The sequence below is a fragment of the Shinella sp. genome, from assembly GCF_035998705.1.
In the GTDB taxonomy this organism is placed as follows: Bacteria; Pseudomonadota; Alphaproteobacteria; order Rhizobiales; family Rhizobiaceae; genus Shinella.
Genome location: NZ_DASYHH010000026.1, coordinates 1 through 57671, shown reverse-complemented (window position 1 = coordinate 57671; position 57671 = coordinate 1). Strand labels below are relative to the sequence as shown.

The window sequence follows — 57671 nt, the reverse complement described above, 5'->3', positions numbered from 1 at the left end:
AGTTCTGGGCGATGAAGGATCTCGGGCATTTCCCGGTCACAGAAGACTACACGAAGTTTCGTGAGTATCTGCTGCCGATCCTGGAAGAGGTTCATTCCAGAAAATAGGCGGAAAACAAGAGGAGGAGGAAATAACATGATGAAATATTTGTCAGCCGCAGTTTCGCTCGCGGCAATGATGACGGCTGCGTCCGCGCAGGCCGACGGGCTTGAAACGCTGCCGGAAAACATCCGCAGCGTCTACGCGATGGTCGACAGCCAGATCCCGGTCGGAAAGTCGCCGCTGGCGGACTTCAAGGCGAAGAAGGGGCCGCCGTGGAAGATCGGTTATGCCTCGACCTATGCCGGCAATACCTGGCAGGCAACGGCGCTCGACGAGATCGTCAACAAGCTCGCCCCGGCGGCCAAGGAGGCAGGCCTCGTTTCCGAACTCGTCGTGACGCAGGCGGACTTCAAGGATGCGGTGCAGATCCAGCAGATGCGCCAGATGGTCGACAATGGCGTCGATGCGATCGTGATTTGCTGCTCGAACGTCACGGCCTTCAATCCGACGATCGAATATGCATGGTCGAAGGGCGTGGCTGTCTTCGCCTATTCCGGCTACACGACCTCGCCCTACACGATCAACGTCGCGGCCAACCACATGCAGGGCGGCTTCGACATGGCGACGTGGCTTGCCGACGAGATGGGCGGCAAGGGCAATGTCGTGCTCGTTTCCGGCGTTCCCGGCACGGCTTCGTCGGACGCTTTCGACGCGGGTGCAAAGAAGGCACTCGAGGCCTATCCCGATATCAAGATCATCGGCGAAGTTGCCGGAAAGTGGACCGACCAGGTTGCACAGACCGAGCTGCAGAAATTCCTCGCGGTCAACCCGACCCAGGTCGACGGTATCCTCACCCAGGCGGCTCAGGAAAACGGCGTGCTCAACGCCATGCTCCAGTCCGGCCGCCCGATGGTGCCGATCACGCTCGGCGGAGAGGCGTCTGCCGCCTGCTACTGGCGTAAAAACCCCGACTGGATCTCCAAGTCCTTCCATATCTGGCCGCCGGCCCGCGAGATGGACCAGGTCTGGGATGTCATGCTGCGCACGTTGAGCGGTGAGGGGCCGAAGATCCAGTCGATGCTGCGGCCGGTGCTGCCCTACACGATCGATGAGGTGAGGGCGGCCATTCCGGAGGATTGCGACCTGAACTCCACCGGCTGGATTCAGCCGACGGCGGAGGCATGGTGGCCCAAGGATGTGGCAGCGCAGTTCTTCACCAACCCGAAGTAACCAAGGCCGACACGCGACCGGGCTGGCGATGGCCGAAGCCCGGCCGCATTTCTTCACGATCAGACATGAACTGGAGCAAGCATGGCGGGCACTGTTTCCATCCGTCTGCAGACGGTATCGAAGCGCTTTGGCGAAACCCGCGCCCTGACGGATTGCACCTTCGAGGCCTGCAAGGGTGAGGTTCATGCGATTGTGGGCGAGAACGGCAGCGGCAAGAGCACGCTGGCAAAGATCATTTCCGGCGTGCTGGTGCCCGACGGCGGTCTCTGCGAAGTGCTGGGCAGTGTGATCACGACACCGCGCCAGGCGCGCGACCGGGGCGTCGCGACGATTTTCCAGGAAGTCCTGATTGCGGAGGAAGCCAGCGTCCTCGACAATCTTTATGTTGGCAGCGAGGGCCTTGTCGGCACCGGCAAGAGCCGTGCAGAAAGACTGCGCGAGGCAGGCGCGATCATGACGCGCTGCGTCGGCCATGCGGTGGATCTGAATGACCGCGCCGGCGACCTGCCTTTGAGCGTCCGGCAATGGATCGTGATCGTCCGCGCCATCCTGCGCGAGCCGGAGGTGTTGATCTTCGACGAATCTTCCGCCGCGCTCGATCTCGAGGCGACGAAACGTCTCTTTACCGAGATCGCCCGCCTGCGCGATGCCGGCAAGACGATCCTGCTCGTAACCCACCGTATCGCCGAACTGGTCAGCATCGCGGACCGCGCGACGATTCTCAGGGATGGCAAGGCCGTCGGCGTTCTTGCGCGCGAGGAAATAACGGAAGCGCGGCTTCTTGAGATGATGACACAGGCCGGTCGTGTCCTGAGCGCCGCGCCGATCATGCGCCTGGATGAAAACAGGGCCGCCAAGGCCCCGATCCTTACCTGCAGGGGCCTGCGAACGTCCGATGACGCGCAACCCTTCGATTTTTCGCTTCAGCCGGGAGAGGTCGTCGGACTGGCAGGTCTTGACGGGCAGGGGCAGGAGCGTTTCGCCCGCATTCTCGCCGGTATTGTGAAGTCATCGTCCGGCAAGGTCTCCTGTAGAAAAGCCGACGGCCGGACGGAAGCCATCGATGGGCTCGAGGCCGCATGGCGCAACCATATTTCCTGGGTTTCCGGTGATCGCAAGCGCGAAGGTATTTTCCCGCTGCTCAGCATCCTGGACAATTTCGCTCTTGGCATCTACCGGCGCGAGCTGGGACCGTTTGGAAAGATCAATGCCCGCCGCGCCCGCTCGCTCTTCGATGAAGAGGCACGGCGCCTGTCGATCAGGATGGGTTCGTCCGGCAACCGCATCACCTCTCTTTCCGGCGGTAACCAGCAGAAGGTCCTGATTGCGCGCGCCTTCGCGGATACGCCAAGCGTGATCGTGTTCAACGATCCCGCGCGCGGCGTCGATATCGGCACCAAGCGTGATCTCTATCGCGAGCTTCAGCGCTTCGCCGAAAGCGGTGGCGCGGTGGTCTATCTCTCCAGCGAGATCGAGGAATTCATGGGGCTGGCTCATCGTGTCGATGTCTTCGTCAAGGGAACGCTGTTCCGCTCTTTGACAGGAGCCGACATCGAGGAGCGCGAAATCCTCGGCGCTATGTTCGGGCAGCCGCGCGGCGCCCATGTCGAACTCGAAGCAATGCGTGAGGATGCACAATGAGAGCCGCCAGATCCTTTCAGAAGCTTGGATCGCTTGCGGTTCCGGTCACGCTCGCCGTCGTCCTGCTGGCCATCGCGGTTGTGCGTGCGCCGAACCTGTTCACGCCGTCCGGCATCGGAAACGGCATCCTGGTCGCAGCACCGCTCTTTTTCGCGACGATGGCGCTGACCCCGATTGTAATGTCGGGACGAGGAGCCGTCGATCTGTCCATCGGTCCGCTGATCGGCTTCCTGAACGTCACGCTCATCACATGGCTTTCGGCGAGGGGGCTGACCAATCCGGTCCTGTTCATTGGCTGGGCGCTTCTGGCGGGTGCGCTTTGGCAGGTCATGCTGGCGGCGATCGTGATCTATGTGCGGATCGCGCCCATCATCGTCTCGTTGTCGGGCTATCTGGTGTTGAGCGGTGTGAACCTGATGATCATGTCGCGGCCGGGCGGCGTCGCGCCGGACTGGCTGATGAACTGGGGGGCTGCGAGCGCCGCGCAGATCGTCTCGCCGATCCTCGTTCTCGTGCTGGTCGCCTCCGCCTTCTGGGCGACGATCACCAGGACCGGCTTTCATCGACAGCTTCGCATGGTCGGCTCGGACGAGAGAATGGCCTATACGTCCGGCATCAATGTCGACCTCGTCCGGCTGATCGCCTTCGCCATCGGCGGCATGTTCGCCGGCCTTGCCGCGCTCAGCTACACGGCGCTGATTGCTTCGGGTGATCCGACACAGGGCTCGACCTACACGCTGCAGGCCGTGACGGCGCTGGTGCTTGGGGGCGCGAGCCTCTCCGGTGGCCGCGGCGGCGTGGTGGGCGCGGCATTGGGTGCCCTCAATATGTTTCTCATCAACTACCTTCTGGGGACGTTCAATTTCGGCTCTCTGTCGGGCTACGTCACCCAGCTGGCTTTCGGAGCGATCCTGGCATGTTCTCTTCTGGTGAACCTCTTCACATCCCCGTTCGCGAAAAGGGCATGAGGCAGACCATGGACAAGACCGTGAACGCCTCTTCCACGCTGGCCCGGTCGGCTTCCGGTATCCGCGTGCAACGATCGCTCGCCATCGGCGCTGCGCTGCTGGCTCTGCTCGTCATCGTCGGAGCGCTGCTCGTTCCCGGCTTCGTCTCGGTGCAGAACCTGCGGTCGATCCTTCTCCTGGCGGCTTTTCTCGGCATTGCCTCGCTCGGTCAGACGCTTTGCGCATTGCTTGGTGCGCTCGATCTGTCCATTCCCTTCGTGATTGGATCTGCGAATATCCTCCTGCCGAGCCTGCTCGTGTCCGGCCTGCCGCCAGCGGTCGCAATTGTGCTCGTTATCCTGCTTGGAGCACTCGTTGGCGCTGTCAACGGGCTCATGAGCTTCAGGATACAGGGACAGGCGCTGATCATGTCGCTTGCCATCGGTTTTGCCGTTGTCGGCGCGACGCAGATCTATACGACGCTGGGCTCGATCTATGCCGGCACCGTCTTCGCGACGCTTCCCGAATGGCTGCGCAACCTTGCCGCTTTCAATGGCAAGACGTTCGGCATTCCGATGCCGCCGGTGGTTTTCATCTGGGCAATTCTCACCGCTGTCGTCGTCCTGGTTATGCACGGTACCTGGTTCGGCCGCGGTATCTATGCGCTGGGCGGCAGCCGGGTCGCGGCCGCGCGCCTGCAGATTTCCGAACGGAAACTGTGGGTCGCCGTTCACGCGATCTCGGGCGTGGCCTCGGTTTCGGCGGGAATGCTTCTCCTCGGTTTTTCCGGCGGCGGCTTCGTCGGTGTGGGCGATCCCTATCTCTTCACGACGGTCGCGGCCGTCGTCATCGGAGGGACCTCGCTGTTGGGCGGCGCGGGCGGTTACGGCGCGACGGTGCTCGGTGTGCTGGTTCTCACCGTCCTCACCTCCATCCTCGTCGGCTTGGGACTGAGCTTCGCCTCGCAACAGGCCGTGGTCGGGCTGATCATCATTCCGATGGTGGCGATCTACGCCCGCGCCCCGCACATCCGCAACCAGATCTGAGACAGACCGACATGATAGCGCAATCTCTCCTATCGCGACTTTCCGATCCTGGCCTCGTCCGGGAACACGCCTTGCTCGCAGGCGAATGGGTAACCTCGGCCAATGGGCAGACGATTGCCGTCACCAACCCTTCGACCGGCGAGGTTCTGACCGAGGTGCCGGATATGGGCCTGGACGAAATCCGCAAGGCTATTGCTGCAGCGGACGTCGCGCAGAAGTCCTGGGCGCAGGCCACCGGGAAGGAACGCGCGGTAATCCTGCGACGCTGGTACGACCTCGTCATGGCCAACCAGCGCGATCTCGCCACCATCCTGACCGCCGAAATGGGCAAGCCTTTCATGGAAGCGATGGGCGAGGTCGCCTATGGCGCCGGTTACATCGAGTGGTTCGGAGAGGAAGCCAAGCGAATTTACGGGGATACCATTCCGGGCCATCACCGGGACAAGCGGATTGTCGTGCTGAAACAGCCGGTCGGCGTCGTCGCCGCCATCACACCCTGGAATTTCCCTTCGGCCATGGTGGCGCGCAAGTTCGCGCCCGCTCTGGCGGCCGGTTGCTCCATGGTCTTCAAGCCTGCCGCCGAAACGCCGCTCTCGGCGCTTGCGCTCGCGACGCTTGCCGAAAGGGCCGGCCTGCCGAAAGGCCTTCTAAGCGTGCTCCCGACCAAGCGTGCAGGGGAATTCGGCACGGAAGTTTGCCGCAATCCGATCGTCAAGAAGCTGACATTCACCGGCTCGACCGAAGTCGGCCGCATGCTGATGGCGCAAGGCGCGCAGAAGATCCTGAAGCTCAGCCTTGAACTTGGCGGCAATGCGCCGTTCATCGTGTTCGACGACGCCGATGTCGATGCTGCCGTGGAAGGCGCTCTCCTGTCGAAGTTCCGCAACAACGGCCAAACCTGCGTCTGCGCCAACCGGCTCTTCGTACAATCCGGCATTCATGACGCGTTCGTCCGCCGCTTCACCGACGCCGTGTCCGCGATGAAAGTCGGCGATGGTTTCGACGCTGAAACTCAGCTCGGTCCGCTGATCAACGATGCCGCGATGGCCAAGTTGAAGGATCACGTCGAGGATGCCGTTGCGAAGGGGGCGACGATCGTCCTCGGCGGACAGGCGCACCCGCTCGGCAAGACCTTCGTGGGGCCGACCATCGTGACGGGCGTCACGACCGGGATGAAGGTCGCGCGGGAGGAGACGTTCGCGCCGTTTGCCCCGATCTTCCGCTTCGAGAGCGTCGATGAGGTTATCGCGCTTGCCAATGATACCGAATTCGGCCTCGCCTCATACTTCTACGCGCAGGACCTCACGCAGGTCTGGAAAGTGGCGGAGGCCCTCGAATACGGAATGGTCGGTGTCAATACCGGTCTCATTTCGACGGAGGTCGCCCCCTTCGGCGGCGTCAAGCAATCGGGTTTCGGGCGAGAGGGGTCGAAATACGGTCTCGATGACTTCCTGTCCCTGAAATACGTCTGCCTCGGGGGCATTGCGTGATCATAGGACGCGGCGTCGCGTCAGATGGTTTTCTTGAACGGTCCATGGTTTCGCATGGAAATCATGGGGGAGGGTATCGATGGCTACGGAAACAGATGACATCTTCGACTATATCGTCGTGGGTGCGGGAACGGCCGGTTGCGTCCTGACCGAGCGGCTGAGTGCGGCAGGGCATTCGGTTTGCACGCTTGAAGCGGGGCCGCGTGACACCAATCCGCTCATTCACATTCCGGCGGGATATATAAAGAACATCTATTCGAAGAAACTGACCTGGAACTTCCGGTCCGAGCCGGGGCCGGGCGTCAACGGCCGGTCGTTCCCGCTGCCGCAGGGGCGCGTTCTGGGCGGATCGAGTTCCATAAACGGGCTCAACTACGTTCGTGGCCAGTCGACCGACTATGACAACTGGGCAGCGGCGGGCAATCCGGGGTGGAGCTACAACGACGTCCTGCCTTATTTCCGGCGTTCCGAAAAACGCCTCGGCAAGGCCGATCCGAAATATCGCGGAACCGATGGAGAATTGCCGATCTCTGATCTGGATTGGCACAACCCGGTCAGTGATGCGCTGATCGATGCCGCCGGTGCGATCGGTATTCCCCGCAATCCCGATCACAACGGCGCGACGCAGGAAGGCGCGGGATTCTTCCAGAGGACGATCTATCGCGGCAAGCGCGTCAGTTCGGCAAAGGCGTTCCTTTCCAAGGCCAGACGCCGCCCGAACGTGTCGATCAGGACGCATGCCCAATGCACGTCGATCATTCTCGAAAACGGCGTTGCATGCGGGATCCGGTATATCCAGGGTGGATCGGGCGGCAAGATCCGCACGGTCCGGGCGCGTCGCGAGGTCATCCTGACGGCCGGGGCGATCAATACGCCGAAACTTCTGCAGCTTTCGGGCCTTGGTCCCGCTCATGTCCTCAAGGCGGCCGGCATCGAGGTCGTTCGCGATATACAGGGCGTCGGCGCCAATCTTCGCGATCACTATGCTGTCCGGATGGTGTCGAGGATCCAAGGCGCGCCGACCATCAACACCAAGGTGCAGGGCCCCGCACTCGCCATCCAGGTCGCCCGCTGGCTGGTGGGCCTTCCGAGCCCGCTCGCGATCAGCCCGTCGCTGGTGCATATCTTCTGCCGTTCCGATCCCTCGGTCGATCGACCGGATCTGGAATTCGCCTGCGCGCCCGCAAGCTTCAGGGAAGGGGTTGTCGGCCTTCTCGACAAACATCCCGGTTTGACGCTCGGCGTCTGGCAGGAGCGGCCGGAGAGCCTGGGCCATGTCCGGGTCAAGAGCGGCGACGTGTTCCAGGCCCCTTCCATTCAGCCCAACTACCTGACCGACGAGCGTGACCAGAAGACGCTTCTCGGTGGCATGCGGATTGCCCGGCGTCTGTTTCGTGCAGCTCCGCTCGCCAGATATGTCGAGGCGGAAACCTCGCCCCCGCCGGATGTGGAAAGCGACGACGAGCTTCTTGCCTTCGCTCGCGAAAAGGGCACGACCGTCTATCACATGATCGGGACCGCCCGCATGGGGCCGCGGGATCGGCCGGACAGCGTCGTCGATCACGAGCTACGGTTCCACGGCATCGGCAACTTGCGTGTCTGCGATGCTTCGATCATGCCGTCGATGCCTTCGGCGAACACCAACGCGACGACCCTGATGATCGCCGAGAAGGCGGCCGACATGATCCTCGCCCGGACGGCCCTGCAATGATGGAGGCGGGTCGAAACGAAGAGGCTGCGCGCCACTATGTCTCCGACGCACAGCCGGTTTTCGATGCGCTCCACGAAGTCGCCACGCGACTGGCAGGGCTTCTCATGTCGCTGGAAATGCTGAAATCCCGGCATGTTCTCGATATCGAGAGCCGGCTGGCGGCGCGAACGCGGCTGGACAGGGCCGATGCCGAACGCCGACGTCTGAGGCCGCCGGCCGTGGCCGCGCATTTCCATCATCACCTGACGGATGCGGCGAGGAAGCTGGCGATTTCGCTCGATGCCATCGACGACAGGCTCGCGGGACTGATTTCGGCAGGTGATCCGCTGCCGCCCCTGCGCTCCGCCTGGCGCGACATCGAGGCGGCATCGCACGCGATACCGGGCTTCGAGACGGTCGATTTTCAACAGTCTTGCTGTGCCATGCACAGGACGCCGGATAACAGTGGAGGACGCAATGGCCGAGTATTCGATCTGGATTCTTAATTTTGCAGAGGTGCCCGATGCGGCGACGAGTTCGCTGATATTCGGCCGTCACAATGCCGGTACGCAGGTGCTGCCATACGCCTATACGCTGCTCAAGGGGCACGGAAAGACGATTCTTTTCGATTGCGGCCTCAATGCGGAGACCCATGGAAAAGCGTTCGTCGAGAAGTTCAACGTTCAGAAATGGGCGCATCCGAGGGACGTTCTCGGCGAAGTCGGCGTCAAGCCCGAAGACATCGATTACGTTGTCCTGACGCACGCACATTTCGATCACATGGGCGGCCTTTCGCTGTTTCCCAATGCGACGTTTCTGATCCAGTCGGACGAATTGGCTGCATGGGTCAAGATCATGGCGATGGACCGCAAGTTCCGCTGGCTGATGGGGGCCACGGACCCGAACGACATGATGGAGGCTGTGCAGCTTGCCAGGGAAGGTCGCCTCATCGGTATCGATGGCGACGCCGACAATATTCTTCCCGGCATCGACGTACGTGTCGCGCCCGATACCCATACCGCCTATTCGCAGTACATCGTCGTGCGCAATGACGGGAAAGTGGAAAGCGAGGATTGTTATGTCTATACCGGCGATCTGATCTATCGTCACGAAAACCTGCATGGCGGCACGCCCGACGACCCGGCCTATGTGCCGAACGGTCTGTCCTATGGCAGCAATACCAAACTTCTGATGGTGACGGACGAGATCATGACGACGGTCGGCAGGGATATCAGCCGTGTCCTTATTCCACATGATCAGAAGATGGCCGACCTGTATCCGTCGCGCACCACGACACGCGGCCATTATCTCGTCGAGGTGGCGCTTGCAAACGGAGATGCGTCGCGCGTCTGACATGGCGGGTGAGGGCGCTGCGGTCGCCGTTGCTCAACACGTATTGCAACGGTCGGTGATGTCACGTCGTCTTTGGCTTAAAGAAGCGAATCGTAAACGAAAGCCCCCCGGGAAACCGAGGGGCTTTTGTCGTTGCTGGGGGATGAAATCCTTCGCCGTTTTCCCCGCCCCATAACGCCTCCGTATAATTCCGGAAAACCCACACAGGAAACCGGACAATGGACGCCACCGAAAACCTCAATCTCCCCTATATCCTCCCCGCACAGGCCCAGAAACATGTGACGCACAACGAGGCCATCAAGGCGGTCGATGCGCTTCTTCATCTTGCTGTCGGAAGCCGGAGTGTGACGACTCCTCCAGACATTCCGCTGGCTGGGGATCGTTATATCGTACCTGCCGGTGCGACGGGGGCCTGGACCGGGCGGGCGAAGGACGTCGCTGCCTGGCAGGATGGGGTCTGGACCTTCTATACGCCGCGGGACGGCTGGCTGGCCTATGCCACGGACGAAAACCGCATGCTGACCTTCGAGGAGGGCGAATGGGCGCTCGCCACCGTCAGCGTCGCGATTCCGGTCGAAGTCGGCATCAACACGACGGCGGATGCGACGAACCGGCTGGCGGTCGCCTCGCCCGCTTCGCTGTTCACCAATGAGGGCGCGGGTCATCAGGTCAAGATCAACAAGGCCAATGCGGGGGATACGGCGTCGCTGCTGTTCCAGACGGGCTGGTCCGGACGGGCCGAAATGGGGCTTGCCGGCAGCGATGCGTTCCGCGTCAAGGTCAGTGCCGACGGCTCCACCTTCTACGACGCCGTGGTGATCGACCAGGCGACGGGCAGGGTGTCCTTTCCGGCCGGCGCCGTCGGCCTGCGGCCGCAGCTCACCGGCAATCTTACCTACTATGTTGCGGCGACCGGGAGCGACAGCAATAACGGGCTAACGGTGGGAACGCCGTTTGCGACGCTCCAGAAGGCGATTGACGAGGCGCATAAACTCGACTGCGCGAGCTATGACGTGACGATCGAGCTTGCCAACGGAACCTATGTCGGCGCGATGGTCGTGCGGCCCCTGATCGGCGGCGGCACGCTCTTCATCAAGGGCAACGAGACGACGCCGGCCTCGGTCGTGCTGTCCTCGGGGCTCAGCTTCCGCAATGGGGCGCAGGTCCGTGTCAGCGGCCTGCGGATCGCCATCGGCACCGATCTCATCCATGCGCTGTCGGTCAGCAACGGTGTCACGCTCCGCCTCGGCAAGATGGAGTTCGGCGCGGTCGGCGCCAATGCCGACCACATCTTTGCCGACAGCCCCTGCCAGATCGTGCTGGAGGACAATTACACGATAAATGGCGGCGCGCGGCGGCATATGAACATCGCCATGGGCTACCTCACGGGCGTGAACCGCACCTTCACGCTGACCGGCACGCCGGCCTTTACCCAGTTCATCGCCGCCAGCAGCTGCGGCACCGTGGCGCTCTCCAATCCGACGATATCAGGCGCGGCCACCGGCAGCCGCTACATCGCCGAAACGAACGGCGTCATCAACACCTTCGGCAAGGCGATGACCTTCCTGCCGGGCTCGACCGCCGGCACGATCCCGACCGGCGGCATCTACGCGTGAATGCATAGTATGCATTGCTTTTCGGTGGCCTCTTGCAAGGAGGCCGCCGGACTGGCTATGAACATGGGCATGTCTCTCGAATCCGTCCGCAGCTTCTTTTCGCAAAACGCTCCCGATGTCGCGGTGCTCGTCACCGAGCAGAGTTCGGCGACCGTGACGCTGGCCGCCGAAGCCCATGGGGTTGCGCCGGAACAGATCGCCAAGACGATCTGCCTGCGCATCGGCGAGGAGATCGTGCTGCTCGTCGCCGCCGGCACGGCGCGGCTCAGCAACCGGAAATTCAAGGACCGTTTTGCCGCAAAGCCGCGCATGCTCGATGCGGAACAGGTGCTGGCGATCACGTCCCATCCCGTCGGCGGCGTCTGCCCGTTCGGCCTGCCTGCTCCAGTGCCGGTCTATTGCGACGTGTCGCTCCGGCCGTTCGACGAGGTCGTTCCGGCCGCGGGCGCGACGAATGCGGCGGTGCGCATTGCACCGGAGCGCATGGCGGCGCTGGTCAAGGGCGAATGGGTCGACGTCTGCGAGTGACGCAGACCTTCTGCCGGTCAAATCGTGCCCCGCATCAGGCGAATCGTGCCTCGCATCAGGCGAATCGTGAAAGAGTTTCGCTAAAATTCGGGGAAATGCCCGGCTGGCGCAAATCCGCGCGAACAAGCAATATGACGAAACTGTGATCAACCGCGGCCGGCTTCCGGCGGACAGCGGCGCGCGGGCGCGGGAAATCCGCGGGGGCGGCGGTTCGCAGTGCGAAGCGTCGGTCAGGACCGGGTGGCTGGAGGAGCTTTGACCCGGAAGTTTCGCACGGCGCGCCGCAGGCTGCGCCAGGGGGAGAAAACATGTTTGAACGGCTTTTCAAGCTGAGTGAGCACGGCACGTCCGTGCGCACAGAGGTGATCGCGGGTCTGACGACCTTCCTCACCATGTCCTATATCATCTTCGTCAACCCGGACATCCTGTCGACGACGGGCATGGACCGGGATGCCGTCTTCGTCGCGACCTGTCTTGCCGCGGCTCTCGGCTCGCTGGTCATGGCGCTCGTCGCCAACTGGCCGATCGGCATGGCGCCCGGCATGGGCCTCAACGCCTTCTTCGCCTTTACCGTCGTGGCGGCGCTGGGCTTCACCTGGCAGCAGGCACTGGGCGCGGTGTTCATTTCCGGCATCATCTTCGTCATCCTGACGGTGACCGGCGTGCGCAGCTGGCTGATCGCCGGCATCCCGCATTCGCTGCGAAGCGCGATCGCCGCCGGCATCGGCCTTTTCCTCGGCATCATCGCCTTGAAGAATGCCGGCATCGTCGTCGACAACCCGGCGACGCTCGTCGGCCTCGGCAGCCTGAAGGAAACCGGTCCGCTTCTGGCGATCCTCGGCTTCTTCGTCATCGCGGTGCTCGATGCACTGCGCGTCAAGGGCGCGATCCTGATCGGCATTCTCGCCGTCACGGTGCTTTCCTGGGTCTTCGGGGTCAGCGAGTTCCGCGGCATTGTCTCGGCCCCTCCGTCGATCATGCCGACCTTCCTGCAGCTCGACATCATGGGCGCGCTGCATGGCGGCCTCATCCATGTCATCCTGGTCTTCGTGCTGGTGGAAGTCTTCGACGCGACCGGCACGCTGATCGGCGTCGCCAAGCGCGCCAATCTCATCCAGGAAAACAAGCCGAGCCGCCTCGGCCGCGCGCTTCTCGCCGACAGCACCGCGATCGTCGCCGGCTCCCTGATCGGCACCAGCAGCACGACGGCTTACGTGGAAAGCGCGTCCGGCGTGCAGGCCGGCGGTCGCACCGGCCTCACCGCCTTCACCGTCGCCATCCTGTTCCTCGCCGCCCTCTTCATCTCGCCGCTCGCCGGCTCCGTGCCGACCTATGCGACGGCGCCGGCTTTGCTCTATGTGGCAGGCCTGATGATGCGGGAACTGACGGAAATCGAATGGGAAGACCTGACGGAAGCGGCGCCGGCGGCCCTCACCGCGCTCGCCATGCCCTTCACCTATTCGATCGCCAACGGCCTTGCCTTCGGCTTCATCAGCTACGCCGTGCTGAAGCTCTTCACCGGCAAGTGGAAGGATATCCACCCGGCAACGGCCATCGTCGCGGTCCTCTTCGTCATCCGCTTCGCCTTCTTCGCGGAGTAAGGGGCTTCACTTAAAAAGAAACGGGCCGCGTGATGAGCGCGGCCCGTTTTCGTTTCAGGACTTTGCGATGCCGTCGAGCCAAGGCCTGCCATGTCGGCTCGGTCGCAGCGGTGGTCTCTCCGGCTTTCGGCCCGTAGAAGAAGCGGTAGACGCTGAGCCGGGCCGCTTCGTCGACGGTCCAGTTTTCGCTGGCACCGAAGCTGAAAAAGTGCCGGCCCGTGGAGGCGGGCCGGCGGATCCGCTGCCCGGTGGATGGATCAGCGGATCAGGAAGGATTCGTCGTAAAAGTGCTCTTCGAGGTTCACGCCCTCGCCGCCGCGATCGACCACGGCGAAATCGGAGACGGTGTCGAGCGGGGTCAGGATGCCGTGCCAGACATTGCGGCCGATATTGACGCCCTGGCCGGGCGCGGTGCGAAAGGCGATCGGCTCGGCGGGACCGTTTTCCGTCTCCTCGGCGACGACGACGAGGAAGGGGCTTTCGCCGAGCGGAATGAAGGCCTGGCTGCCGAGCGGATGGCGCTCGACCATTTTCAATTCCAGCGGCAGCGGATAGGGCTCGCCACGCAAGAGGCTGATCATCGGCCGGGCTTTTTCACCCGTCGTCTCGATGTTGGCCAGGTCGTGGAAACGGGTGCATTTGCCCGCATTGATCGGGAAATTCGGCGCCCCGTCCTGCTCGATGACCTGGCCGAAGGGCGCGAAGGCCTCCCGGGTCAACGGTCTGATCTCGATGGTCTTCATGTCTTTCCTCCCTCGGCCGGATGGCCAAAAACACGCAGGCGGCTGACGCCGCCGTCCGGATGGATGTTGAGGCGGACATGCGTCACCGCACCCGCCTGCTTCACGAGATGGCCGTCGAACGTGTGGATACGGTCGGCGGCCAGTTTCTGCTCGGGCAGGATTTCCGGCCAGAACATCGACGCGGCTTTGACAAGGGTGGGGAGGTCCCCCGTCGAGCCCGTCAGGTCGGCGGCCTGCATGGAACAGGCATCCGGGTAATTGCCCTTGAAATGGGCGGTATCGACGACGATGCTGTCCACCGTCGCCCGCGTGGCGAGCTTCACCACGATCCATTCGTGGCCGGGCTCGCGGCGCCGGCTGGTCTCCCAGCCGTCACCCATATTGACGCCGCGGCCGGGCGCGAGCAAGCGCTGGTGGCCGTAGTGCCCGTTCGAAAGCGCGATGACCTGGCCGCCGGTTAGCGCCGCGGCAAGGTCGATCGGCCCTTCGGCAGGGACGAGCGTCGGGACACCATAGACCCGCAGCCGCGCTACCCCGCCATCGGGATAGATGCGCAGCCGCACATGGCTGTAGAGCCCGCCCGAGGCGCACTCGAAGAAATGCTGGGCGCTCGGCCCGAGCGGGCTAGGCCCAAGCAACTCCACCCAAGCCGTCCGGTCGTCGGGGCCTTCCGGTGCATGACAGGCCTCGATGGCGCAGGCCGTCGGGAAATTGCCGGTGAAAAAGGCGGTATCGACGTCGAAGCCGCGGATGCGGCCGGGCGTGGCGAGCGCGATGATCGCATGGTCATGGCCCGGCCCGCGCCGCCGCCGCGTTTCCCAGCCGTCCATCCACTTGCCGTTCTCGTCGTAGAGGCCGGGGTGGAAGACGGCCGGTTCATCGGCCAGCATGCGCGACAGCGGCCCGAAGAATTCATCCGTCGCGAAGACGCCTCTTGCCCCGAGGCTGGCCGCGGCAAGGTTGATCGTTCCACGGGTGAACGCAGGCGGGGCGCCGGTCGACATGGTCTGTCTCAGGCCGGCAGCAGGGCTTTGAGCCGCAGCAGCCCGATCCGCTCCACCTGCTTGCAGGCAGTAGCGAATTCGACGTCGCGGTCATTGCCGATGCGTTTCTGGAAGGCCGAGAGGATGCTGGCCTTGGTGTTGTCCCTGACCGCGATGATGAACGGAAACCCGAACTTTTTGACATACTCCGTGTTGAGCTCCGTAAAGCGCGCCCGCTCCTCGTCCGTCAGCGCGTCGAGGCCGGCCGACGCCTGCTCTTCGGTCGAGCTCGCCGTCAGGCGCTTGGCCTCGGCCAGCTTGCCGGCGAGGTCCGGGTGGGCGACGAGCACGCCGAGCCGTTCGGCATCGCTTGCCGCGCGGAACTGGAAGGTGAGCGCCGCGGCAAGGCCGACCGCGGTGTCGTTAGCCGGCGAAAGTTCGCCGGCCCAGGCACGGCGCGCGACCCAGGGCGAATGCTCGAAAATATCGCCGAAGCGTTTGACGAAAGCCTCTTCCGCCATCTGCGAGGGACGCTCGCCAAGCGGTCGCGGCGGATGGGTCTTCGCCCAGTGCTCGGCAATGTCGATGCGCCGCGCGATCCAGACCTTGTCGTGGCTCTGCACATAGTCGATGAAGCGGGCGAGCGCCATGACGCGGCCCGGCCGGCCGATCAGGCGGCAATGCAGGCCGATGCTCATCATCTTCGGGCTGCCCGCCATGCCTTCGGCATAGAGCGCATCGAAGCTATCCTTCAGGTAGCTGAAGAACTGGTCGCCGCTGTTGAAACCCTGCGGCGTTGCGAAACGCATGTCGTTGGCGTCGAGCGTATAGGGGATGATGAGCTGCTGGCGGCCGCCATGCTCGTACCAGTAGGGCAGGTCGTCCGCATAGGTATCGGACACGTAGTCGAAGCCGCCTTCTTCCGCCACCAGATCGACGGTGTTTACGGAACAGCGGCCGGTATACCAGCCGCGCGGCCGCTCGCCGGTGACGAGCCTGTGCAGGCGGACCGCCTCGGCAATCGCCGCGCGCTCCTCTTCGGCCGGCATGTCCTTGTGCTCGACCCATTTCAGGCCGTGCGAGGCAATCTCCCAGCCGGCCTCCAGCATGGCGGCGACCTGGGCCGGCGAGCGTTGAAGCGCGGTCGCGACACCATAGACCGTGACCGGCACGGCCTTCTCCGTCAGCAGCCGGTGCAGCCGCCAGAAGCCGGCGCGGGCGCCATATTCGTAGATCGATTCCATGTTCCAGTGGCGCTGGCCCGGCCATTGGGCGGCGCCGACGATTTCGGAGAGGAAGGCCTCGGAGGCGGCATCGCCATGCAGCACGCAGTTCTCACCGCCCTCTTCGTAGTTCAGCACGAACTGCACGGCGACGCGTGCCTCGCCCGGCCACTCGGCCGCCGGCGGTGTCTGTCCGTATCCGTGCATGTCACGGCAATATCGCATGGGAACGCTCCTCCAAACCCTGTCCATGGCGAATTTCTAACCCGAAATCGCGCGGGCCATTCCCCCGGAAATTTTGAAAGTCTCGAACGATCCCGCCGCTTTTCAGGGGGGTGGGGCTGACGGATAGTGGAGAGAGGAGCACTGTGTACGCGGAGGAAGATCATGCAGTCACATTTGGAGCGAGCCGGCCGGCTCACGACCCACGTCCTGGATACCGCCCGCGGCAAACCGGCCGAGGGACTGCGCATCGAACTCTTCCGGGTCGAGGGCGAAACCTTCCATCTGCTGAAGACCACAGAGACGAACGATGACGGCCGCTGCGACGCGCCGCTTCTCGCCGGCGAGACCATGAAGGCCGGCACCTACGAGCTGCGCTTCCACGCCGGCGACTATCTCGGCCGCACGGGCGATGGCCCGATGTTCCTCGACATCATCCCCATCCGCTTCGGTCTTGCCGACGAGGGCGCGCATTATCACGTGCCGCTGCTCGTCTCGCCCTATAGCTACTCCACCTACCGCGGGAGCTGAACCATGCCTGTCGAGATCCGCTCCGAGCTGCGCTTCATCCTCAACGGCCGTGACGTGGCGCTGCGCGATGTGGCGCCGGACCACACGCTGCTCGACTGGCTGCGCCTTTCCCGCCTGCTCAAGGGCACCAAGGAAGGCTGCGCGGAGGGCGACTGCGGCGCCTGTACGGTGCTGGTCGGACGCCTGACGCCGTCCGGCGGCCTCGTCTATGAAGGCGTCAATGCCTGCATCCGCTTCCTTGGCTCGCTGGATGGCTGCCATGTGGTGACCGTCGAGCATGTTGCTGCAAGCGACGGCCATCTCCATCCCGTGCAGCAGGCGATGGTGGATTACCACGGTTCGCAATGCGGCTTCTGCACGCCGGGCTTTGTCATGTCGCTCTATGCGCTGTGGATGCAGTCGCCGAATCCGAGCGACCAGGAGATCGAGACGGCGCTCCAGGGCAATCTCTGTCGCTGCACCGGCTACGAGCCGATCCTGCGCGCCGCGCGCGCCATCTCGAGCTACGGCAACACCGACAAGGACCCGCTGCTCACCGAGCGCGCAACGATGATCGCGCGCCTCAAGGCCTTGCGTGACGGCGCCCGCGTCGAGATCGGCGAGGGCAAAAACCGCTGGATCGTGCCGGCCGATCTCGATGATTTCGCCGCTGTGCTGGAAGCCTCGCCGACCGCAACCGTGGTCGCCGGCTCCACCGATGTCGGCCTGTGGGTCACCAAGCATATGCGCGCCATCACGCCGGTCTTCATCGCCGGGCTCGATGAGCTTAAGGCGATTTCCGTGCAGGACGGCGTGGTGTCCTTCGGCGCCGGCGTCACCTATTCCGAGGCGATCGCCACGCTGTCGCACCATATCCCGGCACTCGGGCCGCTGATCAACCGCATCGGCGGCCAGCAGGTGCGCAACATGGGCACGATCGGCGGCAACATCGCCAACGGCTCGCCGATCGGCGACACGCCGCCGGCGCTGATCGCGCTGGATAGCACGCTCACCTTGCGCAAGGGCTCAGAGCGGCGCACCATCCACCTCGAAGACTATTTCATCGCCTATGGCAAGCAGGACCGCCAGCCCGGCGAATTCGTCGAAGCCGTGCAGGTGCCCATTCCCGCCGCGACGGAAAAATTCGCCGTCTACAAGGTGACCAAGCGGCGCGACGAGGACATCACGGCAACGCTCGGCGCCTTCCGCCTGGTGCTCGCCGCCGATGGCAGGGTGGCCGAAATCCGCGTCGCCTATGGCGGCATGGCGGCAACGCCGAAGCGCGCCGCCGCGGTGGAGGCAGCCCTTCTCGGCAAGTCGTGGACGGAAGCGACGGTGGAAGCGGCGATGGAAAAATATGCCGAGGACTTTTCGCCTTTGACCGACATGCGCGCCACCGCGGATTATCGCGCGCTGGTGGCCAAAAACCTTCTCCTGCGTTTCTATATGGAAACGACATCCAGCGAGGCACCGGTGCAGGTGTCCAGATACGAGGCTGCGTGAGCCATGAACAAGCACAGTCCTGACCTCAAGGCCGAAAAGATCGCCGGCGGCGTGCATTCCAGCGTGCGCCACGACTCGGCGCACAAGCACGTGGCCGGCACCGCCGTCTATATCGACGACATCACGGAACCTGCCGGCACGCTGCATGCCGGCCTCGGCCTCTCGACCGTCGCGCATGGCATCCTGGAGTCCGTCGATCTTTCGGCGGTGCGCGCCGCACCCGGCGTCGTCGACGTGCTGACCCATGAGGACGTGCCCGGCGTCAACGACATCTCGCCCTCCTACATGAACGACGATCCGGTGCTGGCGAACGGCAAGGTCGAGTTCCACGGCCAGCCGATCTTCTGCGTCATCGCCGAAACGCGCGACGAGGCCCGCCGCGCCGCGCGGCTCGCCAGGATCGAGTATGAGGAACTGCCGGCCGATATCGACATCTGGGACCTCGACGTCAAAACCCACCGGCAGGTCGTCACCCCGCTGACGCTGAAGCGCGGCGATGCTGCGGCCGCGCTCGAAAGCGCCCCGCGCCGCATCAAGGGCCGCATGCGGCTGGGCGGCCAGGACCACTTCTATCTCGAAGGCCAGGTCTCGCTCGCCGTGCCGGGCGAGGACGACGAGGTGCTCGTCTATTGCTCGACGCAGGGGCCGAGCGAGACGCAGCACATGGTCGCGCACGCGCTCGGCGTGCCGAGCCATGCCGTGACGGTGGAAGTGCGCCGCATGGGCGGCGGCTTTGGCGGCAAGGAAACCCAGGCAAACCAGTGCGCGGCGCTCGCCGCCATCGCCGCCAAGAAGCTGAATCGCGCCGTCAAAGTCCGGCTCGACCGCGACGAGGACATGGCCGCCACCGGCAAGCGGCACGATTTCGCGATCGACTACGATGTCGGCTTCGACGACGAAGGCCGCATCCTCGGCATCGACTACACCTTCGCGCTGCGGGCCGGTTTTTCGGCGGATCTCTCCGGCCCGGTGGGCGACCGTGCGCTGTTCCACTGCGACAACGCCTATTTCTTCCCGCATGTGCACGCCAAGTCGGCGCCGCTCTACACCAACACCGTCTCCAACACGGCGTTCCGCGGTTTCGGCGGGCCGCAGGGCATGGTGGGCGCCGAGCGCGTCATCGACGAGGTGGCCTTCGCCGTCGGCAAGGACCCGCTCGATATCCGCAAGCTGAATTTCTACGACGCGATGGGCGTGGAGGGCACGCGCAATGTCACGCCCTATCACCAGAAGGTGGAAGACTGCATCATCCAGCGCATCGTCGCGGAACTGGAAGAGAGCGCCGACTATGCCGGCCGCCGCAAGGCGATTGCCGAGTTCAACGCGAAGAGCCGCGTCGTCAAGCGCGGCCTGGCGCTGACGCCCGTCAAATTCGGCATTTCCTTCACCAAGACGGAATCGAACCAGGCCGGCGCGCTGGTGCATGTCTATACGGACGGCTCCGTGCACATGAACCATGGCGGCACCGAGATGGGGCAGGGCCTGCATCTCAAGGTCGCGCAGGTCGTGGCGGAAGAGTTCCAGATCGACCTCGACCGGGTGAAGATCACCGCGACGACGACCGCCAAGGTGCCGAACACCTCGCCGACCGCCGCCTCCTCGGGCGCCGATCTGAACGGCATGGCGGCGCAGGATGCCGCCCGCCAGATCAAGGACCGGCTCATCGATTTCGCCGCGGAAACCCACCAGGTGCCGCGCGAGCAGGTGGTGTTCCTGCCGAACCGGGTGCGCATCGGCAATGCCGAGATTTCCTTCAACGATCTCGTGAAGAAGGCCTATATGGCCCGTGTCCAGCTGTCGGCAGCCGGCTTCTATAAGACGCCGAAGATCCACTGGGATCGCTCCAAGGGCCGCGGCCACGCTTTCTACTACTACGCCTATGGCGCGGCCTGCTCGGAAGTCTCCGTCGATACGCTGACCGGCGAATATATCGTCGAGCGCACCGATATCCTGCACGATACCGGCCGCTCGCTGAACAGGATCATCGATATCGGCCAGATCGAGGGCGGCTTCATCCAGGGCATGGGCTGGCTGACGACGGAGGAATTGTGGTGGGACGGCAAGGGGCGGCTTCGCACCCACGCGCCCTCCACCTACAAGATCCCGCTCGCCTCCGACCGCCCGAAAATCTTCAACGTGGCACTGACCGACTGGTCGGAGGCCTATGAGCCGACGATCCACCGCTCCAAGGCTGTCGGCGAACCGCCGCTGCCGCTCGGCCTTGCCGTGCTGCATGCACTGTCGGACGCGGTGGCGAGCATCGCGGATCACAAGATCTGCCCGCGCCTCGATGCGCCGGCAACGCCGGAATGCGTGCTGATGGCGATCGAGCGGCTCAAGGCTCAGAAGAAGGGGTGACGTCATGCCCGCCCTGCGCGAAGACATCCGGGATTTCCTGCGCCGCGAACCGGTGTCGATCCTGGTCGAGGTGACGGGTGCCGCGGGCTCGACGCCGCGCGACACCGATGCCTGGATGCTGGTGTCGGACCGGGCGATTTTCGCGACGATCGGCGGCGGGCAGCTCGAATATATGGCGATCGACCAGGCGCGGCGGGCTCTGCGCTCCGGGCTTGCGGCCGAGCCGATGAACGTGCCGCTCGGCCCGGAAATCGGCCAGTGCTGTGGCGGCCGGGTCGGGCTTTCCTTCACCGCCATGAACCCGGCGCTCGCCAAAAGCCTGATCTCGCGCAGCGACCGGGAAATGGCGGCACGCCCGCATGTCTACGTCTTCGGCGCCGGCCATGTCGGCGATGCGCTCGCCATGGCTTTGTCGCTGGCGCCCTTGCGCGTCGTGCTGGTGGATACGCGGGAAGACGAGCTCATGGCGTCCACGGTGCCGCGCATCGAAACCTGCCTGACGGCAATGCCCGAAGCCGTGGTGCGCGACGCGCCGGCCGGCAGCAGCTTCGTCATCCTCACCCACGACCACGCGCTCGATTTCCTCATCACCGCCGAGGCGCTGAAGCGCGCCGACGCCGCCTATGTCGGCATGATCGGCTCGAAGACGAAACGCACGACCTTCCGCAACTGGCTGTCGCGCGAATTCGGCCAGCCGGGCTTGTTCGAAAACCTCACCTGCCCGATCGGCGGCACCACGCTGAAGGACAAACGCCCGGCGGTGATCGCAACGCTCGCCGCCGCCGAGATCATGACGGCTGCGCTGGCGTGGCAGCCGCAGCATCACGACACGGCGATTGTCCGGAGTTGATCAGCCTTCCGGCAACGCCTGCCAGGGATCGAGGCACGGCACGCCCAGCGGCCGGAAATCGGAGACATTGCGCGTGACGAGGACCAGACGGTGGGCCAGGGCAGTGGCCGCGATCATGGCATCTGCACTGGGTCGCCTGTCCGCCGTTGGCAACCGGCCGGCCAGCGTTGCCGCCTGCGCGTCGAACGGCAGAATGCGGCCCTCGAAGGCCGGCAAAACCCTGGTGGTGAGCCAGGCGCAAAGATCGTCGGCAAAATCCGGATTGCGGGTTCGTTCCCGCTCGATGCCGAATTCGATCTCCATCAGCGTCACCGCGGACAGGTAGGCGGTTTCGACATCGAAGGTGTGCAGGAATGTCTGAAACTCGACGGACTGACGCTGCGGCCTGCGGGAAGCCGAGACGATATTCGTATCGAGCAGGAACGCCATCAGAACTGGACGTGCCGGCGTTTGAAGTCCGTCCGATCAGCGAGGAAGTCGTCGTCGAACCGGGAGTTGGAGTGGTTTAGAGCGTCATAAAGGCTTTTGCTTTTCCGCCAGTGATCTTTGAAATCACTATAGCGGACGAGCACGTAACTTGCCTCGCCATGCTCCGTGATAACGAGGGGGCGTTCGTTGGCCGCCTTCTTCGCCTTGCTGGGATTCTGGTTGAAGTCGGCGCTGGTCATGTAGGCAAATGACATCGACTACTCCGCGTAGTATATTCTGGAGAAAATATACTAGATTTTGGCGTCGGATTCAACCTGTTCTGATTCGACATCACCGAGCAGCTTGCCGATCAGCCGCTGACATCGCTCGGCCATGAAGTCGATCATCAGGCGGACCTTCGGGTCCTGGAACCGCTTGTGCGGGTAGATCGCGGCGAGCTGCACGGAGGCGGGCGGCGACTCCTTCAGGATTTCGACCAGCCGGCCTTCCTTCAGATGCGCCTTCACCTCGAACAGCGGCTTGTTGATGATGCCGCGGTCCTCCAGCGCCCATTGGGTGAGCACGTCGCCGTCGTCGCTGTCATAGGGGCCGGCGACTTCGAATTTACGCGGGCCCTCGGCGGTCACCAGCGTCCAGAAATATTCCTTCGAACCGGGATAGCGCAGCAGCAGACAGTCATGTTTGTCGGCGATCAGCGCATCCGCGTTTGCCGGCGCGCCGCGCCGCGCGAGATAGGCGGGCGAGGCGCAGAGCACGCGCTCGCAATTGAGGATGCCGCGCATGCGGAGATTCGAATCCTCCAGCACCCCGAGCTTGAAGGCGACATCGACGCCTTCGGCGAGGATATCGACATTGTGGTCCGACAGGCGCACGCGCACTTCGATATCCGGGTACTTGTCGTGGAATTCCGGAATGCCGGACGCGATCAGCCGCCGGCCGATGCCGAGCGGCGCGGTGATGCGGAGCGAACCCTTCGGGTTGCGCGAGAGGTCGGCGATCGCACCTTCCGCCTCGTTCACCGCCTCGATGATTTTCACAGCGCCATCGTAGAAAACGCGGCCGTGTTCGGTCGGCGAGAGTTTTCGCGTCGTGCGGTTGAAGAGGCGCACGCCGAGATGCCGCTCCAGTTCCTTGATGCGATTGCTGGCGACCGCCGGGGTGACACGCTGGTCGCGCCCTGCCGCTGAAAGAGTACCGAGTTCGACCACGCGAACGAAGACGCGCACATTATCGAGATAGGACATGGATTCCTTCTACCACATTGGCGTGCAGAGCAAAGTGGGGGCCATCTTATAGATTTTTTTGAAAGTGTTGGGGATTCACCGGGATTTCCGAGAAAATCGCTTGATGGCAAACAAGCCCATGAAAAGCGGGTGGAGGTCCCTATGTACGAATATGCCATAGCCTGGGATTGGCTGATGTTTGCCGTGCGCTGGCTGCACGTGATCACGGCGATCGCCTGGATCGGCTCGTCGTTCTATTTCGTCGCGCTCGACCTGGGCCTGAAGAAGCACCCCGCGCTTCCGCCGGGCGCGCATGGCGAGGAGTGGCAGGTGCATGGCGGTGGTTTCTACCACATCCAGAAATACCTGGTCGCGCCGGCCTCGATGCCCGAGCACCTCGTCTGGTTCAAGTGGGAAAGCTACGTCACCTGGCTCTCCGGCTTCGGCATGCTCTGTCTCGTCTATTATGCGGGCGCCGATCTCTACCTGATCGACCCGAACGTGCTCGACGTCTCCAAGCCGGTGGCGATCGCCATTTCGCTGGCCTCGCTCGCCTTCGGCTGGATCATCTACGACCTCATCTGCAAGTCGCCCTTCGGCAATGACAACACGCGGCTGATGGTGGCGCTCTATTTCATCCTGGTCGCCGTGGCCTGGGGCTATACCCAGCTCTTCACCGGCCGCGCCGCCTTCCTGCATCTCGGTGCCTTCACCGCGACGATCATGTCGGCGAACGTGTTCTTCATCATCATGCCGAACCAGCGCATCGTCGTCGCCGATCTCATCGCCGGCCGCACGCCCGATCCGAAATACGGCAAGATCGCCAAGCAGCGCTCCACGCACAACAACTACCTGACGCTGCCCGTGCTGTTCCTCATGCTGTCGAACCACTATCCGCTGGCCTTCGGCACGGAGTTCAACTGGATCATCGCCTCGCTGGTCTTCCTGATGGGCGTCACGATCCGCCATTACTTCAACACCACCCACGCCAATGCAGGCAACCCGACCTGGACCTGGCTTGCGACGGCGCTGCTCTTCGTCCTCATCATGTGGCTCTCCACGGTGCCGAGGGTGCTGACGGGCGAGACGGCCGACGCCAGGGTCTCGGCGGTGCAGCAGTCCTTCATCACGGCGGAGGCCTTCCCAAAGGTGCGTGATACCGTGCTCGGCCGCTGTTCCATGTGCCATGCCAAGGAGCCCGGCTGGGAAGGCATCATCACCCCGCCGAAAGGCGTGATGCTGGAAACGGACGGCCAGATCGCCGCCCATGCCCGCGAGATCTATCTCCAGGCCGGCCGCAGCCACGCCATGCCGCCGGCAAACCTGACACAGATTTCCGACGAGGAGCGCCGTCTGCTCGTCTCCTGGTACGAAAGCGCCGTGAGCGGGGAGAAAATCCAATGAGCGAACTTTTGATCCGGGGCCGCGTGCTGACCTTCGTCGCCGAGCCGCAGGGCATCGATGACACCGCCTCCTACCGCTATTTCGAGGACGGCGCCGTCTTCCTGCGGGGCGGCAAGGTGGTCGAGACCGGCAACTATGTCGATATAAGCAAGCTTGCCGGTGCCGAGGTCGAGATCGCCGATCACCGGCCGAACCTCGTCCTGCCCGGCCTCATCGACACGCACCTGCATTTCCCGCAGACCCAGGCGATCGCCTCCTATGGCGCGCAGCTGCTCGAATGGCTGAACACCTACATCTTCGTCGAGGAGCAGAAGTTTTCGCGTCCCGCCCATGCGGCGGCCGTCGCCAATCGCTTCATGGACGAGCTGCTCTCGAACGGCACGACGACCGCCGTCGCCTATTGCTCGGTGCATCCCGAAAGCGTCGACGCCTATTTCTCGGCGGCCGAAGCGCGCGGCATGCGCATGATCGGCGGCAAGGTGATGATGGACCGCAACGCGCCCGATGCGCTGCGCGACACGCCGCAGCAGGGCTATGACGAGACCAAGCGGCTGATCGAGACGTGGCACGGCCGCGGCCGCGCGCATTATGCCATCAGCCCGCGCTTCGCCATCACCTCGACGCCGGAACAGCTGGAGATGAGCCAGGCGCTCGTCGCCGAACATCCCTCCTGCTACGTCCAGACGCATCTTTCGGAAAACCGCGACGAGATCGCCTTCGCCACGTCGCTCTATCCGGAGGCGAAGGATTATACGGATATCTACGCCCGCTACGGCCTGCTGAACGACCGCATGCTGCTCGGCCATTGCATCTACCTGAGCGACCGGGAGATTTCGGTTCTGGCGGAGACCGGCGCCGTCGGCGTCTTCTGCCCGACCTCGAACCTCTTCCTCGGCTCGGGCCTGTTCGATCGCGACCGTTTCGACAGGCTCGGCGCGCGCTGGTCGGTGGCGACCGACGTCGGCGGCGGCACCAGCTTCTCCATGCTGGAAACCATGGACGAGGCCTACAAGGTGCTGCACCTGCAAGGCCAGCGGCTGACGCCGTTCAGCTCGTTCTACCGCATGACGCTCGGCAATGCCCGCGCGCTCGGACTGGAAAACCACATCGGTTCGCTGCATCCTGGCGCGGATGCGGATATCGTCGTGCTCGATTCCAGCGCCAAGTCGGCGATGGAATATCGCATGCGCACGGCGACTTCGCTACTCGAAGAACTCTTCATCCTCCAGACCATGGGCGACGACCGCTGCGTCGCCGAGGTCTATGTCGCCGGCAAGGCGATGAAGGGCAAGGGCAAGGCCGGTGCTGCGAGAGAGCGTGTTCCGGAAGCGGTCTGAAAGTTCGCGAACGCGTCGCCGATTAGCTCACCGGTGCCACACACTCTGCCGTCATCCTCGGGCTTGACCCGAGGATCCACATCCATGTTACGTCTTCGCTTGTGGCATGGATGCTCGGGTCAAGCCCGAGCATGACGGAGGAGAGGTTTGGCCTTCGCTGGTTTTGGGAGAAACTGGGCGGGGGCTGGAGAGGTCGTCCCTTATGAACTTTATCTCGACCGCCCACCCATCGCCTTCGTCAACCCTTCCGCAGCAGCCCTGATAACAGGCCCGAAGGCATCGACCTTCTCGTCCGGCAGGCGCACCGCCGGTCCCGACACGGAAATCCCGGCAACGGCCTCGCCATATTCGTCGAAGATGGGTGCTGCCACGCAGCGCATGCCGAGCGTGTGCTCTTCGTCGTCGATCGACCAGCCGCGGATGCGGATCTTTGCGATATCCTCTAGCAGCATTGCCACGCTGTCGCGGGTCTTGTCGGTGAAGTGCTGCAAGGTGCGGCCGGCGAGCAGCGCCTCGATGCGGGAATCCGGCCAGGTCGACAGGATCGCCTTGCCGATGCCTGACGCATGGATCGGCCCGCGCCGGCCGGGGCGGAAGAAGGCGCGCATCGGCGCATGGCTCTCGACCTGCGAGATGAAGACCATGTCGCCGTCGTCCTCGATGGCGATGTTGGCGGTCTCGCCGCAGCCCTCCATCAACTGCTTCAGGAAGGGCCGGCTGATCGTACCGAGCTTGCGGAAGCGCAGATACGCGGTGCCGATCTCGAAGGCCTTCACGCCGATCGTCCAGGCGCCGGTCTCGTTGTCGTGGGTCACCATGCCGTGCTGGGCAAGCGAGGTGAGCAGCCGGTGCACGGTGGAAGGCGCCATCGCCGACTGGTCGGCAAGCTCGGTCAGGCCGGCGCCATCGGCCTGCGCGACAAGCTCCAGCAGTTTCAGGCTGCGGTCGAGCACCTGCACCGAAGAGGGCGCCGCATTCTCGCCGGCCTTGCGGCCCGGTTTGGCCCGCGTCTTTTCCTGATGGTCCGCCATGTCGTTTTCTCCTGTCCGCCGACGTCATGACATAGCTGGCCCGGATCGATTGTTCCAGTTTCGTTGAAAATGTTTATTTCCACATGATGGGATTGATTTCCATTTTATGATTGCGCCCCATCGGAAATGGGTTACCTTCCAGCACGAGAGACGGAGGAAATTCCCATGGCAAAAATGCGTGCTGTCGATGCAGCGGTCCTGGTTCTGGAAAAGGAAGGCATTGATTGTGCCTTCGGCGTCCCGGGCGCTGCGATCAATCCCTTCTATTCGGCGCTGCGGGCGCGCGGCACGGTCCGCCACGTTCTCGCCCGCCACGTCGAGGGCGCAAGCCACATGGCGGAAGGTTATACCCGTGCCCGTGCCGGCAATATCGGCCTGTGCATCGGCACGTCGGGTCCGGCCGGCACCGACATGATCACCGGCCTCTATTCGGCCTCGGCAGACTCGATCCCGATCCTCTGCATCACCGGCCAAGCGCCCCGCGCCCGCCTCGACAAGGAGGATTTCCAGGCCGTCGATATCGCGAAGATCGCGGCCCCCGTCACCAAGTGGGCCGTCACCGTCATGGAGCCGGGCCTGGTTCCCTACGTCTTCCAGAAGGCGTTCCACACCATGCGCTCCGGCCGTCCCGGCCCGGTCCTGATCGACCTGCCGATCGACGTCCAGCTTGCCGAGATCGAATTCGACATCGACGCCTATGCGCCGCTCGAGCCCTACAAGCCGTCGGCCACACGCGCCCAGGCCGAGAAGGCGCTCGCCATGCTGAACGCATCGGAGCGACCGCTGATCGTCGCCGGCGGCGGCATCATCAATGCGGATGCCTCCGATCTCCTGGTCGAATTCGCCGAGATCGTCGGCGTTCCGGTCATCCCGACGCTGATGGGCTGGGGCACGATCCCGGACGACCATCCGCTGATGGCCGGCATGTGCGGCCTGCAGACCTCGCACCGCTACGGCAATGCGACCATGCTCGCCTCCGACTTCGTGCTCGGCGTCGGCAACCGCTGGGCCAACCGCCACACCGGCAATATCCCGACCTATACGGAGGGGCGCACCTTCGTCCATGTCGACATCGAGCCGACCCAGATCGGCCGCGTCTTCACGCCCGATTTCGGCATCGTGTCGGATGCCGGCGCCGCACTGAAACTCTTCCTCGACGTTGCGACGGCGTGGAAGGTCGCCGGCAAGCTGCGCGATTGGTCCGGTTGGGCGGAAGAGTGCCGCGAGCGCAAGCGCACCATGCTGCGCAAGACCCATTTCGACCAGACGCCCTTGAAGCCGCAGCGCGTCTACGAGGAAATGAACAAGGCTTTCGACCGCGACACCTGCTACGTCTCGACCATCGGCCTTTCGCAGATCGCCGGCGCGCAGTTCCTGCATGTCTACAAGCCGCGCAACTGGATCAATTGCGGCCAGGCCGGCCCGCTCGGCTGGACGCTGCCGGCAGCGCTCGGTGTGCGCGCCGCCGATCCGGACCGCCCGATCGTCGCGCTGTCCGGCGACTATGACTTCCAGTTCCTCATCGAGGAGCTTGCGGTCGGCGCCCAGCACAAGCTGCCCTACCTGCATGTGGTCGTGAACAATTCCTATCTCGGCCTCATCCGCCAGGCCCAGCGCGGCTTCAACATGGACTTCGAAGTCTCGCTCGCCTTCGACAACGTCAATGCATCGGACGATGCGGAGCCGGGCTACGGCGTCGACCACGTCGCGGTCGCCGAAGGCCTCGGCTGCAAGGCGATCCGGGTCCGCAGCCCGAACGAGTTCCAGGAAGCCTTCAACACCGCGCAGACGCTGATGAAGGAGCACCAGGTTCCCGTCGTCATCGAGTTCATCCTCGAGCGTGTCACCAACATCGCCATGGGCGCCGACATCAATGCCGTCGTCGAGTTCGAGGACCTTGCCGAACGCGGCGAGGATGCCCCGACCGCCACGATGGCATTGCTGGACTAAGGAGAAGAAAATGCCGAAGTTTGCGGCCAATCTGACCATGCTCTTCAACGAGGCGCCGTTCCTCGAACGCTTCGCGCTGGCCGCGAAGGCGGGCTTCGAAGGTGTCGAGTACCTCTTCCCCTACGACTTCGACAAGGAAGCGCTGCGCGCCGCCCTCGATCTCAACGGGCTGACGCAGGTGCTGCACAATCTGCCGGCCGGCAACTGGGCCGGCGGCGAACGCGGCATCGCCATCCTGCCGGACCGCGTCGACGAGTTCCGCCGCGGCGTGGCCTCGGCCATCGACTATGCGACGGCGCTCGGCTGCAAGCAGGTCAATTGCCTGTCGGGCATCGCCCCGGTCGGCGTCGCGCACGAGGTGCTGCGCTCGACCTTCGTCGCCAACCTGAAGCTTGCGGCCGCCGAACTCGGCAAACATGGAATCCGGCTGTTGATCGAGCCGATCAACCGCTTCGACATTCCGGGCTTCTACCTCAACACGCCCGACCAGGCGGCCTCGATCATCGCGGAAGTCGGCAGCGACAACTTGTTCATCCAGTACGACCTCTACCACCAGCAGCGCACCGAGGGCGAACTGATCGGCACGTTCAAGAAGCACCAGGCGAAAATCGCCCATGTGCAGCTTGCCGACAATCCGGGCCGGGGCGAGCCGGGCACCGGCGAGATCGCCTGGCCCTTCGTGTTCAAGACGCTCGACGCGCTCGGCTACGACGGCTGGATCGGCTGCGAATACAAGCCGGCCGCCACCACGCAGGAAGGCCTCGGCTGGCTGGCCGAAGTCGGCCGCTGAGCCACCAAACATTTCAAGACTGGGAGTTAGCATCATGGCAAATATCGGTTTCATCGGCCTCGGCATCATGGGCACGCCCATGGCGCGTCACCTTCAGGACGCCGGCCACACCGTCATCACCTCGAAATTCGCAATCGCGCCGCGTCAGGAACTCCTCGACAACGGCCTGAAGATCGTCGACAGCCCGAAGGCGCTGGCCGAGACCGTCGACACGATCATCCTCATGCTGCCCGACACCCCGGAAGTGCAGGACGTGCTGTTCGGCGAGAACGGCGTCTCTTATGGCTTGTCCGCCGGCAAGCTCGTCATCGACATGAGCTCGATCTCGCCGATCGAGACCAAGGAATTCGCCAGGAAGATCCGCGCGACCGGCGCCGAATATGTCGACGGCCCGGTGTCCGGCGGTGAAGTGGGCGCCAAGAACGCCACGCTCTCCATCATGGCCGGTGGCTCGCAGGAAAGTTTCGACCGGGCGCTGCCGCTGTTCCAGCTGATGGGCAAGAACATCACGCTCGTCGGCGATTGCGGCGACGGGCAGGTGACCAAGGTCGCCAACCAGATCATCGTGGCGCTCACCATTGAAGCGGTCGCCGAAGCGCTCGTCTTCGCCTCGAAGGCCGGTGCCGATCCGGCCCGCGTACGGGAGGCCCTGATGGGCGGTTTCGCCTCCTCGCGTATTCTCGAAGTGCATGGTGAGCGCATGGTCAAGCGTACATTCGATCCGGGCTTCCGCATCTCGCTGCACCAGAAGGACCTGAACCTGGCCCTCCAGGGCGCCAAGGCGCTGGGCGTTTCGCTGCCCAACACCGCCTCGACGCAGGAACTCTTCAACCAGTGCGCCGCCCACGGCGATGCCGGCCTCGATCACTCAGGTCTCGTCACGGCGCTGGAGCGCATGGCGAACCACGCCGTCGCATGACGACGGCCTAGCCGTTATGCAACGGCCCAGCCGTCGTATGACGGCCTGACCGGGCGGGGAGGGGAGCCCCGCCCGGTCACCCATCCTAGAGGAGGACATACGAGCCCCTCATCCCGCCGCGTCATCTTCATTCGGGAGGTGACGCAGGCTTGCGGATGAGGGGCTTCGTGTTCATAAGACCAGCATTCCGCAGACTTGGAGGAACCCCATGCCTGATATCGCCGATCCGCGCGCCTTTCTCGAAACGCTCTTTCACGCCGCGGTCGCCGCCGCCGACCCGGAAAAGGTGCTGGCCGCCAACCTGCCGGAAAAGCCGAAAGGCCGCACGGTGGTGATCGGTGCTGGCAAGGGTGCCGCGCAGATGGCCCGCGCCTTCGAGCGCCTGTGGGACGCGCCGCTGACCGGCGTGATCGTCACGCGCTATGGCTATGCCGTTCCCTGCGAGCGCATCGAGGTGCTCGAAGCCGCCCATCCGGTTCCGGATGACAGCGGCCTGCTCGCCTCCGGCCGGCTGATGGCCGCCGTGCGCGGCCTGACGGAAGACGATCTCGTCGTGGCGCTGATCTGCGGCGGTGGCTCCGCCCTGCTGCCGGCGCCCGCCGGCGACCTGACGCTGGCCGACGAAATCGCCGTCAACCGCGCCCTGCTCGCTTCCGGCGCACCGATCAGCGCCATGAATGCCGTGCGCAAGCAGGTCTCGCGCATCAAGGGCGGCCGTCTTGCGGCCCTTGCCCATCCGGCCCGCGTCGTCTCCCTCGTCGTCTCCGACATTCCGGGCGACAATCCCGCCCTCGTCGCCTCCGGCCCGACCATCGCCGACGCCACCACCCGCGCCGACGCGCTGCGCTTCATCGAACGCTATCGCCTCGATCTGCCCGAGGCCGTGATGCGCCATATCCGCGACGGCCAGGACGAGCCGCCGCTGCCGTCCGATGCCTGCTTCGCCCGCAACGAGGTCAAGCTCGTCGCCTCCGCCGCCGTCTCGCTGGAGGCCGCTGCTGACGTTGCGCGCAAGGCCGGCGTCGAGGCCGTCATCCTCTCCGATGCCATCGAAGGTGAAGCCGCCGAAGTCGGCCGCGTGCATGCGGCCATCGCCGCCGAAGTGGTGCGCCGCAACCGGCCGTTCCAGAAACCCGTCGTCGTGCTCTCCGGCGGCGAAACGACCGTCACCATCAAGGGCAAGGGCAAGGGCGGCCGCAACGGCGAGTTCCTGCTGTCCTTCGCCTGCGCCACCGATGGCCTCGACGGCCTTTCCGCGCTTGCCGCCGATACGGACGGCATCGACGGTTCGGAAGACAATGCCGGCGCCTTCGCCGACGGCACCACCGTCGCGCGCCTCGCCGCCAAGGGCAAGGACGCCGCCGACTATCTCGGCCGCAACGACAGCTGGACCGCCTTCGACGCGCTCGGCGACCTCTTCGTGCCCGGCCCGACCGGCACCAACGTCAACGATTTCCGCGCCATCCTCATCCAGTAGCCCCAAACGAAAACAGCCCCGATTTCCGGGGCTGTTTTGTTTTGACGTTTTCTCTTTTCCGTTGCCTCCCCACTGTCGTCATCCTCGGGCTTGACCCGAGGATCCATGCGGCGAGCGAGGCGGTGGATGCCCGGGTCAAGCCCGAGCATGACGGAGGAGAGGTGCCGGGGCTTGTTAAGCGGCCGGCTGCTTGGTCTTGCGCAGATACGGCAGCACCGTGTCGAAGGCGCCGAAGCGGGTGATGGCGTCCTCGTTGGACACGCCGGCGGTGATGATCACGTCCTCGCCCTGCTGCCAGTTGGCGGGCGTCGCCACCTGGTGCTTGCTGGTGAGCTGGATCGAATCGATCGCGCGCAGGATTTCCGCAAAATTGCGGCCCGTCGTCATCGGGTAGGTGAGGATCAGCTTGATCTTCTTGTCCGGGCCGATGACGAAGACCGAGCGCACGGTGGCGTTGTCGGCGGGCGTGCGACCTTCCGAGCTATCACCGGCGGCGGCCGGCAGCATGTCGTAGAGTTTCGCGACCGCGAGGTCCTTGTCGCCGATCAGCGGATATTCGACGTCGAAGCCGGTGGCGGTGCGGATGTCGTTCTTCCACTTGCCGTGGCTTTCGACCGGATCGACCGAGATGCCGATGATCTTGACACCGCGCTTGCGGAATTCGCCTTCGAGGCCGGCCATGGCGCCGAGCTCGGTGGTGCAGACCGGGGTGAAATTCTTGGGGTGCGAGAAGAGCACGGCCCAGCCGTCGCCGATCCACTCATGGAAACCGATCGTGCCGGCGGTGGTTTCGGCGGTGAAGTCCGGAGCGATGTCGTTGATGCGCAGGCTCATGGGTTTCTTCCTCTCTATCGTGACCGCAGGCGAGGCGCCCGCGAAAATATATCCCGGCGGTAGATAGACCGAAAAATTTGCCTTGCCTATAGCGGCACGCCGTCGCTGCCGGTGGTCTGGCAAGCGCATCTTTGCGCCGATCGCGCCCATTGCAAGAAGCCGTTCGGCCGTTGCCCGCGGCTGCGCCAATCCGTTCTCCGGAAGTGCCCGCGAAAGGGAAGACGATTTTATTTCGACTGGTGCGGCAAATCGCGCCTCATTCGCCGATTTCGGCCCGCCCGCTCGTGAGATCGACGATCAGCCGCCCGGTCTCTTCCGCCTTCTCGGCCGGCACGCGGAAGGAGAGGCGTGCGCCCGTATCGTGATAGGCCTCGTCGTCCATCACCAGGCCCGGCAGGGCGGCAACCCGCGCCTTGACCAGCGCCAGATCGGAAAAGCCGAGCGAGACGGAAAGCGCTGCCCGCTCGACATATTCCGTCTTGGCGGCCGCGCGCAGGCAGAGCGCCGCCGTGCCGCCATAAGCGCGGATGAGGCCGCCACTGCCCAGAAGAATGCCGCCGAACCAGCGCGTGACGACGACAAGCGTGCGATCGATCGCCTGCCCGTCGATCGCCTGCAGGATCGGTTTTCCCGCCGTGCCGCTCGGCTCGCCGTCATCGCTGAAGCGATAGGCCTGGCCGACCCGCCAGGCCCAGCAATTGTGGGTGGCCGCCGTGTCGGAAACCTCCGCCAGCCGCGCCTTCGCCTCCATCTCGGTTTCGACCGGACAGGCGATCGCGCGGAACCGGCTCTTGCGGATCTCCTGCTCGAAAGTCTCGGTCTGGTCCAGCGTGTACAAGCGGCGGTTTCCGGTGGCGTTGAACCTGCCTCGTACCCCTTCGGTGCCCCTCGCATCAAGGGCGGAATAGAGCACCAATTCTATAGACTATTGACAGCCGCCACGATTCCGCCATGATGTCTGCCGGGACGTTAATCGGAACGGGAGCTTTGCATGATCTACCTCGGCGGCGTGACGCTCGGTTACTTCAACCTCTACCCGGTCGGCTTCCAGCCGAAGGAAGAACAAGTTGCGCGCGAAGAGACGCCATGCGCCGTATCGGAAGAGCGCCTGCCGCTCGAAGGCAGCCGGCTTTCCTCTTCCCGCCGCCCCGTTCAATGGCCGCTGCACGTCTTCTTCTGACGGCAGATTGCGGCCGACTGTGGAAAATCGTCTATGATTTCCTGCGGTCGCTGAAAAATCTCAGAAGGAAAGCACGGCTTCGACGCCGATGCCGCGGATTTCGCCGGTCGGCCTGTTTGCCGGGTCGAGGCCGGCACAGGGCTGAAGCCGAACGGCCTTCACGCCGCCCGGCGCTAAGTGAAACCAGTTGTCCGACGGCAGGAAACCCTCGGCCTCGATCGCGACGGACTGGGCAAAACGGTCCGCGGACATATCCAGCACCCAACCCTCCGCATCCTGCCGCAGCGTCGCCGTAACGGCGGCCGCGAACATCGCCTCGGCCCGGCCACGCGGAAAATGAAACGCCTCCGAGACCACCGTTCCATGCGCATCGATCAGCCGGCCGACCGTCACGTCATGCGACGGCGGGCCGAAGCGGAAGGCATAGGTCGTGTCGAAGAAGGCGCCGAAGAGTTTTGTCGCCGGCAGCGTCAGCGCGGAATGCGGCGCGAGCGCAATCTCCTGACGACCGCTGACGACCGGCCGGCGGCCATGGCGCAGGCAGGAAAGCTCCAGCACCAAATGCCGTTCATCCGCACCGTCGTTGATCGCATGCACGTCAAGCCCATTGGTGCCCTCGTCGGACAGCACGATCTGCACCGGGCGGAAGGCGCGCCGCAACGCATGCCAGGCGGATTTCGGCAGGCCGGTCGCGTCCACGATGCCCCAGCCGGCGCCGGGCAGCAGATCCTGAAACGTCCAGACCAGCGCGCCGTTGCAGGTGGACTGCGAACGGCGCCATTCTGCAAAGGTCGCCTCCATCACGTCGGCCACGACGGCGCGGGAGAGATCGAGATAGCGGGCGGGGTCCTCGCGGCGCAGGCGCGCTGGATCGTGGCCATAGAGCAGGCCGAGATAGTGGTCGCGCACGTCCTCGAAATCCCAGGAGGCACCCCGGTCGCGCGGCACGCGGGCCTTCCAGCGCGGATCGTGCACGGCGGGCACCGGTAAATGGGCGTCCAGCGTCTGCTGTTCCGGTACATTGGCGAAGGCGAGGCTTTCGGCGGAAAAGCGCACTTCGGCCCGGCGCGCATCCTCCAGCGGCCGGCAATAGGCGCCGACACCGTAGTAGTGCGTCACGCCGGCATTCGGCGAAAAGGGCATGGCGCCACCGCTCGGCGAGTTTTCGACATAGGGCACGTCGGAGCGGTGCTTGACCACCAGCGAAGGCAGGATTTCGCGGGTCAGCGGCCCGGCCCACGAGGCTTCCGGCAGGCCGAGCATCGCCGCCTGCTGGTCGATCTCGCTTCCGCCGCACAGCACGGCGAGCGATGGCGAGGCGGCGGTCGCGTCGAGGAACTGGGAGACTTCCCGGTGCACGTTCTCCGCAAAGACAGGATCGTTCGCCGGGTAATCGAAATTGGCGAACTGGAAATCCTGCCAGACCATCAGCCCGAGCTCGTCGCACAGCGCAAAGAAGTCCGGCGTCTCATAGGCCATGGTGCCGCCAATGCGCAGCATGTTCATGTTGGCGTCCGCGGCAAGTTTCAGCAGCGGTTCGTAGCGCTCGCGATTGCCGGGAAGATCGACGATATCGGCCGTGGTCCAGACGGCGCCGCGGCAGAAGATTTTTACGCCGTTGACGAGGAGGGCGAAGTCCCGCCCGTCTGCGCCGCGGTCGATTGCGATACGGCGGAAGCCGGTGCGGCCGATTGCGTGGCGCTTGCCGTCCGCGACGAGGGAGACGTCGTGCAGAACGGGCTCGCCATGCGTGCGCGGCCACCAGGCTGCGACATCGGGAATCGTGAGGCGGGCGTTGAAAACGCCTTCGCCATCGGGCACGGCGACAGCAGTTGCGCCCGCGCATTCCACCGTCGGCGGGGTCGCGTTGTCGAAGCTGAAGCGAACGTCGAGGTGCCCGGCGCCATCCTCCTCGAGGCGCGCGGAAATTCGGATATTGGCAGGAACGCTTGGCGCAGGCCGAGAGAGACGCACGGGACGCCAGGGACCGGCGGCATGAACTTCGGGGCACCAGCCCGGCATGCGGCCGAGCAGCGTGGTGCGCACGAGGCGCAGGCCCTGCGGCGTGATCATCTGCGGCCGCCAGCGGGCGCGGGGGCCGCGTTTTTCCAGGTGCGGTTTCAGCGCGCGGAAGCAGAGGGCGAGGCGGTCGTTGCCGGTGAGCGTGACGGGCAGGGTGTGACGGACAAACATGCTGTGGGAGGACAGCACCAGTGCGCCGTTCCACCAGACCTCGGCAATCGTGGCGAGGCCGTCGAAATGCAGGACAGCCTTCCCTGACGCCTCGGCGAGGTCGAGCACATACCAGGCGTCGAGATGATCGAGCGGCGCGGGCGCCGTGCGGTCGAAGCGGCCGGCACGTTCCAGCGCACCGGCGACAGTGCCGGGCACGGGGGCGTCGATGACATCGGAAAAGGCTTCGAGCGCCGCAGGCTCCGCGGCGGCGCCAGCCGGCGTCAGGATCATGCGCCAGCCGCTCGAAAGATCGTTTCCGGTCAAGGGCATCCTCCGTCAGCCGATGCGGGCGGCAAGCGTCGCCATCAGCCTGTCCCAGGCTTCGATAGCTGGATCGAGCGCGGTCGCCAGCGGTTCGAACTTGCGGCGCGTCACGGCGCGGGCGATCTGGAACTGCACGGATTTCGCCGTCTCGGAAATTTTTCGCGCGGCCTCGGCGGCCTCGGTGAGGCTGCCATCGGGCGCGATCCAGTCGAGATGGCTGCCGGCAAGCTCGAAATTCGCACCGAGCTGGCGCAGCGTGTTGAAGGCATATTTGTGGAAGAAGCCGAAGGGGCGATCCGCCACCGCCTCCACCTGCTTTGGAAAGACGCTCGCGAAAGCCGCGACCGGGTTTGCCTCCGGGCGCCGGGCGAAATGGATGGCGAGCAGGCGCCTGGCTTCACGGCGGAGATGCACCTCGTCCGGCCGCTTTTCCGGGAATTTGGCGAATTCCGTATAGGGCAGGAAGGGCAGCTCGTCGGAGCCGTCGTTCAAGTGGAACAAGCCGTCGAAATCCGCACCCTCCAGCCGGAAGAAGCCGGCATTGTGAAAATAGTCGAGCCGCTTGTTCTCAAGATCCAGCCGGTTGATCGCCACCGTCGTCTTGCCATGCTCTTGGCCATAGGCGACGCCGCGGGTATCGGGCATGTAAAAGCTGTCCATCTCGACGAGGCAGAGGCGGCCGCGCGCGATCTGGGTCGCGACATGGCTTTCCACGCTGTCGAAGATGGCCAATTCCGTCGCGCGAATGCCGTAGAGGCTTTCGAGGTCTTCCAGCGGCACCTTGAAGAAGGTGAACTGGTCGCCCTCGAAATCCTGGGTCAGGGAAAACCCGAGCATCGCCTCCGGCGCGGTTCCGAAGGCGTTCAGCACCTCGATCCAGAGATCGACATAGCAGTTGGTCTCCGGCCACATGCGCTCCGCATCGTGCAGCGCGTGCGGCCGGTAGGTCTCGGGATCGGCCCCGGCGAAGACGGCGGCCATGCTTAGTCCTGGTATCCCAGCACTTTGCGGACCTCTGCCGGCCACAGGGCGATATCGAGGCCGTGGCGGGCGAAGAGCGCGAGCGCGATGCGTTCCAGGCCGAAGCCGACGCAGGCGGTGTGCGCGACGTCGCCGTTTTCGAGGTTCAGGCCCCACTTGGCGCCAAAAGCATCCTGGTGGTAGTTGAAGCTCATGCAGGCCGTCGGCTTGGCGGCCGATGTCACGGGGATCAGCAGCTCGAACTTCAGGTTCTGGTCGCGCTGGTTGTTGGCGAGCATGCGGCCGGCGCGGCCGAAGAACGGGTCGTTCGCCACGTCCATCGTCACGTCGAGGCCGACCTTGGCCATCATTTCGAGGCCACGGTCCATCCAGGTCTGGCGGAATTCGGTCACATGATCCTGTGTGCCCATGCAGACATATTCGCGCATGCGGAACAGCTGCTGCCGGGCCGGATCGTTCGAGGGTTCGTGGCGGAAGCAGTAGGATTGCAGGTCGTAGAGGCCACCCTTAGCCGGCAAACGGCCGCGCTTGGCGATCGTCGGATATAGGGGGTAGCAGGCGGCCGGCGTCAGCACGATATCGGTCGGCTTCTGGTCCTTCATCCAGTCGCCGCCGACTTCCATGCATTGCAAGAGGCTCATATGGTCGAGTTCGCCGCCGCAGAAGCTGTGCACGGTGCCGGCGAGCTGCGGGAAGCTCTTCATGTAGCCGGACGTCTCGAAATGCGCGCGGTTCATGCCCGGCGGAAAGCGCATGGCCTCCGCGCCGTCGGCGCCGCCATAGGCGTCGATCAGCCGCTCGAAGCGGGCGATGACGTCCTCGAAGGCGCCGCTGCGGCCATAGAGGCCTTCCACGCCGGTATCGATGAGCAGGCCCGAATCGAAGAGCCTGTCGAGAAGAGAGGTTTGCATGTCCATCGGTTTCACCCCGTCAGGCTGGTGTCTTGTTTGTGAACGAGCAGCAGGTTCGACGTATTGCCGAGAATGCGGTCGTTGGAGATCATGAGCTGGGCCGAGTGCGCATCGCGCAGGTGCCGGCCGAGGCTGAAGGGCGTACCGTTCTTGTAGCCCATGATGCCGCAGATCAGCATCGCCTGGTTGATGATCGTGAGGACCGTTTCCGAAGAGGCGATCTTCACGTTGTTCATCGCCACCGCAAAGCCCATGGAGGACAGCTTGTCCGGATCGGCCTTGGCGGCTTCATATTCCTTGAGCCCGGCGATCGTGTTCGATTTGACGAGCTGGAGCAGGTTCGAGGCTTCCGCAAGGCGCAGCGCGCCGGGCGGTGCCACACCGGGGCTCTTGCGGGCGGCAGCGCGCACGAAGGCCTGGGCGCGCGAAACCGCGTTGACCGCGATGCCGTACCACACGCCGCTCCACAACAGGTGCGAGGTGGCGAGCATCGACTGCGCGGCGATCTCGGCGAAGGGTTTGGGAAGGATCTGTTCCTTCGGCGCCTCGCCCTTAAAGAGCCAGCCGTCCGAGCAGGTGCCGCGCATGCCGAGCGTGTCCCAGACATGGGTCCGCTCCAGCGTGTACTGGTCCTTCGTGAAGACGGTCATGACCTGGTCGGTCGAGGCGGCGTCGGCATGGGCGCGCGACGTGATGAGGATCGCGTCGGCATGCGCGCCGTAGGAGATGACGGTCGCATCCTTGGTGAGCCGGCAGGTATCGCCGTCGATCTCGATCGCGCAGATGCTGTTGCGCAGGTTGCCGCCGATGCCGCCCTCGGTTGTCGCCGAGGCGAGCAGCAGCTGTTCGTCTGCGACACGGCGCATGAAGGCGGAATGCCAGGCGCTGTCGGCGCCATGCGTGACGAGGCTCGAAAGCTTGATGTGGTGCATGGCAAAAACCATGGCGGCGGCCGAGCAGCTCTGGCCGAGAAGCGAACAGGCCTCGGCGATCTCGGAGACGCTCGCATCCTCGCCGCCGAGGCTGGCGGGAATCTGGATCGACAGCAGCCGTTCGGCGATCATCGCGTCGACGGCTTCCCGCGGGAAACGGCCCCTGGCGTCCACGTCGTCGGCATGCACTGCGGCCACGGCGGAGACGCGCTGGGCGCGTTCCGCGAAGCTCGTACCGACGGTCATGGTCATTCGGCGGCCTCCGCGCTGCCGGTCAGGCCTTCGACCGCCCGCGTGATCGCGGCGATGCTCTGGAAGGACTTGCGGTTCAGGAGATTGTCGGGGAACTCGACGTCGAAGGCTTCCTCGATGCCGAGCATCACCTGCACGGAGGCGAAGGAGGAAAGGCCGGCCGCATAGAGATCGGCATCGTCCGAAAGCTGATCGACCGGAACCGGGAGGGCGCCGTGTTTTGCCAGGATGTCACGGATCTTCTGCTTCATGTCGCTTTCTCCATCGTTTTCATGTGCCGGCCGGACAGCGGGCTCTTGGCGTATTCTTCCCAAAAGGCATAACCGACGGTTGATAAGATCGGCTGAAAGGACATGGATAAGATTTCGTGAAGCGCGCTGGAGGGGTGCATCAAGGTGGCGCGACCCATTGTGAAGCTTCATGAAGGAAGATCGAAGAGCCCCGGTTTTCCAAGGCATTGCGCAGGAGTGGGAGTGTTGCGAAACGGTACGCTTCAGCGCTATTGAAGCTCTGTTAGCCATAATCGCAAAGCGTGTGGGACAAGGCGAAATTCAGGCTGGTGGAAAGGGTCAGGGCAGCGCAGGGCAGCTTCCGGGCTTGGCCGGCAGCTCGCCGCCGGCGACAAGGGCCGCAAGTTGCGGACGGTCGCCGTCGGCGGTCGGCTGGATGTTGAGCGGTTCGGTCGCCGGCCACCAGTCACCGCCCGCCCAATAGGTCCAGCCGGTCCAGACATCCTGTTCCTTGCCGACAAGCGCCGTCATGCGGGCCAGGCCATCCAGGCAGGCCTGGTCGGCCGAGCCGCCGAATTCGCCGAGGAAGCCGCGCTTGCCGTTGCGCTTCAGCCAGTCCGTGAAGCGCTCCAGCGCCGTCACGGCATCGTCCGCCCGCTCGCAGGTCGTCGCCTTTCCGGAAAAGTCGCTGTCCAGGTACTGGTGCACCTCATAGGCGTGGTTGTCGGCCGGGTCTGCGATGCCGAGCATGACGGTGCCGTTCGCGCCACCCTCGCGCTCTACCTCCCAGCTGTGCGCGCCTGTCCAGACCGTTCCCGGCACCAGCACGAGGTTTTTTGCGCCCGTCTCGCGGATGGCGGCTATGGCGGCATTGGCGGAGGCAAGCCATTGCGTGGCCGGCACGTCGTGCGGCTCGTTCATCAGGCCGAACTGTACGCCGCCGTCGTCCTTGTAGTCCTCGGCAAGCCGCTGCCAGAAATCGGCAAACGCGCTGTCCGGCACCGCGGCCGAGCCGATCGGATTGTCGCCGTAATAGGCGTAGTTGTGCGGGTCGAGGATCACGATCTGGCCGGCGGCGCGCAGCGCCTTGATCGTATCGGCGAGCCGCTTGCGCTCCGCCTTGTCGAAGCCGCGGTTGAGGCGGGGTTGCAGCCGCTCCCACTTGAAGGGCAGCCGCACCGCATTGAATCCTTTGCCGGCGAAATAGGCGATCGTTTGCTTCGAGGGGTAGGTGTAGTCCTTGTCGTAGGTGCCGCGCCCCTTGCCGAACTCGGCGCCGGCGAGATTGATGCCGCGCAGGCAGCCGGCGTTGGCCTCGATGGGAATTGCAATGGCCACCATGGCTGCCGCCAGTCGAAAGAGTGCCGTCGCGCCGGATGGGGATCGCATGCCTTGTCTCCGTTTCGGCGCGCGCACCGGTTCGTCCTGCTCGCGCCGATCAAGACTCCGACGATCTTAAGGCAGCGTTAAGGCAGCGCTTCTTTGGCGAACAGGATTAAGAGATTGCAAGCGCTGGTCCACAAGGTTAGAGGCGAAGGCAACTGCCCGCCGACCTCTTTCTGGTCCGACAACAGGTTGCATTTCATGACTGCGTCCGAACAATCCGCTCCTCGGTCCGCCGGCACCCGCCATCCGCTGCGCGTGCTGTTCTCTCTCGTTCGAGAGGAGAAGGGCCGCGTGCTGAGGGCGGTCGCCTCGTCGATCATCAACAAGATCTTCGACGTCATGCCGGAAATCCTCATCGGCATCGCGCTCGACGTGGTGGTGCGCGGCAAGGATTCCTTCGTGGCGCAGGTCGGCATCACCGATCCGGTGCACCAGCTGACCCTGCTCGGCATCGCGACTTTCCTCATCTGGTTCGGCGAATCCCTCTTCGAATACTTTTATCAGATCCTCTGGCGTGGCCTGGCGCAGGACGTGCAGCATCGGCTGCGCATCCTCTGTTATGATCACGCCCAGCACCTTCCGACGAGCTTTTATGAGGAGAACCGCTCGGGCGATCTGGTTGCGGTTTTGAACGATGATATCAACCAGCTCGAACGGTTCCTGGATCGCGGCGCCAACGAGCTGATCCAGACCTTCGCCGCCGTCATCCTCGTCGGTGCCGTGTTCTTCATCGTCAGCCCGCTGATCGCGGTCATCGCCTTCACGCCGGTGCCGGCGATCATTGCCGGGGCCTTCTGGTTCCAGCGCCGCGCGCAGGCCCGCTATGACGCGGTGCGGGCGCGGGCCGGCGGTCTGGGCGCGCGGCTCACCACCAACCTGCAAGGACTCCAGACGATCCGCGCCTTCGGGGCCGAAGCGCGCGAGACGGCGGCGCTGACGAAGGAAAGTCTGGGTTACGTCGAGGCGAACCGCGCGGCGATCCGCGTCTCCTCCGCCTTCATCCCGATCATCCGCATGGCGATCCTGTCCGGCTTTCTCGCCACCTTCCTGATCGGCGGCTGGCTGACGCTGTCCGGCCAGATGCAGGTCGGCGCCTACGGCCTGCTCGTTTTCCTGACGCAGCGCCTGCTCTGGCCGATGACGGGCCTGGCCGAAATCGCCGACCTCTACGAGCGCGCCATGGCCTCGACGCGCCGCATCCTGCGCCTGCTCGACGAGCCGCGCGGCGAACCGCATGGCGACCACGATGCAAAAGTCTCCGGCCGCTTCGAGATCGACCATGTCGGCTTCCGGTATGCGACGAGCCCCGGCGGCGTCACCGACATCAACCTCGCGATCCGGGCGGGCGAGACGGTGGCGCTGGTCGGCCCGACCGGCAGCGGCAAATCGACGTTGATCAAGCTGCTCGGCCTGTTCATCCGTCCGCAGAAGGGCCGCATCCTGCTCGACGGCGTGCCGCTCGCTGATTGGTCGGGCGAATGTCTGAGGAAAAGCATGGCCTGGGTGCCGCAGGAGGTGACGCTGTTTGCCGGCTCGATCGCCGACAACATCGCTTATGGCAGGCCGACGGCGAGCCGTGATGAGGTCGAGGCGGCCGCACGGCTGGCGGAGGCCGATGGCTTCATCCGCGAGCTGCCGGACGGTTATGAAAGCCAGATCGGCGAATACGGCCAGAAACTCTCCGGCGGCCAGCGCCAGCGCATCGCGCTCGCCCGCGCGCTGCTGATAGACCCGGCGATCCTCATCCTCGACGAGGCGACGAGCGCGGTGGACAACGAGACGGAAGCCGCGATCCAGCGCTCGCTTGCGAAAATGAAGGGCAAGCGGACTGTGATCCTCGTGGCGCACCGGCTCAGCACCGTGGTGCATGCCGATGCGATCCATGTGATGGATGGCGGCCGGATCATCCAGTCCGGCTCGCATGACAGGCTCGTCGAATGTCCCGGGCTTTACCGCACGCTGTGGAATATCCAGACGGGGCATGCGGAGATGAACGAGACGGCCTAACTGCCCCTCAGTGCGCCTCGTCCCAGTTGACCGCGGCGCGTGCATCCACCTTCAGCGGCACCTTCATCGAGAGCGCCGGCATCGAGGCATTCTCCATGATGTCGACGATGACCGGGATCGTCTTCTCGACCTCGCCGTCCTCGACCTCGAAGATCAGTTCGTCGTGCACCTGGAGCAGCATGCGGGCGGAGAGGCCGGCTTCTTCCAGCGCCGGTTCGATCTTGATCATGGCGCGGCGGATGATGTCGGCGGCGGAACCCTGGATGGGCGCATTGATCGAGGCGCGCTCGTTGAAGGCGCGCACCGACGGGTTGGACGACTTGATCTCCGGATAATGCGCCCGGCGGCCGAAGATCGTTTCGACATAACCGTTTTCACGCGCAAAGGCCTTGGTGGAATCCATGTAGTCCTTGATGCCCGGGAAACGCTCGAAATATTTCTTGATGTAGTCGCCCGCTTCCGAACGCTCGATGGAGAGCTGGTTGGCGAGGCCGAAGGCCGAGATGCCGTAGATGATGCCGAAATTGATCGCCTTGGCGCGGCGGCGCACTTCCGACGGCATGCCCTCGACCGGCACGCCGAACATTTCCGACGCCGTCATGGCGTGAATGTCGACGCCGTCGGCAAAGGCCTGCTTCAGCTGCGGAATGTCGGCGACATGGGCGAGCACGCGCAGCTCGATCTGGCTGTAGTCGGCCGAGACCAGCTTGTTGCCGGGCGTCGAGATGAAGGCCGTGCGGATTTTCCGGCCTTCCGCCGTGCGCACCGGAATGTTCTGCAGGTTCGGATCGGACGAGGAGAGGCGGCCGGTCGTGGTTGCGGCGAGCGCGTAGGACGTGTGCACGCGCTTGGTCTCGGGATGCACGAAGCCGGGCAGCGCGTCGGTATAGGTGGATTTCAGCTTGGTGAGCTGGCGCCAGTCGACGATTTTCCGCGGCAGGGGAATGCCCTGCGCGGCGAGGTCTTCCAGCACCTGCGCGGAGGTCGACCATTGGCCGGTCTTGGTCTTCGAGGCGCCGGGCAGGCCCATCTTGCCGAACAGAATGTCGCCGAGCTGTTTTGGCGAGCCGATGTTGAAGCGCTCGCCGGCAAGCTCGTAGATTTCCTCTTCGAGGCCGGCGGCACCCTGTGCCAGTTCGCCGGAGAGGCGTGAGAGCACCTGCCGGTCGATGGTGATGCCGCGCTCTTCCATGCGCGCGAGCACCGGCACCAGCGGGCGCTCCAGCCGCTCGTAGACGGTCGTCATGCGGTTGGCGGCAAGGCGCGGTTTCAGCACATGCCAGAGGCGCAGCGTCACGTCGGCATCTTCCGCCGCATAGGCGGTGGCGCGGGAAATATCGACCATGTCGAAGGTCTGCGCGCCCTTGCCGGAGCCGGCGACCTCCTTGTAGGAGATCGGCTTGTGGCCGAGCCAGCGCTCGGAGAGCGTGTCCATGCCATGCGTGCCGGCGCCCGCATCGAGTGCGTAGGACATCAGCATCGTATCGTCGAAACCCTGCACGGTGATGCCGTGGCGGCGCATGACGAGATAGTCGTATTTGAGGTTCTGCGCGACCTTCAGGACCGAGGCGTCCTCCAGCAGCGCCTTGAGGCGCTCCAGGGCCGCGCGGATCGGGATCTGTCCCTCGGCAAGCCCGCCGCCCAGAAGGTCGCCGACGCCCGTCTTGTGGTTGAGCGGCACGTAGCAGGCGCGGATCGCCACGCCCGTCGGGTCCTTGGCGTTGCTCGCGATCGCCAGCGAGACGCCACAAAGCTCCGCCTGCATCGGGTCGAGCGAGGTCGTCTCCGTGTCGAAGCCGACGAGGCCGGTCTCGCGCGCATCCGCAATCCAGCGGTCGAGCGTTTCCAGGTCGCGCACCGTCTCATAGGTGGAATGGTCGATCGGGGCGGTGGAAAACCGCTCGGCCCGTGCCGTGGCAAGCGCCGATGGCGTCGCATCGCCGGGGCTCGCGGTGGGCAGCAGCGTGGAGGCGGCCTGCGCTGCCGTCTCATTGCCGTCCAGCACCAGTGCGGGACCAGCGACATCGCCCTTGTCGAGGTCCGGGCCGTGCGCCTCCGCACCCCATTCGACAGGCACGTCCGCAGCGTCGATGGCACCGGCATCGCAGTCGCAGGCTTCGGCGACGCGCCGCGTCAGCGAGGTGAATTCCATGGCCTTGAGGAAGGCGATCAGCCTCGGCCCGTCCTGCGGATGCAGCACCAGCTCGTCCAGCACCGTGTCGAGCGGCGTATCCGTCTTCAGGGTGACGAGCTGGCGGGAGAGCAGCACGAGCTCGCGGTTCGTCACGATGTTCTCGCGACGCTTGACCTGCTTGATCTCCTCGGCGCGCGCCAGCAGCGTGTCGAGGTCGCCATATTCTTCGAGAAGCTGTGCCGCGGTCTTCGGGCCGATGCCGGGAACGCCCGGCACGTTGTCGGTCGAGTCCCCCGTCAGCGACTGGAGATCGATCATCTTTTCCGGCGGCACGCCCCATTTCTCGATGACCTCGGGAATGGAGATCTGCTTGTCCTTCATGCTGTCATACATCGAGACGTTCGCCGTCACGAGCTGCATGAGGTCCTTGTCGGAGGAGACGATGGTGACGTCGGCACCGTCGGCTTCGGCAAGGCGGGCATAGGTGGCGATCAGGTCGTCGGCCTCGAACCCTTCCTTCTCGATGCAGGGCAGGTTGAAGGCGCGGGTCGCATGGCGGATCAGGCCGAATTGCGGGATCAGGTCTTCCGGCGGCGCCGTGCGGTTCGCCTTGTAGAGATCGTAGAGCTCGTTGCGGAACGTTTTCGAGGAATAGTCGAAGATCACGGCGAAGTGGGTCGGCGTCACGCCCACGTCGGTATTGCGCGCATCCTTCAGGAGCTTCCACAGCATGTTGCAGAAGCCCGAGACGGCATTGACCGGCAGCCCGTCCGATTTGCGGTTGAGCGGCGGGATGGCGTGGAAGGCGCGGAAGATGAAGCCGGAGCCGTCGACGAGGAAGAGATGATCACCTTTTTTCATGGGGTGAATGGATAGCGCGGGCCGCTTTCCGCGTCCATCTTTGATTGCGGTTCCGGGGGCGTTTCAAGGGGCCGAAAAGGCTCACGCGAACGTTACCAATTTGTAATTTTCGCCGCCGCCCGAAACCCTTGAAAAGCCACATTCGGACCCACAAATATTACCCAACGGCACCTGATCAAGCCGTTGTCTGGCAACCGGCCTGTCCCCCGCCGCGCCAGACAAAGGACAAAGGCCTTATCCCCCTCTCCGGGCCTTTGTCCAACATTCGAAGAAGCCGCCGCGACAAGCCTCCTGTCGTCGGCGGCTTCTCGGTTTCAGGCACTTGTCTTGCCCGTGATCCTTGCCCCTGATCCTTGATTGTCTTCCATCGAAAACCGGCATAGCCTCCGGTCATGGACTTTGACCGGACGGAGTCGGCAGCATATCTCGCCAATCTCCTGGCGAAGGCGGCGTCCCGCACCCTTCAGGCGCGGGCGGACGGCTGCGGCTTTGCGCCCGGCCAGTTCCCGGTCCTCCTGGAACTGTGGAGCGGCGACGGCCTCACCCAGCGCGAACTTCTGGACAGGCTCGACATCGAGCAGGCGACCATGGCCAACACGCTTGCCCGCATGCAGCGCGACGGCCTCATCTCGCGCCGCCGCCACCCGAAGGACAAGCGCGCGCAACTGGTCTTCCTGACGGCGCGCGGCAAGGCGCTGCGCGAGACGGCGATGGAGGCGGCGAGCGCCACGGAAGACGCGCTCTTCCAGGGTTTCCGCCGCTTCGAGCGCGAGCTGCTGCTGGAATATATGCGCATGGTTCTTGCCAATCTCGGCCGCGAACCGCGGGTCTGAAAGTCGCAGAATCGTCATACGATTTGCCCTCCCTGATGCGATCGGTCTAATGTCGCGGCGAGTTTCGCAAGGATTCGACCATGACCAATATTCTGCCCGTCCTCGATCGCGTCAGCGCCGGCATTCCGGCGAGCCTCGAACGCATGTTCGAACTCGTGCGCATCAAATCCATCTCCACCGATCCGGCCTACAAGGCGGAGTGCCGCCGGGCGGCCGAATGGCTGGTGACGGAGCTGCGCACGCTGGGCTTCGACGCGACGGTGCGCGACACGCCCGGCCACCCGATGGTCGTCGCCCATCACGATGGCGCAAGGCCGGACGCGCCGCATGTGCTGTTCTACGGCCATTACGACGTCCAGCCGGTCGATCCCATAGACCTCTGGGACCACGATCCCTTCGAGCCGGCGGTGCGCGATGCCGGCGACGGCCGCCGCATCATCACCGGCCGCGGCACGTCCGACGACAAGGGCCAGCTCCTGACCTTCGTCGAGGCCTGCCGCGCCTACAAGGATACGCTCGGCGCGTTGCCCTGCCGCGTCACGATCCTGTTCGAAGGCGAGGAGGAGTCCGGTTCGCCCTCGCTGAAACCTTTCCTCGAGGCCAATGCGGCGGAACTCAAGGCGGATTTCGCCCTCGTCTGCGATACCAGCATGTGGGACGCCGATACGCCGGCGATCTCCGCGGGCCTGCGCGGCCTTGTCGGCGAGGAGGTCGTCGTCAAGGCGGCCGACCGGGATCTGCATTCCGGTTACTTCGGCGGTGCCGCCGCAAACCCCGTCCACATTCTCGCCAACATCCTCGCCGGCCTGCATGACGAGACCGGCCGCATAACACTCGACGGTTTCTACGACGGCGTCGAAGAAACCCCGACGCAGATCAAGGCGGCCTGGGAAAAGCTCGGCAGCTCGTCCGAAAGCTTCCTGGGCGAGATCGGCCTGTCGATCCCCTCCGGCGAAAAGGGCCGCTCGGTGCTGGAACTCACCTGGGCGCGCCCGACCGCTGAAGTGAACGGCATCACCGGCGGCTACACCGGCGAAGGTTTCAAGACAGTCATCGCGGCGGAAGCCTCGGCCAAGGTTTCCTTCCGCCTGGTCGGCAAGCAGGATCCGGCAAAGATCCGCGACGCTTTCCGCACCTATGTGCGGGCAAAAATCCCGGCCGATTGCTCCGTGGCGTTCCATGCCCATGGCGGTTCGCCGGCGATCCAGCTTCCCTACGATTCCGCATTGCTCGGCAAGGCGAAGAACGCGCTCTCCGACGAATGGCCGAAGCCCGCCGTCGTCATCGGCATGGGCGGCTCCATCCCGATCGTTGGCGATTTCCAAAAAATGCTCGGCATGGAATCCTTGCTGGTCGGCTTCGCGCTGTCGGACGATCGCATCCATTCGCCGAACGAGAAATACGAGCTGCGCTCCTTCGAGAAGGGCATCCGCTCCTGGGTGCGCATCCTCTCGGCGCTCGCGGCCCGCTGACCAAGATGTGATGATGCGGTTGACCGGCGTTAACGGTACGGAACGGAAATGCTGGTCAACTGGTTAAACAAGGACCACGTCGCGGACAGGCGATGACAGGTCCACATAATGGGGCCCGGGTGAAGGGGAAGGAACGGCATGGCGGCAGAGGGACGGATTGCGAGAGAGCCTTGCTGCTCAGGCGATGGGGCGCCGCGGGCAGGGGATAAGGCAGGATGAAGCGGCTGAAAAAGTTCTTCTGGCCGCTCGTCAGCACCGCCGCGATCATCCTGTCGATCTATATCCTCTACAAGGACCTTCGGGGCCTTTCGCTCGATGAGTTCATGGCAAGCATCAACGCGATTCCGCTTTCCGGCTGGATTCTTGCCTGTCTTGCCACGCTCGTGGCCTATGCGGCGCTCGCCGCCTACGACCATCTGGCGCTGGAGCATATCGGCCACCGCATCTCGCTTTGGTTCATCACCATCACGTCCTTCACCACCTACGCGCTGTCGCACAATATCGGCGCCTCGGTGTTTTCCGGCGCGCTGGTGCGCTACCGGGCCTATACGTCGAAGGGGCTGACAGGTTCGGAGGTCGGCGTTCTCGTCGCCTTCTGCTCCTTCACCTTCGCGCTCGGCACCTTCGTGCTGTTCGGCCTCGTGCTGGTGCTGGAGCCGGCGATCATCGAGCGTTTCGCCGATTTCCTGCCGATCGAGGCGGCGCTGTCGACAGGCTGGCTGATCCTCGCGCTGGTTGCGCTCTATGTGGTGGGAAGCCTCGTCGGCTTCCGGCCGGTCCATACGCGCTGGCTGCGGCTGGAATATCCCAAACCCTCGCTGGTCTTCCGCCAGCTCGTCATCGCGCCGATCGAGCTGATCGGTGCGGCGGCGATCATCTATTTCGTGCTGCCGGCGGAGGGCAATCCGGGCTTCTTCATCGTGCTCGGCATCTTCCTCGCCTCCTTCTCGGTGGCGCTGCTGTCGCACGCGCCGGGCGGCATCGGCGTCTTGGAACTGGTCTTCATCGCCGGCCTGCCGGACATGGACCCGGCAACGGTGCTGGCGGCGCTTGCGGTCTTCCGGCTGTTCTACCTGATCATCCCGTTCATCATGGCGCTGGTGATCATTCTCATCTTCGAAAGGCAGCGTTTCCTGGCCCGTCCCGGTAATGGCGAAGACTGAAGCCGCCACTTGTTTCGGTTCATCTCGCATTCATTCGAATTGTTTCATGCTGTCATCCGTATTGATCACTGTAGTACAGTGACTATTCAAGGGAGACCGACATGAAGACAACGATCAAGGGCGGCATTGCCGCCGCCATGGCCGTCGCCATGTTTGCCACGACCTTCGTAACGGCGCCGGCCTTCGCCATGCCGATGACGAAGGTCGGCGCTTCGCAGGCATCCGACGTCGTACAGGTTCAATATCGTCGCGAACGGCGCGGCTGGTACGGCGGCCATCGCGGCTACCGTTACGAGCGTCGTGGCTATCGCCGTCATTCGGATGGCTGGTGGTACCCGCTGGCGGCTTTCGGCGCCGGCGCGATCATCGGCGGCGCGATCGCCAATGACGGCTATTCCCGGCCGCGTTACGAGGGCATCAACCCGCGCCACACCGAATGGTGCTATGCGCGCTACCGCTCGTACCGCGACTACGACAACACCTACCAGCCGAACTATGGCGGCCGCCGCCAGTGCCTCTCGCCTTACTATTGAGGTCTTTTCCCGGGCGGTCCTAAGGGCCGCCCGCTCTCTTTAAATTCAGCGGGGGCGTGTTCACCGCTTCTTAACCACCCCTTAAATCGCCGCATTTAAGGTTCACCCGACGGCGATATTTTTGAGGGTGTACCCGACCGCTTATGGCAGCCAATCGCAAATCCCAGCGCATCGAACCGTCCTTCCAGGGATCGGGAGGCCGCGACGACGATTTTCACGTCGGCGCCGGGGATCGCGTGGCGGGTAGCGGCGGCCGCAAGGGGCGTGGCAAACCGCCAAAGGCCGAGCGGTCCCGGCGTGGCTCTGGCGGGCGCCGGCAGGCCTCCGGCGGCGGCATCTTCGGCCTGTTCCGCCGGCTGTTCTACTGGTGCGTCGTGCTGGGCATCTGGGGCGCCATCGGCGTCGGCGGTCTCGTGCTCTATTACGGCGCGCGCATGCCGAGCGCTACCAGCTGGTCGATCCCCGACCGGCCGCCGAACATCAAGATCCTCGCCGTCAGCGGCGATGCCATCGCCAACCGCGGCCTCACCGGCGGCGAAGCGCTGTCGCTCGAAAACATGTCGCCCTATATCCCGCAGGCCGTCATCGCCATCGAGGACCGGCGCTTCTATTCGCATTTCGGCATCGATCCGCTCGGCCTTGCCCGCGCCATGCTCACCAATGTCACGACCGGCCGCATGGTGCAGGGCGGCTCGACGCTGACGCAGCAGCTGGCGAAGAACATGTTCCTGTCGCCGGAGCGCACGCTGGAGCGCAAGGTGCAGGAAGTGCTGCTCGCCTTCTGGCTGGAGCACAAATATTCCAAGGACCAGATCCTTGCGATGTATCTCAACCGCGTGTTCTTCGGCTCGAATTCCTACGGTGTCGAGGCCGCCTCGCGGCGCTATTTCAACAAGTCGGCGCGCGACGTGAATCTGGGCGAGGCCGCCCTTCTCGCCGGTCTCCTCAAGGCGCCGTCCCGCCTCTCGCCGGCGCGCGATCCGGAGGCGGCGGAAGCCCGCGCCCAGGTCGTGCTCGGCGCCATGCGCGAAGAAGGTTTCGTTACCGACACCGAGATCAAGACCGCGATGTCGCAGACGCCGGCACGCGCAAAAAGCTACTGGTCGGGTGCCCAGCATTACGCCGCCGACATGGTCATGGCGCAGCTGCCCGGCATGATCGGCGATATTACCGAAGACCTCGTCATCGACACGACGATCGACCTCGACCTCGAAAAGAAGGCCGACGAGGCGCTTACGACTCTCCTGGACAAGGAAGGCGCCAAATCCGCCGCCTCGCAGGCCGCCCTCGTCTCGATCGACGGCACGGGCGCGATCCGCGCGCTGGTCGGCGGGCGCGACTATGCCGAAAGCCAGTTCGACCGCGCCTCCAAGGCCAAGCGCCAGCCGGGCTCCGCCTTCAAGCCCTTCGTCTATGCGGCAGCGCTCGAGGCCGGCCGCTCCCCGCTCTCGGTGCGTAACGACGCACCGGTCAGGATCGGCAAGTGGACGCCGGAAAACTACGACCAGAAATATCGCGGCGAGGTGACGCTCTCCTCCGCGCTCGCCAATTCGCTGAATACGATCGCCGCCCAGCTCGTCATGGAAGTCGGCCCGGACGAGGTCATCAAACTCGCCCGCAGGCTCGGCATCGAATCGGAGCTGCAATCGAACGCCTCGATCGCGCTCGGCACGTCTGAAGTGACGCTCGTCGAGCTGACGGCCGCCTACGCCCCCTTCATGAACGGCGGCTACAAGGCGACGCCGCACATCATCCGCCGCATCTCGACGGCCGAGGGCAAGGTGCTCTATGAAAACACCTACGACAACCCGCCCCGCGTGCTGGAGCCCAACATCGTCTCCATGATGAACGGCATGATGATGCGCGTCATCACCGAGGGCACCGGCAAGAACGCCCGCATCCCCGGCTGGCCGGCCGCCGGCAAGTCCGGCACGACCCAGTCCTTCCGCGACGCGCTCTTCGTCGGCTACACCAGCAACCTGACGACTGGTGTGTGGTTCGGCAACGACGACGGCAAGTCGATGAAGAAGGTGACGGGCGGCGGCTTGCCTGCCAAGGCTTTTAGCAGCTTCATGACGGCCGCCCATGCCGGCCTCAGCCCGTCGCCGCTCTTCGGCACGGCCGGCGGCGACCAGCCGGTTGTGGACGCGACCGAACCCGCGCCGGAAGGCGACCAGCTCTTCGACATCATCTCCCGCACGCTCGGCACCGATGGCGACAACACCCGCGACGTCGCCGCCGAACAGACGGGCGCAGTCCCGCTCGACGACGGCCTCGTTCCGCCCGCCGACGTGGGCGAGCAACGGCAGACGGGGACGCGGCGCACGACGTTGCTGGATGTGCTACTGGGAGGGTGAGGACGTCGGCGCGTTCGCCGTGCCTTCTTGGCTTAACCCCAAGCGACGATCACGTTCTCAGGTTCTCTTGGGTGATCGATCCAGACGCGGATTCGTGTTTTGACCGTAGGCACCGATAGACTAGCAAACTCGGGCTCGTTGGCGTCGAAGAAGACAAGCCTCTTATCGGGTGTGTTAAGAATGCCATCGAAGGTAGGCGGTGTCGGCATGGTGATTTCCGATGCTTCGCCAACGGTAAAATGCGTGTCACCGTCATCCCAATATGTACACGGAATGCTGATGCAGTCCGAGGTATGAGGGATGATTTTTTCCCTGAAGTCGTAGGGTACATCGCGGATGTCGCGGCTTGCCAAGTAAACGCTATTGTATTCGGGTGCGATGCTAAAGCGGAGAATAGCCATTTTAAAGCTTTCCACCCTTTACGAGCCCGCCTTGCGAGTTGCTGCATGGAAGACAGTGAGGATATATGCGTGTAGGCGTGCCCAGTGAAGTCGGCATCTGGTGATCTCCTACGTATTTTCCACTCTTGGTTCCTGGTATCTTTGAACCACATCTGTGGCAGCCGAACTTGCGACCGATTCGATTGATTTCTTCACGTTGGGCTTGTGTAAGCCGGCGGCCATCGACTGGTGCCGGTATCCATTCTGACGCAAATGGTCCGGGTCCGACACGTTTGGCGGTCAACTCATATACTCGAAAATATGCCTCCCTCGCTATCGCTTCATTCGCCCGGATTGCCCCTTCAACAGATTCGTAGAGCTGCGACGGTGGCTTCCAGTTGGGGTCGATTTTTCTGACGGTCCGAAGTGCCTCCTGCATCCGGCCCGCACTGACCGCCAGCCGTGCCTCTTGCGCGGGCGTGACGGCTTGCCATCTGCCGAGGATACGGACTTGTCCCCCGCCTCGCGGTCCGCGACGGCTGACGAGTATTGGCCGGCTTTCGGAACCTTCGCCGACCCATTGTCCACCGTCGGGATTTCCTGCGGGAACGCGCGGTTGTTCGGGGCGAAAGCCGGCCTTCAGTCGAAGGGGCAGGGCCAGCGCACGGAGTTCGACGGCGAGCGCCGCATATCGGTAGCTTGATTGTAGAAGAGTGGAGATTCTTTATTTTCGAGATTGCGCCCACAGTTTTGCTTCTGATCTGCAAAGAACCTCAAGCAAAGCAGCAGGCCGGATCCAACCCGCTTGAATGGGTCGGACGACGACGCCTGATCGCACCGTTCGGCTTGACGCCCGCGGGGAACCTCACCACATTGCGTCTCGCAGACGGTTCACCCTTCTCATAGTGCTGATTTTGCGAGCTTTGCGGCTCCGCAATGTCTTGCAGTCGTCTGGAGGGGTCCTTATATACGCCGCAAGGCTTCGGCTAAGGCTCAAGCTTTCGTGAAGACCATACCATTAGGGGCTGCCAACTGAATGCCTGAATGGGTTCCGGCAGTTCGCTTGAAGGAGAGAATGACATGGCTAAAGTAATCGGTATCGACCTGGGAACGACCAATTCCTGCGTTTCCGTCATGGACGGCAAGGACGCGAAAGTGATCGAAAATGCCGAAGGCGCGCGCACGACCCCGTCGATCGTCGCCTTCAACGATGATGGCGAGCGCCTGACCGGCCAGCCGGCAAAGCGCCAGGCCGTCACCAACCCGGAAAACACCCTGTTCGCAGTGAAGCGCCTCATCGGCCGCCGCTACGACGACAAGCTCGTCGAGAAGGACAAGGGTCTCGTCCCCTACAAGATCGTCAAGGGCGACAATGGCGATGCCTGGGTGGAAGCCCACGGCACGGGCTATTCCCCCTCGCAGATCTCCGCAATGATCCTTCAGAAGATGAAGGAAACCGCCGAATCCTACCTCGGTGAAAAGGTTACCCAGGCGGTCATCACGGTCCCGGCCTACTTCAACGACGCGCAGCGCCAGGCAACCAAGGATGCCGGCAAGATCGCGGGTCTTGAAGTTCTGCGCATCATCAACGAGCCGACGGCTGCAGCCCTCGCCTACGGCCTCGACAAGAAGGACGGCAAGACCATCGCCGTCTACGACCTTGGCGGCGGCACGTTCGACATCTCGGTGCTCGAAATCGGCGACGGCGTCTTCGAAGTGAAGTCGACCAACGGCGACACCTTCCTCGGCGGTGAAGACTTCGACATGCGCCTGGTCGAGTACCTGGCGGCCGAGTTCAAGAAGGATCAGGGCATCGACCTGAAGAATGACAAGCTCGCCCTTCAGCGCCTCAAGGAGGCGGCTGAAAAGGCCAAGATCGAGCTGTCCTCCTCGCAGCAGACCGAAATCAACCTGCCGTTCATCACGGCGGATGCCTCCGGTCCGAAGCACCTGACGATGAAGCTGTCGCGCGCCAAGTTCGAAAGCCTGGTCGACGATCTCGTCCAGCGCACCGTCGCGCCCTGCAAGGCAGCCCTCAAGGATGCCGGCGTCACGGCGGCCGAGATCGACGAAGTCGTTCTCGTCGGCGGCATGAGCCGCATGCCGAAGGTGCAGGAAGTCGTCAAGCAGCTGTTCGGCAAGGAGCCGCACAAGGGCGTCAACCCGGATGAAGTGGTCGCCATGGGCGCCGCCATCCAGGCCGGCGTTCTGCAGGGCGACGTCAAGGATGTCCTGCTCCTCGACGTGACCCCGCTGTCGCTGGGCATCGAAACGCTGGGCGGCGTCTTCACCCGTCTGATCGAGCGCAACACGACGATCCCGACCAAAAAGTCGCAGACCTTCTCGACCGCCGAAGACAACCAGTCGGCCGTGACCATCCGCGTCTCGCAGGGCGAGCGCGAAATGGCTGCGGACAACAAGCTGCTCGGCCAGTTCGACCTCGTCGGCATTCCGCCGGCCCCGCGCGGCATGCCGCAGATCGAGGTCACCTTCGACATCGACGCCAACGGCATCGTGCAGGTCTCGGCCAAGGACAAGGGCACCGGCAAGGAGCACCAGATCCGCATCCAGGCCTCCGGTGGCCTCTCCGACGCCGACATCGAGAAGATGGTGAAGGACGCCGAAGCCAACGCCGAGAACGACAAGAAGCGCCGCGAGGGCGTCGAGGCGAAGAACCAGGCCGAAAGCCTTGTCCATTCGTCGGAAAAGTCGCTCAAGGAATATGGCGACAAGGTTTCGGAAACCGATCGCAAGGCCATCGAGGATGCCATCGCCTCGCTGAAGACCGCCGTCGAAGCCTCGGAACCCGATGCCGACGACATCAAGGCAAAGACCAACACGCTCATGGAAGTCTCCATGAAGCTCGGTCAGGCGATCTACGAGGCCCAGCAGGCCGAAGAGAGCGCGTCTTCCGGTGAAGCCGGCGACAATGTCGTCGACGCGGACTATGAAGAAGTCAAGGACGAGGACGACCGCAAGAAGTCGGCCTGAGCCTCCTTAAGAAACCGGCCGCCCCAAGCGGCCGGTGCAACGGATAGCAAAAGGGCGGAAGTCAGCGCGAAGGGAACAAGGCCAAGATGATCACTCCCGTTGCAAGCGGTGACGATGTCCTGGTCTTGTCTTCGCTCCGGCTTCCGCCTTTTTGCGTGTCTGTTTTCCAGCACAGGCTGAAGGCAAGCTTGTTCATCCATAACAAGAAGACCGTTCCACTGAAACGGACGTGAACCCGAATGGCAAAAGCTGATTTTTACGAGACGCTGGGTGTCTCCAAGACCGCCGACGAGAAGGAGCTGAAGAGCGCCTTCCGCAAGATGGCGATGAAGTATCACCCGGACAAGAATCCGGGCGATGCCACGGCCGAGCAGACGTTCAAGAACGTCAACGAGGCCTATGAGACGCTGAAGGACCCGCAGAAGCGCGCAGCCTACGACCGTTACGGCCACGCTGCCTTCGAGCAGGGCGGCATGGGCGGCGGCGGCGGTGCCGGCTTCCAGGGCGGCGGCTTCTCCGATATTTTCGAGGACATCTTTGGCGAGATGATGGGCGGCGGGCGCCAGCGGCGCTCTGCCAGTGGCGGGCGAGAACGCGGCGCGGACCTGCGCTACAACATGGAAATCTCGCTGGAAGAGGCCTATGCCGGCAAGACCGCGCAGATTCGCGTTCCGACGTCGATCACCTGCGACGTCTGTTCCGGCTCGGGCGCAAAACCCGGCACCAGCCCGAAAACCTGTGCCACCTGCCAGGGTTCTGGCCGCGTGCGGGCAGCGCAGGGTTTCTTCTCGATCGAACGCACCTGCCCGACCTGCCACGGCCGCGGCCAGACGATCAGCGATCCTTGCACCAAGTGCCACGGCCATGGCCGCGTCACGGAAGAGCGTTCGCTCTCGGTCAACATTCCGGCCGGCATCGAGGACGGCACGCGCATCCGGCTATCCGGCGAAGGCGAGGCGGGCGTGCGCGGCGGACCGGCGGGCGATCTCTACATCTTCCTGTCGGTGAAGCCGCACGAGTTCTTCCAGCGCGACGGCGCGGACCTCTACTGCACGGTGCCGATCTCGATGACGACGGCCGCCCTCGGCGGCACCTTCGACGTGGCGACGCTGGATGCCACCAAGTCGCGCGTGACGGTGCCGGAAGGCACCCAGGCGGGCCGCCAGTTCCGGCTGAAGGGCAAGGGCATGCCGGTGCTGCGCTCCGCGCAGGTCGGCGACCTCTATATCCAGATCCAGATCGAGACGCCGCAGAAGCTCACCAAGCGCCAGCGCGAATTGCTCAAGGAGTTCGAGGAGATTTCGTCGAAGGAAAACAATCCGGAATCCGCCGGTTTCTTCGCGCGGATGAAGGAATTCTTCGAGGGCTGACGGCCTCGCACGGAGACTTCGGGCCTCTCCTCCGTCATGATCGGGCTTGACCCGACCATCCACGCCACACCCGCCGATGGATCCTCGCGTCAAGCCCGAGCAACTGTGTTGTGAGATGTCAAGACAGGAACGCTCTGTTGTCCCTCACGGCTGCATTGAGGGCGACGAGGAGGCGTCTTGCGATGGCGATGATGACGAGCTTGGCTGGTTTGCCCTTGTCGCGCATGGC

The 57671-nt window shown here is 64.1% G+C and carries 48 protein-coding genes (1 of these 48 running past the window's edge); 31 read left to right on the top strand and 17 right to left on the bottom strand.

All coding sequences use genetic code 11. The annotated features are described in order from the left end of the window. The 12 genes from VGN93_RS22980 to VGN93_RS22925 form a co-directional block, all read left to right on the top strand. Positions 1-107, top strand: partial view of an alpha/beta hydrolase gene (locus tag VGN93_RS22980; protein WP_327509324.1) — the final stretch only. Its footprint begins 769 nt before the window's first position; the window shows 107 of its 876 coding nt (coding positions 770-876); its start codon lies off the left edge, out of view; its stop codon occupies positions 105-107. A gap of 28 nt (positions 108-135) precedes the next feature. After that, on the top strand, positions 136-1272 hold the full coding sequence (locus tag VGN93_RS22975; protein ID WP_327509323.1) for an ABC transporter substrate-binding protein: 1137 nt from the start codon (positions 136-138) through the stop codon (positions 1270-1272). A gap of 81 nt (positions 1273-1353) precedes the next feature. Then, positions 1354-2913, top strand: a complete 1560-nt coding sequence (locus VGN93_RS22970; RefSeq protein ID WP_327509322.1) for a sugar ABC transporter ATP-binding protein — start codon at positions 1354-1356, stop codon at positions 2911-2913. Beyond that, positions 2910-3881 carry an ABC transporter permease gene (locus VGN93_RS22965; protein ID WP_327509321.1) on the top strand — a complete coding sequence of 324 codons (972 nt, stop codon included), beginning with the start codon at positions 2910-2912 and terminating at the stop codon, positions 3879-3881. The genes VGN93_RS22970 and VGN93_RS22965 overlap by 4 nt, the downstream gene beginning before the upstream one ends. 8 nt (positions 3882-3889) lie before the next feature. Then, a complete protein-coding gene (locus tag VGN93_RS22960; RefSeq protein ID WP_327509320.1) occupies positions 3890-4906 on the top strand; it encodes an ABC transporter permease in 1017 nt (338 codons plus the stop codon). An 11-nt stretch (positions 4907-4917) separates the two neighbouring features. Next, positions 4918-6396: an NAD-dependent succinate-semialdehyde dehydrogenase gene (locus tag VGN93_RS22955; protein WP_327509319.1), complete on the top strand. Its 1479-nt coding sequence runs from the start codon at positions 4918-4920 to the stop codon at positions 6394-6396. 79 nt (positions 6397-6475) lie between these two features. Beyond that, positions 6476-8107, top strand: coding sequence for a GMC family oxidoreductase (locus VGN93_RS22950; protein ID WP_327509318.1), 1632 nt, complete (start codon positions 6476-6478; stop codon positions 8105-8107). Further along, positions 8104-8592, top strand: a complete 489-nt coding sequence (locus VGN93_RS22945; RefSeq protein ID WP_327509317.1) for a hypothetical protein — start codon at positions 8104-8106, stop codon at positions 8590-8592. Before VGN93_RS22950 ends, VGN93_RS22945 begins: the two co-directional genes overlap by 4 nt. Next, positions 8564-9439, top strand: coding sequence for an N-acyl homoserine lactonase family protein (locus VGN93_RS22940; RefSeq protein WP_319323009.1), 876 nt, complete (start codon positions 8564-8566; stop codon positions 9437-9439). The genes VGN93_RS22945 and VGN93_RS22940 overlap by 29 nt, the downstream gene beginning before the upstream one ends. A gap of 218 nt (positions 9440-9657) precedes the next feature. Further along, positions 9658-11055, top strand: a complete 1398-nt coding sequence (locus tag VGN93_RS22935) for a DUF2793 domain-containing protein (protein WP_327509316.1) — start codon at positions 9658-9660, stop codon at positions 11053-11055. A gap of 69 nt (positions 11056-11124) precedes the next feature. Beyond that, positions 11125-11583, top strand: a complete 459-nt coding sequence (locus tag VGN93_RS22930) for a YbaK/EbsC family protein (RefSeq protein ID WP_327509315.1) — start codon at positions 11125-11127, stop codon at positions 11581-11583. Between the two features lie 308 nt (positions 11584-11891). Next, the gene (locus tag VGN93_RS22925) at positions 11892-13184 is read left to right on the top strand and encodes an NCS2 family permease (RefSeq protein ID WP_327509314.1); all 1293 of its coding nucleotides are present in this window, start codon (positions 11892-11894) and stop codon (positions 13182-13184) included. Positions 13185-13441: 257 nt separating this feature from the next. Here VGN93_RS22925 and VGN93_RS22920 read toward each other — a convergent pair whose 3' ends face one another. From VGN93_RS22920 to puuE, 3 genes are read right to left on the bottom strand one after another with little or no spacing between them, the layout of a single operon-like run. Beyond that, positions 13442-13927 (bottom strand): ureidoglycolate lyase, encoded by a 486-nt coding sequence (locus VGN93_RS22920; protein ID WP_327509313.1) that lies wholly within the window; start codon positions 13925-13927, stop codon positions 13442-13444. Continuing rightward, positions 13924-14931, bottom strand: a complete 1008-nt coding sequence (gene alc / locus VGN93_RS22915; RefSeq protein WP_327509312.1) for an allantoicase — start codon at positions 14929-14931, stop codon at positions 13924-13926. The genes VGN93_RS22920 and alc overlap by 4 nt, the downstream gene beginning before the upstream one ends. Before the next feature lie 8 nt (positions 14932-14939). Beyond that, positions 14940-16358, bottom strand: coding sequence for an allantoinase PuuE (gene puuE, locus VGN93_RS22910; RefSeq protein WP_327509311.1), 1419 nt, complete (start codon positions 16356-16358; stop codon positions 14940-14942). A gap of 162 nt (positions 16359-16520) precedes the next feature. On the opposite strand from puuE, the gene uraH reads away from it, so the two are divergent. Genes uraH through xdhC form a run of 4 tightly spaced genes read left to right on the top strand, consistent with a single transcriptional unit; the run spans position 16521 to position 21576 of the window. Next, complete coding sequence (uraH, locus tag VGN93_RS22905) at positions 16521-16886, top strand: hydroxyisourate hydrolase (protein WP_327509310.1); 366 nt, start codon at positions 16521-16523, stop codon at positions 16884-16886. A gap of 3 nt (positions 16887-16889) precedes the next feature. Continuing rightward, positions 16890-18368 (top strand): xanthine dehydrogenase small subunit, encoded by a 1479-nt coding sequence (gene xdhA, locus VGN93_RS22900; protein WP_327509309.1) that lies wholly within the window; start codon positions 16890-16892, stop codon positions 18366-18368. Between the two features lie 3 nt (positions 18369-18371). Next, entirely contained in the window at positions 18372-20726 is a 2355-nt protein-coding gene (gene xdhB / locus VGN93_RS22895; protein ID WP_327509308.1) for a xanthine dehydrogenase molybdopterin binding subunit, read from the top strand. 4 nt (positions 20727-20730) lie between these two features. Next, positions 20731-21576: a xanthine dehydrogenase accessory protein XdhC gene (gene xdhC, locus VGN93_RS22890; protein WP_327509307.1), complete on the top strand. Its 846-nt coding sequence runs from the start codon at positions 20731-20733 to the stop codon at positions 21574-21576. On the opposite strand, the gene VGN93_RS22885 is transcribed toward xdhC, so the two are convergent. Genes VGN93_RS22885 through VGN93_RS22875 form a run of 3 tightly spaced genes read right to left on the bottom strand, consistent with a single transcriptional unit; the run spans position 21577 to position 23249 of the window. Continuing rightward, entirely contained in the window at positions 21577-22005 is a 429-nt protein-coding gene (locus tag VGN93_RS22885) for a type II toxin-antitoxin system VapC family toxin (RefSeq protein WP_319322988.1), read from the bottom strand. It lies immediately after the preceding gene. Further along, positions 22005-22259, bottom strand: coding sequence for a type II toxin-antitoxin system Phd/YefM family antitoxin (locus VGN93_RS22880; protein WP_319322986.1), 255 nt, complete (start codon positions 22257-22259; stop codon positions 22005-22007). Before VGN93_RS22880 ends, VGN93_RS22885 begins: the two co-directional genes overlap by 1 nt. A gap of 36 nt (positions 22260-22295) precedes the next feature. Then, entirely contained in the window at positions 22296-23249 is a 954-nt protein-coding gene (locus tag VGN93_RS22875; RefSeq protein ID WP_327509306.1) for a LysR family transcriptional regulator, read from the bottom strand. Between the two features lie 141 nt (positions 23250-23390). Between VGN93_RS22875 and VGN93_RS22870 the strand changes: the two genes are divergently transcribed. Continuing rightward, a complete protein-coding gene (locus VGN93_RS22870; RefSeq protein WP_327509305.1) occupies positions 23391-24632 on the top strand; it encodes a urate hydroxylase PuuD in 1242 nt (413 codons plus the stop codon). Next, a complete protein-coding gene (gene guaD / locus VGN93_RS22865; RefSeq protein ID WP_327509304.1) occupies positions 24629-25969 on the top strand; it encodes a guanine deaminase in 1341 nt (446 codons plus the stop codon). The genes VGN93_RS22870 and guaD overlap by 4 nt, the downstream gene beginning before the upstream one ends. A 209-nt stretch (positions 25970-26178) precedes the next feature. Here guaD and VGN93_RS22860 read toward each other — a convergent pair whose 3' ends face one another. Then, the gene (locus VGN93_RS22860; protein ID WP_327509303.1) at positions 26179-27000 is read right to left on the bottom strand and encodes an IclR family transcriptional regulator; all 822 of its coding nucleotides are present in this window, start codon (positions 26998-27000) and stop codon (positions 26179-26181) included. 165 nt (positions 27001-27165) lie between these two features. On the opposite strand from VGN93_RS22860, the gene gcl reads away from it, so the two are divergent. From gcl to VGN93_RS22840, 4 genes are all read left to right on the top strand, one after another. After that, a complete protein-coding gene (gcl, locus tag VGN93_RS22855) occupies positions 27166-28950 on the top strand; it encodes a glyoxylate carboligase (protein WP_327509302.1) in 1785 nt (594 codons plus the stop codon). A 10-nt stretch (positions 28951-28960) separates the two neighbouring features. Further along, positions 28961-29740, top strand: coding sequence for a hydroxypyruvate isomerase (hyi, locus tag VGN93_RS22850; protein WP_327509301.1), 780 nt, complete (start codon positions 28961-28963; stop codon positions 29738-29740). A 34-nt stretch (positions 29741-29774) separates the two neighbouring features. After that, the gene (locus tag VGN93_RS22845) at positions 29775-30659 is read left to right on the top strand and encodes a 2-hydroxy-3-oxopropionate reductase (RefSeq protein WP_327509299.1); all 885 of its coding nucleotides are present in this window, start codon (positions 29775-29777) and stop codon (positions 30657-30659) included. A gap of 208 nt (positions 30660-30867) precedes the next feature. After that, positions 30868-32136, top strand: coding sequence for a glycerate kinase (locus VGN93_RS22840; RefSeq protein ID WP_327509298.1), 1269 nt, complete (start codon positions 30868-30870; stop codon positions 32134-32136). A gap of 174 nt (positions 32137-32310) precedes the next feature. Here VGN93_RS22840 and VGN93_RS22835 read toward each other — a convergent pair whose 3' ends face one another. Beyond that, a complete protein-coding gene (locus VGN93_RS22835) occupies positions 32311-32970 on the bottom strand; it encodes a peroxiredoxin (protein WP_327509297.1) in 660 nt (219 codons plus the stop codon). Positions 32971-33226: 256 nt separating this feature from the next. Further along, a complete protein-coding gene (locus VGN93_RS22830) occupies positions 33227-33808 on the bottom strand; it encodes a YigZ family protein (protein WP_327509296.1) in 582 nt (193 codons plus the stop codon). A gap of 153 nt (positions 33809-33961) precedes the next feature. Between VGN93_RS22830 and VGN93_RS22825 the strand changes: the two genes are divergently transcribed. After that, a complete protein-coding gene (locus VGN93_RS22825) occupies positions 33962-34150 on the top strand; it encodes a hypothetical protein (protein WP_319322964.1) in 189 nt (62 codons plus the stop codon). Positions 34151-34210: 60 nt separating this feature from the next. Here VGN93_RS22825 and VGN93_RS22820 read toward each other — a convergent pair whose 3' ends face one another. The 6 genes from VGN93_RS22820 to VGN93_RS22795 all read right to left on the bottom strand — a co-directional run bounded on the left by VGN93_RS22820 (position 34211) and on the right by VGN93_RS22795 (position 41344). Next, positions 34211-36616, bottom strand: a complete 2406-nt coding sequence (locus VGN93_RS22820) for a glycoside hydrolase family 2 protein (protein ID WP_327509367.1) — start codon at positions 36614-36616, stop codon at positions 34211-34213. A gap of 45 nt (positions 36617-36661) precedes the next feature. After that, positions 36662-37630 (bottom strand): DUF1839 family protein, encoded by a 969-nt coding sequence (locus VGN93_RS22815; RefSeq protein WP_327509295.1) that lies wholly within the window; start codon positions 37628-37630, stop codon positions 36662-36664. A gap of 2 nt (positions 37631-37632) precedes the next feature. Further along, the gene (locus tag VGN93_RS22810) at positions 37633-38547 is read right to left on the bottom strand and encodes an amino acid--[acyl-carrier-protein] ligase (protein ID WP_327509294.1); all 915 of its coding nucleotides are present in this window, start codon (positions 38545-38547) and stop codon (positions 37633-37635) included. Between the two features lie 5 nt (positions 38548-38552). Beyond that, the gene (locus tag VGN93_RS22805) at positions 38553-39725 is read right to left on the bottom strand and encodes an acyl-CoA dehydrogenase family protein (protein WP_327509293.1); all 1173 of its coding nucleotides are present in this window, start codon (positions 39723-39725) and stop codon (positions 38553-38555) included. Then, the gene (locus VGN93_RS22800) at positions 39722-39976 is read right to left on the bottom strand and encodes an acyl carrier protein (protein ID WP_327509292.1); all 255 of its coding nucleotides are present in this window, start codon (positions 39974-39976) and stop codon (positions 39722-39724) included. Before VGN93_RS22800 ends, VGN93_RS22805 begins: the two co-directional genes overlap by 4 nt. Before the next feature lie 318 nt (positions 39977-40294). Further along, positions 40295-41344, bottom strand: a complete 1050-nt coding sequence (locus tag VGN93_RS22795; RefSeq protein ID WP_327509291.1) for a glycoside hydrolase family 5 protein — start codon at positions 41342-41344, stop codon at positions 40295-40297. 195 nt (positions 41345-41539) lie between these two features. Between VGN93_RS22795 and VGN93_RS22790 the strand changes: the two genes are divergently transcribed. Continuing rightward, complete coding sequence (locus tag VGN93_RS22790; RefSeq protein WP_327509290.1) at positions 41540-43348, top strand: ABC transporter ATP-binding protein; 1809 nt, start codon at positions 41540-41542, stop codon at positions 43346-43348. Between the two features lie 7 nt (positions 43349-43355). Here VGN93_RS22790 and polA read toward each other — a convergent pair whose 3' ends face one another. Then, positions 43356-46343, bottom strand: a complete 2988-nt coding sequence (polA, locus tag VGN93_RS22785) for a DNA polymerase I (RefSeq protein WP_327509289.1) — start codon at positions 46341-46343, stop codon at positions 43356-43358. A 392-nt stretch (positions 46344-46735) separates the two neighbouring features. Between polA and VGN93_RS22780 the strand changes: the two genes are divergently transcribed. From VGN93_RS22780 to VGN93_RS22760, 5 genes are all read left to right on the top strand, one after another. Beyond that, on the top strand, positions 46736-47176 hold the full coding sequence (locus VGN93_RS22780) for a MarR family transcriptional regulator (RefSeq protein ID WP_319322948.1): 441 nt from the start codon (positions 46736-46738) through the stop codon (positions 47174-47176). 80 nt (positions 47177-47256) lie between these two features. Beyond that, entirely contained in the window at positions 47257-48648 is a 1392-nt protein-coding gene (locus tag VGN93_RS22775; protein WP_327509288.1) for a M20/M25/M40 family metallo-hydrolase, read from the top strand. A gap of 215 nt (positions 48649-48863) precedes the next feature. After that, positions 48864-49811, top strand: coding sequence for a lysylphosphatidylglycerol synthase domain-containing protein (locus tag VGN93_RS22770; protein ID WP_327509287.1), 948 nt, complete (start codon positions 48864-48866; stop codon positions 49809-49811). Positions 49812-49912: 101 nt separating this feature from the next. Continuing rightward, the gene (locus VGN93_RS22765) at positions 49913-50344 is read left to right on the top strand and encodes a BA14K family protein (RefSeq protein WP_413818705.1); all 432 of its coding nucleotides are present in this window, start codon (positions 49913-49915) and stop codon (positions 50342-50344) included. Between the two features lie 143 nt (positions 50345-50487). Beyond that, positions 50488-52701, top strand: coding sequence for a transglycosylase domain-containing protein (locus VGN93_RS22760; RefSeq protein WP_327509286.1), 2214 nt, complete (start codon positions 50488-50490; stop codon positions 52699-52701). A 32-nt stretch (positions 52702-52733) separates the two neighbouring features. Here the strand turns inward: VGN93_RS22760 and VGN93_RS22755 are convergent, their stop codons facing one another. Further along, positions 52734-53102, bottom strand: coding sequence for a hypothetical protein (locus VGN93_RS22755; RefSeq protein WP_327509285.1), 369 nt, complete (start codon positions 53100-53102; stop codon positions 52734-52736). A gap of 1059 nt (positions 53103-54161) precedes the next feature. On the opposite strand from VGN93_RS22755, the gene dnaK reads away from it, so the two are divergent. Continuing rightward, positions 54162-56072, top strand: a complete 1911-nt coding sequence (gene dnaK / locus VGN93_RS22750; protein ID WP_319322939.1) for a molecular chaperone DnaK — start codon at positions 54162-54164, stop codon at positions 56070-56072. Positions 56073-56311: 239 nt separating this feature from the next. Then, positions 56312-57442, top strand: coding sequence for a molecular chaperone DnaJ (gene dnaJ / locus VGN93_RS22745; protein WP_319322937.1), 1131 nt, complete (start codon positions 56312-56314; stop codon positions 57440-57442). Positions 57443-57671 lie beyond the last annotated feature (229 nt).

Bases quoted from the DNA above. Each gene is read 5' to 3' on its own strand.
- VGN93_RS22975 (WP_327509323.1), top strand. From the start codon at position 136: ATGATGAAATATTTGTCAGCCGCAGTTTCGCTCGCGGCAATGATGACG.
- VGN93_RS22970 (WP_327509322.1), top strand. From the start codon at position 1,354: ATGGCGGGCACTGTTTCCATCCGTCTGCAGACGGTATCGAAGCGCTTT.
- VGN93_RS22965 (WP_327509321.1), top strand. From the start codon at position 2,910: ATGAGAGCCGCCAGATCCTTTCAGAAGCTTGGATCGCTTGCGGTTCCG.
- VGN93_RS22960 (WP_327509320.1), top strand. From the start codon at position 3,890: ATGGACAAGACCGTGAACGCCTCTTCCACGCTGGCCCGGTCGGCTTCC.
- VGN93_RS22955 (WP_327509319.1), top strand. From the start codon at position 4,918: ATGATAGCGCAATCTCTCCTATCGCGACTTTCCGATCCTGGCCTCGTC.
- VGN93_RS22950 (WP_327509318.1), top strand. From the start codon at position 6,476: ATGGCTACGGAAACAGATGACATCTTCGACTATATCGTCGTGGGTGCG.
- VGN93_RS22945 (WP_327509317.1), top strand. From the start codon at position 8,104: ATGATGGAGGCGGGTCGAAACGAAGAGGCTGCGCGCCACTATGTCTCC.
- VGN93_RS22940 (WP_319323009.1), top strand. From the start codon at position 8,564: ATGGCCGAGTATTCGATCTGGATTCTTAATTTTGCAGAGGTGCCCGAT.
- VGN93_RS22935 (WP_327509316.1), top strand. From the start codon at position 9,658: ATGGACGCCACCGAAAACCTCAATCTCCCCTATATCCTCCCCGCACAG.
- VGN93_RS22930 (WP_327509315.1), top strand. From the start codon at position 11,125: ATGTCTCTCGAATCCGTCCGCAGCTTCTTTTCGCAAAACGCTCCCGAT.
- VGN93_RS22925 (WP_327509314.1), top strand. From the start codon at position 11,892: ATGTTTGAACGGCTTTTCAAGCTGAGTGAGCACGGCACGTCCGTGCGC.
- VGN93_RS22920 (WP_327509313.1), bottom strand. From the start codon at position 13,927: ATGAAGACCATCGAGATCAGACCGTTGACCCGGGAGGCCTTCGCGCCC.
- alc (WP_327509312.1), bottom strand. From the start codon at position 14,931: ATGTCGACCGGCGCCCCGCCTGCGTTCACCCGTGGAACGATCAACCTT.
- puuE (WP_327509311.1), bottom strand. From the start codon at position 16,358: ATGCGATATTGCCGTGACATGCACGGATACGGACAGACACCGCCGGCG.
- uraH (WP_327509310.1), top strand. From the start codon at position 16,521: ATGCAGTCACATTTGGAGCGAGCCGGCCGGCTCACGACCCACGTCCTG.
- xdhA (WP_327509309.1), top strand. From the start codon at position 16,890: ATGCCTGTCGAGATCCGCTCCGAGCTGCGCTTCATCCTCAACGGCCGT.
- xdhB (WP_327509308.1), top strand. From the start codon at position 18,372: ATGAACAAGCACAGTCCTGACCTCAAGGCCGAAAAGATCGCCGGCGGC.
- xdhC (WP_327509307.1), top strand. From the start codon at position 20,731: ATGCCCGCCCTGCGCGAAGACATCCGGGATTTCCTGCGCCGCGAACCG.
- VGN93_RS22885 (WP_319322988.1), bottom strand. From the start codon at position 22,005: ATGGCGTTCCTGCTCGATACGAATATCGTCTCGGCTTCCCGCAGGCCG.
- VGN93_RS22880 (WP_319322986.1), bottom strand. From the start codon at position 22,259: ATGTCATTTGCCTACATGACCAGCGCCGACTTCAACCAGAATCCCAGC.
- VGN93_RS22875 (WP_327509306.1), bottom strand. From the start codon at position 23,249: ATGTCCTATCTCGATAATGTGCGCGTCTTCGTTCGCGTGGTCGAACTC.
- VGN93_RS22870 (WP_327509305.1), top strand. From the start codon at position 23,391: ATGTACGAATATGCCATAGCCTGGGATTGGCTGATGTTTGCCGTGCGC.
- guaD (WP_327509304.1), top strand. From the start codon at position 24,629: ATGAGCGAACTTTTGATCCGGGGCCGCGTGCTGACCTTCGTCGCCGAG.
- VGN93_RS22860 (WP_327509303.1), bottom strand. From the start codon at position 27,000: ATGGCGGACCATCAGGAAAAGACGCGGGCCAAACCGGGCCGCAAGGCC.
- gcl (WP_327509302.1), top strand. From the start codon at position 27,166: ATGGCAAAAATGCGTGCTGTCGATGCAGCGGTCCTGGTTCTGGAAAAG.
- hyi (WP_327509301.1), top strand. From the start codon at position 28,961: ATGCCGAAGTTTGCGGCCAATCTGACCATGCTCTTCAACGAGGCGCCG.
- VGN93_RS22845 (WP_327509299.1), top strand. From the start codon at position 29,775: ATGGCAAATATCGGTTTCATCGGCCTCGGCATCATGGGCACGCCCATG.
- VGN93_RS22840 (WP_327509298.1), top strand. From the start codon at position 30,868: ATGCCTGATATCGCCGATCCGCGCGCCTTTCTCGAAACGCTCTTTCAC.
- VGN93_RS22835 (WP_327509297.1), bottom strand. From the start codon at position 32,970: ATGAGCCTGCGCATCAACGACATCGCTCCGGACTTCACCGCCGAAACC.
- VGN93_RS22825 (WP_319322964.1), top strand. From the start codon at position 33,962: ATGATCTACCTCGGCGGCGTGACGCTCGGTTACTTCAACCTCTACCCG.
- VGN93_RS22820 (WP_327509367.1), bottom strand. From the start codon at position 36,616: ATGATCCTGACGCCGGCTGGCGCCGCCGCGGAGCCTGCGGCGCTCGAA.
- VGN93_RS22815 (WP_327509295.1), bottom strand. From the start codon at position 37,630: ATGGCCGCCGTCTTCGCCGGGGCCGATCCCGAGACCTACCGGCCGCAC.
- VGN93_RS22810 (WP_327509294.1), bottom strand. From the start codon at position 38,547: ATGGACATGCAAACCTCTCTTCTCGACAGGCTCTTCGATTCGGGCCTG.
- VGN93_RS22805 (WP_327509293.1), bottom strand. From the start codon at position 39,725: ATGACCATGACCGTCGGTACGAGCTTCGCGGAACGCGCCCAGCGCGTC.
- VGN93_RS22800 (WP_327509292.1), bottom strand. From the start codon at position 39,976: ATGAAGCAGAAGATCCGTGACATCCTGGCAAAACACGGCGCCCTCCCG.
- VGN93_RS22795 (WP_327509291.1), bottom strand. From the start codon at position 41,344: ATGCGATCCCCATCCGGCGCGACGGCACTCTTTCGACTGGCGGCAGCC.
- VGN93_RS22790 (WP_327509290.1), top strand. From the start codon at position 41,540: ATGACTGCGTCCGAACAATCCGCTCCTCGGTCCGCCGGCACCCGCCAT.
- polA (WP_327509289.1), bottom strand. From the start codon at position 46,343: ATGAAAAAAGGTGATCATCTCTTCCTCGTCGACGGCTCCGGCTTCATC.
- VGN93_RS22780 (WP_319322948.1), top strand. From the start codon at position 46,736: ATGGACTTTGACCGGACGGAGTCGGCAGCATATCTCGCCAATCTCCTG.
- VGN93_RS22775 (WP_327509288.1), top strand. From the start codon at position 47,257: ATGACCAATATTCTGCCCGTCCTCGATCGCGTCAGCGCCGGCATTCCG.
- VGN93_RS22770 (WP_327509287.1), top strand. From the start codon at position 48,864: ATGAAGCGGCTGAAAAAGTTCTTCTGGCCGCTCGTCAGCACCGCCGCG.
- VGN93_RS22765 (WP_413818705.1), top strand. From the start codon at position 49,913: ATGAAGACAACGATCAAGGGCGGCATTGCCGCCGCCATGGCCGTCGCC.
- VGN93_RS22760 (WP_327509286.1), top strand. From the start codon at position 50,488: ATGGCAGCCAATCGCAAATCCCAGCGCATCGAACCGTCCTTCCAGGGA.
- VGN93_RS22755 (WP_327509285.1), bottom strand. From the start codon at position 53,102: ATGGCTATTCTCCGCTTTAGCATCGCACCCGAATACAATAGCGTTTAC.
- dnaK (WP_319322939.1), top strand. From the start codon at position 54,162: ATGGCTAAAGTAATCGGTATCGACCTGGGAACGACCAATTCCTGCGTT.
- dnaJ (WP_319322937.1), top strand. From the start codon at position 56,312: ATGGCAAAAGCTGATTTTTACGAGACGCTGGGTGTCTCCAAGACCGCC.